Source organism: Nostoc sp. CALU 546, assembly GCF_048836525.1.
The window spans coordinates 1-54,978 of sequence record NZ_JAWJTF010000068.1 but is presented as its reverse complement, the minus strand read 5'-3'; the positions used below and the strand labels follow the sequence as shown (position 1 = coordinate 54,978).

Sequence of the window (54,978 nt, the reverse complement as noted above, 5' to 3'; positions counted from 1 at the left end):
GGGGAGTGGGGGGTGGGGAGTGAGGAGTGGGGAGTGGGGAGTGCCGATCTAGACTCAGCACTAAATTGTGGTAAATAGAATGTAAAGGTGCTACCTTCACCGGGTTGACTGATGAGTTTAATTTCACCGCCGAAGAGACGAGCAATTTCACGGCTAATTGATAAGCCTAATCCGGTGCCGCCATATTTGCGACTGGTAGAGCCATCGGCTTGCTGGAATGCTTCAAAAATCACTTTCTGTTTTTCGGGGGGAATACCAATGCCTGTATCGCTGACTGAGAAGGCAATTACCATCTGGGCACTATTTAAAGTTTGATGATCGTTGCTCCAGCCCAGCTTGGCTACCGCAATCCGTAAGCGTACCTCTCCTTGCTCTGTAAATTTAAAAGCGTTGGAAAGGAGATTTTTCAACACCTGTTGTATACGTTTTATATCTGAATAGATGGTGTTTGGCAATTCGGGAGCAAATTCAATTGCAAAAGCAAGTCCTTTACTCTGAGCAATTTGCCGGAAGTTGCGCTCAATTACATCACCCAACTCTCCTAATGGCATTTGAGTCATGTCAATGGACATCGTTCCAGATTCGATTTTGGCGAGATCCAGAATGTCATTGATTAAGGTCAACAAGTCAGTACCGGCTGAGTAAATTGTTTGGCTGTATTCGACTTGCTTGGCGGTGAGGTTGTGATCGATGTTATCTGTTAACAACTTGGCCAAAATCAACAAGCTGTTTAGCGGTGTCCGTAGTTCATGGGACATATTGGCGAGAAATTCTGATTTGTATTTTGAAGAAAGGGCGAGTTGTTCCGCCTTATCTTCTAAAGACAGTCTTGATTGTTCAATTTCACGATTTTTGCGCTCGACTTCTTTCTTTTGTTGAGCTAACAATTCTGCCTTTTCTTCTAATTCGGCGTTGGTTTGTTGCAGTTCCTCTTGCTGTCCTTTGAGTAAATCTTCGGAGGCTTTGAGTGATTGGGCTTGTTGTTCTAAACGCTGGTTGGTTTCTCGGAGTTCGCTTTGTTGGGTTTGTAGTTCTTCGGCTAAAGATTGGGATTGCTTGAGTAATTCTTCCGTTCGCATCGATGCTGCGATCGTGTTGAGGACGATCGCTATACTTTCGGTAAGCTGGTCGAAGAATGTCAGATGAATTTCGCTAAAGCGGCGAAAGGAGGCTAATTCAATCACTGCTGTCACCTGTCCTTCAAACAATACAGGTAACACCACGGCATTGAGGGGCGTGGCTTCTCCTAAACCAGAGGCAATTTTGACATAATCGTTTGGTACTTCCGTCAGCAGTATTCGCTCTTTTTCTAGGGCGCATTGTCCCACCAAACCTTCACCCAAGAAGAAGCGGTTAGCTAGATGTCTGCGTTCGCGGTAAGCATAGCTACTAATTAGTTTCAAATACGGCATATTGTCCCCAGACTCCATGAGGAAAAATACGCCGTGTTGCGCTCCTACTAAAGGTGCTAGTTCTGAGAGAATTAATTTAGATACGGTTTCCAAGTCTCGCTGACCTTGGAGCATTCGGGTAAACTTGGCTAGGTTAGTTTTCAACCAGTCTTGTTCGGTATTTTTCTGCGTTGTCTCCCGCAGGTTGGCAATCATTTGGTTGATGTTATCTTTGAGTATTGCTACTTCGCCTAATGCTTCGACGGCGATTGAACGAGTTAAATCACCTTTAGTTACAGCTGTAGCAACTTCTGCGATCGCTCTTAACTGAGTTGTCAGTGTCGCAGCAAGTTCATTTACATTATCTGTCAAATCTTTCCAAGTCCCAGCCGCCCCCGGTACTCTCGCTTGTCCACCCAATTTCCCTTCAATTCCCACTTCCCGCGCCACTGTGGTTACTTGATTGGCAAATGTCGCTAGGGTATCAATCATCTCGTTGATTGTCTCTGCCAAGGTTTCAATTTCTCCCTTGGCATCTAGCATCAGTTTCCGTTTCAAGTCACCGTTAGCAACGGCTGTCACAACTCTGGCAATACCGCGTACTTGGGCTGTTAAGTTCCCCGCCATCGAGTTCACGTTATCTGTTAAATCTTTCCAAGTCCCCGCGACACCTTGGACTTGCGCTTGTCCGCCCAATTTCCCTTCAGTTCCTACTTCCCGCGCCACCCGCGTCACTTCACTTGCAAAGGAACTGAGTTGATCTACCATCGTGTTGGTGGTGTTCTTCAAATCCAAAATTTCGCCTTTGGCATCGACGGTAATTTTTTTAGATAAGTCGCCATTTGCTACCGCTTTCGTAACTTCGGCGATGTTGCGAACTTGTCCGGTGAGGTTTCCCGCCATTGAGTTCACGTTGTCTGTTAAATCTTTCCAGGTTCCAGCAACTCCTCTGACGTAAGCTTGCACACCCAATTTACCTTCCGTTCCCACCTCGCGGGCAACCCTGGTAACTTCTGATGCAAAGGAATTTAGCTGATCCACCATTGTATTAATGGTGTTTTTAAGTTCCTGAATTTCACCTTTGACATCGACGGTGATTTTTTTAGATAAGTCGCCGTTTGCTACGGCTGTGGTAACTTCGGCAATGTTCCGCACTTGCGCCGTCAAGCTTCCCGCCATGAAGTTTACACTGTCAGTTAAGTCTTTCCAAGTGCCGGCTACACCTTTAACTTCTGCTTGTACGCCTAATTTACCTTCAGTTCCTACTTCCCGCGCCACCCGCGTCACTTCACTTGCAAAGGAACTGAGTTGATCTACCATCGTGTTGGTGGTGTTCTTCAAATCCAAAATTTCGCCTTTGGCATCGACGGTAATTTTTTTAGATAAGTCGCCATTTGCTACCGCTTTCGTAACTTCGGCGATGTTGCGAACTTGTCCGGTGAGGTTTCCCGCCATTGAGTTCACGTTGTCTGTTAAATCTTTCCAGGTTCCAGCAACTCCTCTGACGTAAGCTTGCACACCCAATTTACCTTCCGTTCCCACCTCGCGGGCAACCCTGGTAACTTCTGATGCAAAGGAATTTAGCTGATCCACCATTGTATTAATGGTGTTTTTAAGTTCCTGAATTTCACCTTTGACATCGACGGTGATTTTTTTAGATAAGTCGCCGTTTGCTACGGCTGTGGTAACTTCGGCAATGTTCCGCACTTGCGCCGTCAAGCTTCCCGCCATGAAGTTTACACTGTCAGTTAAGTCTTTCCAAGTGCCGGCTACACCTTTAACTTCTGCTTGTACGCCTAATTTACCTTCAGTTCCTACTTCCCGCGCCACCCGCGTCACTTCACTTGCAAAGGAATTGAGTTGATCTACCATCGTGTTGACGGTATTTTTCAACTCTAAAATTTCACCTTTGACATCAACGGAGATTTTTTTAGATAAGTCGCCATTCGCTACGGCGGTGGTAACGGCGGCAATATTTCGCACCTGTGCCGTCAAGCTTCCTGCCATGAAATTCACGCTGTCGGTTAAATCTTTCCAAGTACCAGCCACGCCGCGCACATCTGCTTGGACACCCAATTTACCTTCACTTCCCACTTCCCGCGCCACCCTTGTGACTTCACTTGCAAAGGAGTTGAGTTGATCCACCATAATATTGATGGTATTTTTGAGTTCGAGAATTTCGCCTTTGACAGCAACAGTAATTTTCTTGGATAAGTCACCATTTGCGATCGCAGTTGCAACTTCAGCAATGTTTCGCACTTGATCGGTGAGGTTCCCGGCCATTGAGTTTACATTGTCGGTCAAATCTTTCCAAGTGCCAGCCACTCCTCTAACTTCTGCTTGCACACCCAGTTTTCCTTCAGTTCCTACTTCCCGCGCCACCCGCGTCACTTCACTAGCAAAGGAACTAAGTTGATCCACCATTGTGTTGATGGTGTTTTTCAACTCCAAAATTTCGCCTTTGACATCAACGGTGATTTTTTTGGAAAGATCGCCATTTGCCACAGCAGTAGTCACTTCGGCAATATTCCGCACCTGTGCCGTTAAGCTTCCCGCCATAAAGTTTACGCTGTCGGTCAAATCTTTCCAAGTCCCGGCTACACCTTTGACTTCTGCTTGAACGCCCAGTTTACCTTCACTTCCCACCTCACGGGCAACCCGCGTTACTTCACTAGCAAAAGAACTGAGTTGATCCACCATAATATTGATGGTGTTTTTGAGTTCGAGAATTTCACCTCTGACATCGACGGTGATTTTTTTCGATAGATCACCATTGGCGATCGCAGTTGCAACTTCGGCAATATTTCGCACTTGTCCGGTGAGATTACCCGCCATTAAGTTAACGTTATCAGTTAAATCTTTCCAAGTACCAGCCACTCCTCTAACTTCAGCTTGCACGCCCAACTTTCCTTCAGTTCCAACCTCACGCGCTACTCTTGTGACTTCCGATGCAAAGGAATTCAGTTGATCCACCATCGTGTTGACGGTGTTCTTGAGTTCCAGAATTTCGCCTTTCACATTGACGGTGATTTTTTTTGATAGATCGCCATTGGCGATCGCAGTTGCAACTTCGGCAATATTTCGCACTTGTCCGGTGAGATTACCCGCCATCAAGTTAACGTTATCAGTTAAATCTTTCCAAGTACCCGCCACACCTTGGACTTCGGCTTGAACGCCCAACTTTCCTTCAGTTCCCACCTCACGGGCAACTCGCGTTACTTCCGATGCAAAGGAACCAAGCCGTTCTACCATTGTGTTGACAATATTAGCAGTTTGGAGAAACTCACCTTGAAGGGGTCTGCCGTCAATTTCTGTTGCGATCGTCTGGGATAAATCACCATTGGCGACTGACCGAATTACACGAGTAGTTTCAGCAGTTGGTTGAACTAAATCTGTAATCAGAGTATTGACAGAAGTAACACAATCTGACCAAGAACCGCGAACATTTCCGAGAGAGGCGCGATCGGCAATTTTGCCTTCTTTGCCGACAACATTACCAATCCGTTGTAGCTCTGCCGCCATCCGCTCATTTTGATCAATAATATCATTGAGCGTATCAGCAATTTTCCCCGCCACACCAGTATGATCTATGGGCATCCGAGCCGAGAAGTCACCCTGTTTAACAGCATTCAGCGTTCTCAATAGCTGATTTAAATCTAGATTGTCGCTGTCTCTAGTTAACTGTTCGGTTGCCATAGCCTTATCCTTAATCTTGAATCTTGAGGAATTTTTTGTATTTTTTGCACCCCGTACCTAGTGAGATAACTTTTAGGTAATGCGGATAAAAATAGGGAGTAGGGAATAGAAAGTGGATTAAACTAATTTTGATGGGTGCGAGTGTAAGCAGTTAATAAAGACTGCAAACTAAATAGTATTGCCGTCGTATCTGACATCCCACTTAGCTAATGATAGCTAGTGGGACACTGTTATGCAGCATCAACTGTGGGCGAATACAGCATCGCACAGTAGAACACACAATGACAATTAAGATTACGTTTTTTGATTTTTGGAATTTGAGAAAAGCAGCAAATCAACAAATTCTAACTGATAACTGAGGTTTGCTAAAGTCATAAATATCCGGCAACTCAAAGGATTCTGACTAGTTCCCAGCCTCCAGGCTGGGAATCCATTCTGGGAGGCTCCGCCTCCAGTAGCTTGAATTGAGGCAGAGCCTCTTTTAAATACATTCCCAGCCTGGAGGCTGGGAACGAGACGACACAAGCTTTTGGGCTTTTTTTAATGCCATTCGATTATGAGTCCTATACCAATTTTATGTGAAGTTGCACATAATCTTGATCCCCCTAAATCCCCCTTATTAAGGGAGACTTTGATAGATGTTTTTCCGGTTCCCCCCTTAATAAGGCTACGGTGCAATACTGCTTAGGTAAAGCATTTTTAACTCGGAATTGGGTTTCGGGAAAAGGTTAAAGGGTAAAGGTTAAAGGTTAAAGGTTTTTTCTTTCCCCTTACCCCTACCGCTGCGCTATCCTGCCCTCTGCCTCCAACATCCTCGATAAAACTCAGCACTCTTCATTCAACTCACGATCGCACCCGACACCCCATTCATAGATCCATTTGTGGAAGAAAGCTTCACAGAATCAGCTGCTAAAGAATTGGTGAGTTTGGAATTACTTAGTACGCTTTGCTTCTTCTTGGTATTACCTCGTCGCGCACCACCTGCCATCTCGTATTGTGGGCTGGTTTTACCGTAACGGCTGCCAACTCCTAGTAACATTTTTTCTGACATCGCTATTACAGCCTTTTCTGCGTTATTCACGTCATCTGTAAGTTTGTCAATTGTAGATAATGCAGTGTTGTAAGCAGCAAGCTTAGACCGGAGATCGTTAATTGTCATGGTGTAAGCTTGGATAGTCAATCCTTCGCCAAAGTCAAGTTCTACACTGATAGATTGCAAACTTTCAATCCGGCGATCGGCTCGTTCTAAAATGCTGGAATTTCTTTTACGACGTGCCATAATGCATCTCTGCTACTAGGTTATTAGTACTGTTTTATACCAAAATATTTCTAATTGTCATGGGAAAATATAGCAAATCAGTTGCGATTGCATCTCAAAAAATTTAGTTAATTTCACTTAGACTATATTTTATTTCCGGCAATAAATAGATACATAAGTTCGTTACAACAATTGCTGCAATGATTTAAGCCTTTCTTATATATGGAATAACGTTTGTTGCAAAGTATTAAACAATTGCAGCAACGACTTATACATTTGCAAGAAGGACTTAAGCCTTTCTTATATATGGAAGAACATTTGTTGCAAAGTATTAAGCGTTTGTTGCAATGGCTTATACATTTGCAAGAAAAACTTAAGCCTTTCTTATAAATGAAGTAACATTAGCTGCAAATGTTTAAATTTTCATAGCCTTAAGAAGAAGAATTCAGAATTCAGAATGAAGACGCTCTCTACGAGATGCTAAAAGCGTAGCTTGCAACTCTTACAGAGTACGCGGACTCGCTTACCGCCGGCGCTATCCACTATGAAGTTCAAAATTCATTCTGTGAGCGGATAGCTAAGGTTTAGCCCATTTGCCTCGTTCCCAGTCTCCGACTGGGAATGCTCGTCGTTGAGGCTCCGCCTCGCTTACTGGCGGCAGAGCCGCCAGGAGCCGCATTTCCAGCTAGAGGCTGAAAACGAGATTTGAAAAGGGTTTTAGCTTAAGTTGACACCAATGAGCAATGTGCTAAACCCCTACGACAGACGTGCTTTTTCAAAAAATCCATATTTGGTATTTTCTGTCAATGCGTAAGTCCTATATTATATTTATTCAACAGGAGTAAATTTTCATGATTAATCTTCCTAAATTAAGCAAAATTGACTTTCTGGTTTTAATTTCTGTTGTCATAATTGGTTTGATACATTTACCTTTTCCATTTTCAGGAGATCAAGCACTATTTACAACAGGTGCTTTGGAGATGCAACAAGGAAAAGTACTCTATCGGGATTTTTGGGATCTAAAGCAACCTGGAATTTATTACTTTTATTTTTTAGCAGGAAACTTGTTTGGTTTTAATGAGATTGGCATCCATATATTTGAACTTATTTATATGGTGCTTTTCTCTATAATATTGCAACTGACTTTAAGAACTTATTTTCAGAATCGAATAATTGCAAGCTTAGTACCTTTGTTAACGGTTGGTGTTTACTATATTTCTTCATATCATCGGCAATTTACTCAAGTAGAAGGACTAGTTGGTTTTCCTTTATTTATATGCCTTTGGCTAACTTATCAATCTTTTAATCATGAAGGCAAGCCGAGATTTATTAAACTTTTAATATCAGGCTTTATGGGTGGAATCGTCCTGATATTTAAATTAGTCTTTCTGCCTATTTTGCTTGCTTTCTGGCTAACAATATTGCTCCATTCTGTATTGATAAAACATCAAAAATTTCAAAAAATCTTTATTGAAATTTGCTTACCACTTTTTCTAGGACTTATCTTTCCCATTCTAGTTGTTGTCAGCTACTTTGCCGGGGTTAATAGTTTATCAATTGTATATAAGACATTTTTTGTATATCCCAGGCAAGTGGTTGCTGATGGCACTTTTAATATATTTAAGTTAGTTTTTGGAACAGCATGGTTCTTAAAGAATTTTGTAACTTTAGTTTTAATTGCTATTGTTGCAGTCAATGTATCCTTGCGTAAGGGTAAGAATTTATTGACTTTGTTACTTGTTGTTTGGTTTGTTTTAGGGCTGGGTATTATTGTTATACAAACCAGGTCACTATGGAGCTACCATTATTTACTATTATTTGTGCCTACAGGTATTTTAGCAACTAAAGGTTTAGATATATTATGGCAGCCTTTCAAGGAATTGAGTTCACGACGAATTAAGATTCTGGTGTCATTTTTATTTTTATTACCTTTATTATTAAATTTCCAATTCAAGGGTGTGGCTTTAGTGAAGAATAATTTTGCTTTAACTGAAGATACACGATTTAAATATCAGAATGTATTTAGAGAAGACTATACATTGCTTCGTTCTGAGGTTGAGTTTCTCTCTCAACCAGGAAGTTTACCTGGTGAGATTTTTGTTGCTGGTGACCCGTCTCTTTACTACTTATCTGGTCGGACTCAAGCAACATCATTAAATGGATGGTCACTGGAATTGTTTCTATCTGAGCAATGGCCACAACTTCTACAGGAGTTAGATTTATCCAAGCCTCCTTATATATTTATTAGTGATAACGATGAAAGTGGCATTAAAAAAGGGTTTCCCAAGATTCTAGAATTGATTGAGAAAAGATATCGTATTTTATCCAAAAGGAATGATGGTATTTGGTATATTTTGAATTGATAAAAGGATGTTTGAAAAGTCCTCTTGTCGGCATCAAAAATTTTAGACCCCCCTAAATTCCCGGATAAAAAGGAGACTTTGATTCTGGTTTCCCCCTTAAAAAGGCTACGGTGTACACACAAGTATTGAAAATTACTTCACAGCCTTTAGATCCCCCCAACCCCCCTTAAAAAGGGGGGCAAAAAATTCTCAAAGCCCCCCTTTTTAAGGGGGATTTAGGGGGATCTAAAAGTGTCTAAAGTCACAGCGAAACACTTTTCAAATAACCTCTAAGACAGACATCAAATGCTGACGTACACTAATGTACCCAATTCACTAAACCGTCACTCCTTCCAACTCCTCATCTGTCAACTCATACAATTGGCGCAATTTATCTAACTTATCACCATCAGCTTCCCAGAAACCCCGCCCATGCGCCTCCAACATTCTCCCTAAAATATTGCGAAAAGCTTCAGGATTTGCCTTACGCAATTTATCCGCCATCTCTGCATCCAATGCATAAGTATCTGCGGCTTGGTCATAAACCCAATCATCGGTAAAATCGGCAGTACCACCCCAACCAATCAACGCCGTCATCCGTTGGGAAATTTCAAATGCACCACCAGAACCTTGATTGGCCATCGCTTGCGCCCATTTGGGATTTACCAATTTGGTGCGATACTCCATTCGCAGCAAATCATCTAAATTGCGGGGTGTAGTATCTTTCGAGAAACTTTCCACAAAACTAGTTGTAACCTTCTTACCGCTTTGTTTTTCTGCCGCCTTTTTCAAACCGCCGGTGTTGGCGTAATATTCTTGAATATCCGTTAAACCATATTCTACCGAATCGATTTCTTGAACAATGCGATCGCTAGTTTTTAACAACGTATTCAAAACTTCTGGTCTAGCTTGACCTTTGTCTTCTCTCCCGTAGCTGAATACATTGCGACTTTGCCAAGTATTCCCCAACTCCTCACCAGATTCCCAGTTACCATCCACAACGCGATCGTTTACCAAAGAACCAAAATCACCCGCCGGGTTAGAAAACAATCTCGCTGATGCATTTTCCACACCTTGGGCTTTTAAAGCTAAAGCGTGTTTCCTAATAAAATTCTGATCTTCCGATTCATCAACATCAGTCGCCCGTTGAAATAAATCATCCAACAATTCGATGATATTTACAAAACTATCCCGGAAAATCCCAGATAAATTACCTAAAACATCAATGCGGGGATGGCCAACTTCCATCAACGGTTTCAATTCATAACGAACAATTCTGCCAGTTCCTTCCTTAATAGGTTCAGCCCCCACTAATTCCAGCAGAATCCCCAGAGATTCCCCCTTCGTTTTAATTGCATCTAATCCCCATAACATCACCGCCACCGTTTCTGGATATTTCCCATGTTCATCCAAATGCTGGGCGATAATTTTTTGAGCAATTTCTCGCCCCCGTTGGTATGCAGCAGGTGAAGGCATCCGATAAGGATCTAAAGCATGAATATTTCTCCCAGTTGGTAACACACCAGCCCCATCCCGCAATAAATCTCCACCAGGCGCAGGCGGAATATATTCTCCATTCAAACCCCTTAATAAATTCGTTAACTCATCCGTAGATTGCATCAACAAATTTCTTATTAGTCTTTCCTCTTCTTCTCTTTCTTCAGTTATTCCTTTCTCATCCCCAAAATAAGCCTCCAAATACGACCCTAATTCCTCTTCATTTGGTGCTTCTCCCAATGTATGCAACCCAGAAGAAAACAACCGATTTTCTAAAACTTGCAAATATTCATACAACTCCACCAAATAATCATCAAAAGCATGAGTGCTAAACATCCGAATATTTTCGGGAGTAAAGGCTATACCTAACTTTTTCGCATCTTCAAACGGACAATCTGCATCTAAACCAGAGTCCACAATTTTTTTACAAATCCCTTCTTTAAGCACATAATTCTTTTGCGGATCTTCCCGATACTCCGAGATTAAATCTCGCAATGACACCAATTCTTTATATAAACCTGCACGACCATAAGGCGGCACATTATGAGAAATTAATACACCATAACCGCGACGTTTTGCCAACATAGACTCAGAAGGATTATTTGCTGCATATATATATAGATTAGGCAAATTTCCTAACAGTATATCTGACCAAGAATAACCAGTATTACCCAAAGGAGAACCAGGCAACCATTCCACTGTTCCATGCATTCCAAAGTGAACTAGAGCATCAGCTTGAAACTCATTTTGCAGCCATTTATAATAAGCAACATATTGCGGATGGGGTGTTAAATCTCGTTCAAACATTAAGCGCATGGGGTCGCCTTGTATCCCCAAAGGTGGTTGTACACCTATCCACACATTTCCTAATTGCACACCGCCAATCTGAAATTCATCACTATAGGTTTTAATTCCAGTTCCCGTGAGAGATTTCCATTGTTTTTCGATGCGCGAGGTTTGCAGATATCCCAGCCATTTTTCTAATGTGCGGACGTTTACACTATTTGTAGAGTGGGCAATATGAGTATCATTATCTACACCCACAAGAGGATTAGCTTCATCCGCTTCTTTCACCCAGCGAATCAATTCTTCCCCATCTTCCGGTAAATCCCCCACGGTATAACCTTGTTCTTTGAGTGCGTGGAGAAACTTCAGCAAACTACGCGGCACATTTAATAATGCAGCTGTACCCACAGCGCCATAACCTGGAGGAAACCCATATAAAATTATCGCAATCTTGCGTTCTGATACAGGTTTTTGCCGCAAAGACACCCAAGTTTTCACCCTACCAATTAATCGCTGCACCCGTTCGGGAACCAGATAAATATTTTCGCCGACCAAACCACCGAGGGGAACGGTATCAATCGCCCCATCCAATTCTGGTAAAGCATACAACACCACACTTTGCAATCCGCCGACACCTTGGCGTGTCCACGAGGAAATATCTTGAATTAATAGTGGTGCTGCAACAATATAAGGAACATTCTTGGCTGTGAGGATGCGCTTTGCTACTTCCACCTGACGGCCTGCTTCCATTGAACCAGCCGGGCCACCCACCAGAGGAAAGCCAATTGTCGAAACGATCGCATCTACTTTTACTGCTTCACTAGAAAGTGAGGCTGTCTCTATATTACCTAGTTGTCGTTGCTGAATTTCATAGTCGGTTGTCATCAAATCTCGTACTGCTACGTGTCCTTCTACGCCGTTGATGAAGATGGGTAAAGGAGTTAAGCCGGCTTTTTCAAAACTGCGAATCAGTTGGGGAATGTAGGGTTGTTTGGTGATGACGTGTTTTCGGTAGAGTAAAATCCCAACAATCGGTTTTGTAGAGACGCGATGAATCGCGTCTCTACAATGGGTTTTATACCATTCCAAATAGTCGCGGGGCGATTCAAAAAATCCTTGATAGTCGGGATGGAGTAATCCGATGTTGGGGGTTTCGACTAGCGGGGGAATGTCGCCGACTTTTAAACCCAAGTATTTTTCTGCCAGTGTCCAGAATAATGAAGCGACGTTTTCTGGGCCGCCAGCATTCCAGTAACCATAGATAATTAACCAGTTGCGTAAGTCTTGGACTTTTTGCACTGGGACGTATTTCAGTAGCTTGGGGCCAATTTTTAAGAAGCTGATGTAACCAGCAAGTTTGTCTTCTTCTCGTCCGTTGCTAAATTTGTCGAGGATGAATTTAACTGGTTTGGGCATTCCTTTGGGTTTGTCGCCAATGGCAAAGTCCCCCAACTTGGTTAAACTCATCAATTCCAAGGCTGACTCAAAGACTAGGCGGATGGGAATTTGGGAAATGCGATCGCGCAACCACACAACCTGGTCATAATCAAATAGGAGGCTGCCGAAAAACACATCAGCGCCATCGAGTGCTGCTTCTACCTCAGTGCGTTTGTTGGTAAGATCGCGATCGCTAAATACCCGAATATCCAACTCCAGACAGCGAGAGTTAGCCAAAAAGGCTGCTTTTCTATACAAGTCAGCGTTGAACGATTCAAACCCAGCAACCAAGACGATGCGTTTCATGCCTGTAAGCTACGAAATATTTCTTTACTTAAATTTTAAACTTGCTTTCAGGCTGATTGTTAAATATCTACCCACAGATTCCGGTCATTAGTTCCTTGAAGGAGTTAAAACTTCACTATCACCAAAGCCTTTTAGATAGTTTGATTTCAAAAAAGTTGTGATGTGTTGAGTCAAATTCAGTGCTTCATTGAACTCTTTTGATTCCTGTAGTGCTTCGTATAGTGAACGAATTTCTTGTGGCGACAGGTTTGTGAATGTACGCAACTCGGTAATATCTAATCTCCGGTTAAACTCATTAGCAGTATGTCGCCATTGATGTATAAGCGCAAACAACTCTCTATCTTGACGTTCTGCAAAAACATTAGATGCTAGTGCTGTTTCGGTAACAGATATAATTAATCGCGGAAAGACTATTGGTCGTCCCGGCTTATGCGAGTTTGGGTTGAAGCGGCTATCAGATAAAATTACCTCATTTGATCTGCACTCATTCAGTAAAGCACGCAGAAATTCTATCCTCTTTTCGTTAGCTGATGCCCATCGTTCGCCAAAAATCCCAGTAATTGTTGCTAATAATCCCAAGCCTGTCAGTAGTGACTCAAAACTTCCTCCCTGAGTCCACCAGACGGCAGCTAGAATAAATCCTAGAAGTAAAGGGAAAAACGTGATAAAGGTTACTAAGTTTTTCATACTCATATCACATCTTACCGTTTAGACCATATACTATTTGCTACAGAAGAATTCTTGTTAATTCCTGAAGAGTCAGGGGCAACTAAGATTAAATCCATACCAAATCCATTCTTCAAACGTGGTTCCAATACTGTATGTAGCCTATCAACAAGCACTAGCTTACTGTCTGATATAGCTTTGTCGATACCATTAGAAGTATATTTCCGAGTTAGAAGCAAACGAATCGTATCTTGGTCTTCAAAATTCATTACTGACCGGTCAGGTAACACCACTTCAATTTTGTTTCCAGTGAGGTTACGATACAGGATTTTTATTAAAATTCCTCTATCAGTCTCTATAGAACCATCAAAAAATACACTATTCAAATCGATATGTAAATCAGTGTTTTGCAGCAATGCACTTGTGACAAACTCTTTAAAAGACCTAGTTTTAGCGTACTCTTTCGCTGCCTTTTGGGCTGCTTCTTCGCTTAAATCTTCAGTGGTTGCTACTTCTAGGAGTAGCCTATCCTCAGGTCGCATTAACTTAGAAAGACTTTCCAGCAGTTCTGTATCTCGTTGAAAATTAGCTAATGTGTTTCCCAATAGAGAAAATAGTACAGGACTATCATTGATGACTTTATCTAGTAGTTTTCGTAATTTGTCAACATTTCTCTCGATTGAAAAGTCAACTTGAATTGGCAGCACATGACTACCTTGCAATTGTGAACCTCGAATTGACCGTTGCACACCTAGCCTTAACATCTCCGAACTCATATCAACTGGAAAATAGAGTAAATCGGGATTTGAGTTGAGTAATAAACTTAAAATATTTTGGTCTTTTTCACCTGTGCCGACACCTAAACTTACATAATGATATTTCTGATCTCTGATATTATTAGAATGAATTTGATGCCATCGATATCTAAAAGACTCTATACTCTCTTTCATCACGAGATAGAATCGATCATTGCAAGCATGATCCCATGCGATCGTTGGGCCTATTCCCCAATAGGAAAAACCAGATAAAATCTCTTTTCCATCGCCTGTGGTGGAAAATTCGCCTCTCAATTCCTGCGTGAGTTCTGCAAGTTTGTTAGATTGATCTTCCCCTATAAAGCAGAGAGTCCACCCTAAACCGGGTTCATTGATGGAATTCTCCAGTAACTTCACAAAATTTAAAGATCCCATGTTGAGCCTCGTTTCTTGAGCAGTTTATCTGATTAATCTCCCGCAGATGTCTAGAAGCCATCAGGTATTAGTTAATACTGTAAAGCATTATGTGTTAAGCTGCTCAGGGTTAACAAAAAGCCTAGGGTAGAGTCTGTAAATACTTTACGACTTTATCAGCCCACGTTCACATCAAAGGGTGCGTTCGGTCTAGGGATTTGGGCATCGAACTACTACAGCACAGTGTAAACCTATGCACCATCTCAATTAACAAGACTTAGGACTTAATAAGGTGCTTAAGCCCTAAATAAAGTTCCGCCACAGTTTACTAGGTACATTTGTCATAGCTTTCTACTTTTATAAAGAGTTATTATCTGAATAATGGAGGCAATTACCGCATTGCAATTTATTGCAAAAATTAACTGGTTATTCCCGATATTGATAAATTATAATGGTTGTGTTTTTTGTGGCAATACACTTTGGATTAGTGAATTTCACACATAAAATTTGCTGTTCAGGTTCGCACAAAAACTTATTTTGTTTACTAGCGTAGTAATGCTGAAAATAATGCAGGTGTTGCTAACAAGTACTTCAACAAATTTATTAACAAAACTTTGTCTCTATAATTGTAAAAGTTTTGAACTAGCATAAAAATAAGTAAGTTGAGGATGAAATCATGAAAATTGGAATTGATAGTGGGCACAATTGTCCACCAGACACAGGAGCTAGAGGAATCAAAGTTGAGGATAATTTAACTCTAGATGTAGGTAATAGAGTTATTGCTAAGTTAAGAGCTTTAGGACATGAAGTCGTAGTATGTAAACCAAGTAGTGCTAGAACAGTCACGGAATCACTATCAAAAAGATGTTCTACAGCTAATGCCAGTAGAGTAGATATTTACGTCTCGATTCATTTTAATGCTTTTAACAGACAAGCCAATGGCACAGAAGTATTTGCAACTAGCGAAAATGGGAGAAAAATCGCTAAACCTGTATTAGATGAAATCGTCAAGTTGGGATTTTTTAATCGCGGTGTTAAGAGTGGTTCCCACTTGTATGTCCTGAAAAATACAAATATGCCTGCTATCTTGATAGAATGTTGCTTCATTGATTCGCAAAAAGATATGAATCTTTTTAATCCAGAAACAATGGCTAATGCAATTGTTAAAGGCTTAACTGGTAAATTGCCAAGTGCTCCTGTTCCCCCTGTACAAGATGAAGAAGATAATGTAGATGAAACTATTCTCAGACTGCAAAAAGCCTTAAATAGATTCAAAATAACTGATAGAAATGGTAAGGTTTTAGTAGAAGATGGCTTCATTGGGGCTAACACAAGATCCGCCACAGAAAAATTTCAGACTATTGTTGGAGTTCAGCCGACTGGAATTGCTGACACAGTTACATGGAATGCTATCAATCTAATTTTGGCAAAGCGAATTATCCGACCAAACCATGCTGGTGGTGCAGTTGTCAGATACTTGCAATACCGTTTAGGAGTTGATAATGATGGCGTCTATGGCCCGCAAACAGAGGTTGCAGTTAAGAACTTTCAGAAGCAAAATGGTTTAGATGCCGATGGTATTATCGGGCCTGCTAGCTGGCAGAAATTAATCGGTTAGACTAAAGCTGTTTGAAGTGTAAAGCGTAAACTACCCACCACTGAACCTGTACTCAGTTCAGTGGGGTGTCTTCATAGTTCAGCTTTTAGTCGGATTAGCCACGGTTTCGTTCTAGCAGTAGCATCATCAGCAAGCTTAACAAAATTTGCTGCTCTTGGCGATCGCTGAGTTGATCCACAGCTTTGATGATAAATTTTCTGGAGAGGAAAGTGGGGATTTTCTCCAAACGCATCACAATGGTGCCATCAGCTCGGCTGACCAAGTAGACTGGATTAAAAACATAACCAGTGAACATACCCACAATTGGGATTTCTGCAAAGAGAGCATCAGCAATTTTCACCCACGGATTTTTCTCCTGGATGTTCAAAATAGTTGTGTCGCCATCAAAAATGTCATAACGCGCACGCCAAAGAGATTTTAATCCGCGTCGTTTTACTGAACCAATGTAAGTACCATTGCTATCGGTAAAGTTATAGCGTGCCGAGAAGTCAATAATGCGATCTGCTTTGATGTAGTATGTAGGACGAGTTTGTTCAGCATCAGCAAAAATTGTAATTGCTTCCTTGAGCTTGAAGAGTTTCTGTTTGACATAGAAAGCCAAATTACCTTGAGCATCAACAACAGATATTTGTGGTGCTAAAGCCCAGAATTTAAAGGTAAGCTCCAGAGGATACTGCATAGTTTTGGGTAAAACATGAAAATTATCATCCTATTAATCCCAATTCTAGGGAAAAAGTAACATTAATCCCAATACAGTTCAGATAAGACCAAAACACTTGTAGAGACGGCGATTTATCGCGTCTTGTAGAGACGACGATTTTGTACAATTAGCCCTTAACCCAAGCGTATTGACATTAATCCTGGTGACTGCTAGCAGCAGTTAAAAAATTTTAGTCAAGGGTGCATAAACAAATAAAGGTCAACCTATTAGGTAAGTGAAGGGGTTAAAACCCAAAACACACTAACACTTAAACATTAGGAAAATGACCATGAAATTCCGTCACTTAACTAGTTCTTTGCTAACAGCTACCGCACTTCTAACCAGTACACTACCAGCTTTCGCCGGCCCTTTTGATGTCAAGTCAACTGGTATCTTCAAACCGGCTACTATTACCCCCGGAGCCGCTGTAGGGAATGCAATTCCTAGTACTCCAACTCCTGGCTCACCTAGCAATCCAGTTGGTAATACTGAAATTCAAGGATTAGGCGACCATCAATCTTGGGTTGACCCGAAAACCCTAGCAAATGACCCCCGCGCTTTGTGCAGTGATGTTGGCTTGGGTAATAGCACCCGCAGCAGTTCTAGCAAACTTGCTTTGGCAAACTTTAACAATACTCGTTCTAGTTCTGCCGAAAGCCACAATGACGGTGGTGGTGGAGGTTTTAGCTTTTTGGGTATTGGTGCTAGCGGTAGTGGTTCTAGCCAAGGTAGTAAAAATAATACTAATTCCCGCGATCAAAGCAGCAACCGCACAGAGGAAAATAGTAGTAGTTCTTCAACAGTTGTTCAAGGCAGGAATTGCGATGCTTTTGTTAACTCCGCCGCTGCTAGAGATATGAATTACGAAGATAACCTCACCCAGCGCTATGAAATAAAAACTGGTCGTCGGGGACAGCAAGTCAATCAACTGTTGGAAAATAAATAAGCTGTTACTGAAGAATAATTCAGGAGTCAAAGGACAACAAACAATTGCTTTCTTTAGCCGTTAGGAGAGACTATGAAAAACAGGCTAAGAGGGAAAATTATTATCCTGACTACAACCATGTTTTTGTCCATAACATCTTTGGCAAGCGCACAAACTGCCAATCCTTCTCGCACAATTCGTGAGTCTCAAATTCTTCCCTATTTGCTAGATAATCCCAATGAAAACTCGTTGGTAAGAGTGCGTTGTCTTTACATACATAAAAACCGACAAAGTATTAGAGATAACATCCTGCAACCTACTCCTAGCGATCGCAATCACACTGTTATCATTGAAGTAGAGGGAAGTTGTCGCAATTTCAGGATTCGCTCTCAAAACGACTCAGATTTTTCTGATGTCCCCGTTTATCATCCCTACTTAGATGACTCTTGGCTAACCCGTAAAGGTTCTGGATGGTATTGGCTATTACGTTAGTTCCCTTGACCTAAAATAATTAAAAGAGATAACCAGGGCGTAGGAAGTCACCTATGCTGCTGACAGGAATATGTTCAACTTAACCAGATTAACGCTTGATAAGTATCAATCGCATTTGGTCACAGGTAATTTCCTATCGCTCTGGTGCTTTTTTGGCGGTGAAGTTTCGCCAAAAGTATAAAAGTAAAGGGCTTTTCAAGCCTATAACAATCATTACTGCTTTGTTGTATAAATGGGCACATTTTTCCTTGGCTTATTCAACGGAAATTTATATTATTCTCAATCTCAACCAATCCCTTTCATTGATTGAGATTATCCTTGAGCGCCCGCCGGGCTAACTTTACGTAAGTTTTTACAGTAGCATAGGGCATCTCTAAATCTTGGGATATAACCTGCAATGATTCTCCCATCTCTCTGCGTGCTAAGATAGTTGCCCAAGTAGAAGCAATTTTATCAGTGCGATCGCCCCCTGTGCGTTTTCGCTGTGCAGTGAATACCGCTGTCAACTCATCAATGCGTTCTCCCAGCAGATTTGTTAGCACCTGAGTCGGTAAGTTTACCACTGGTTCCACCCAATCTAAGCGAGTTTGTCCCAGTCCAAAAGTAGTTTTGTGTCCCGTACCGCAGTAGGGAGCCAGTCGAGCCAAAGCATAAAACAACTCGGTAAACTCAGAGTTCGCCAAAGCCGCCTTACTCAAACTACAAGACATTGCCCCTGTGAACCCAGTCACCGAACCCCGCTTGCCAGCCGCTACCTTCACCGACTCCAAGCGATGCTGATGGATAATTACCCCTTCATCTATCCAATCGAGAAAAGCTTCTTGTGCGATTGGGATTCCTGAAAAGTCATTCCAGCGACGCAGATAGCTGTGAAAGAGATTTACTGGCACCGGCAAGGGGAAATGATGACCCTTGCGGCGAAAGCTGGTAGGCGAGACAAAGCTGAAGTTAACATTAGAGGGTTTCTCTGGCTGTGACTCCAATAATTGCGCGTAAGTAGTGGGTGGATGGGCGATACTCACCTGTTTTATTTGCAAGGGAGCGCCTCTTAAGTCCAGAATTTGGGGCAATTGGGTTAACCATTGTTTGAGAAACTGCACCACTCTTGGAGACAAAGCATTAACATGCCAACAGTAAATTTGCTTGGCTTCCAATTGCAGTTGTCTTCCACTGGCGAGGAGTTGACCTTCCAGCGCCGAAATATTGAAGGGCTTTTCTGACTCTCCGTCATGGAGATATGCAGAAAGTTCTGGGTTGAATTGCCTTACTTGGTCAAGAAACCAGGCATGGAGTCCAATGGTGTATTGAGAGTAGAGGGAAGTGGAAGTGGTTGGCTCAAGTTCAAACACCAATCCTACCAGTTCAGTGTCATCTGCCCATGTGGGAAGAGACTCTGGCTGTGGCTTGGTTTTGCGCCTAGTGGATATAGCTGCTTTTGGCATCGCTGATTGCTATGCAAATGATGTCAAATATTGTAATCATTTTCCGTCCCCTTTAGGGGAATAAGGTTATCTCTTTTTGCCCTCTTTCGAGGATTAGTTAAGCAGTGACCAGATTATTTAGCTGCAATTCACACTGTTGAAATACGTAATTGACAGCAGAAAATAATTTATCTAGTTCTTGAATAGAGTAAGATGTAATATTTCTAGTAAATAATTCATCATTTAGCTTGCCAAATTGCCAGCGATCGCCATTAGAAACAATACCAAAGATCGTGATTCTCAATTCATCATTTAATCTCTGTGCACCAATCATTTCTGCCAGACATTGTGCCCAACCAGCTTCAAAATTATCTTGCTTTGCTTCTACTAAAATGAAGTATGGCTTGTCAAATACAACTTTGCCTAAAGGAGAGCGTTTAGCTAAAATATATTCAGGAAATCCTGATAATTTTTCGTCATAATTTAATGACTCATGACTCCATAAAGTAAACTTGCTACTGTATTTCTTCCAAATTTCCTTCAAAACTGGGTAAATCAAGTTTTCGCAAATGGCAAACTCTGAGTTATCCACTACTCCTTCCCGCATTACCGTTTCTAAGTCTTCCCGGAAGTAATCAGGAATATTGAACTCAGCTTCACCGATGAAATTTGATTCAGTATAAGTAGTTTGAAATGCTTTGAGAACTTCACCGATAGTTTTGTAACTACTGAAAGCCATATTGCCATCCTGAAGAAAATTTATACAGTTGCTCAATTTCCAGTTTAGCGATATTTAAACTGTGCGATCGGGGTTTCAATTCTGCCTAAATCTAAAGGCGATATCTGACAATAAACCATCCTGAACCTATATTTTTGGTTGTAAATGGTGTGAAAGAAGGTGCTTAGTTAGATTCTGGAAAGATTTATTCAGTAGTTGTTCGCTGTGGTAATAGTTGCTGTCCGAGTTTTTCCAGTTGTGGGTAGAATGATACAGCTTTCTGCTTAAGTTTTAATGCGGTTTGAGGGTTAAGATTCATACCTACATGGGCAATATCATTACGCAATTCAGTCATTTGACTCCAAACTTTGACAAGTTCATCTGCTTCTGGCAAAGCGGCAAACTGCTCATCACAACGGCTAGGAGTAATGGGACGAGGTGATGATCTACCCTTTTCAACTGCATTGTTTATAGCATCTTCCACAGGCTTTCGACCTTTTTTGGGATCGAACATTAGTTCACCAAATCGCAGCACCAATACAGAAATTACCCATTCACGCGCTAAGGTTACTGCTTGTACAACTCTATCTCGCTGAATATACCAGTTAATCATTTGTAGTTGTAGCCATAGATTTTCAGCTAATGCTGCATTATCAGTTGGATCTTCTAGAGCAAATTGTCCATACTCTTTAACAACCCTTTCTGCCAAAAGTGAAAATGGTTTGGCACGTTTATCAAAGCTGAGTGCTGCTTGTTTTAAAGTCTCTTCCAACTGAGTAGCCGATTTCATCGTCTCAATTGGTCGAGTTATATTCAAAGCCAATGAAATACTCTCAATAGCTTCAGCAGCTTTATTAAGTTGATTTCTTAATGGTCTGCTACTAGGATTATCGCGCAGTTCAAGACCTGACGGAATAGCACTTTTAAGCAAATTTGCAAGTGCCTGTCCATCTCCTATTTCCACAAAACGTTCAGTTGCAGTTAACCAATCTAGCATTCCGACAAATTCTGATAAATCGATTACTGGTGCTATACCATTATTTGAACTACCTAGTTCCCACGCTCCATAGTAAATAGCATCAATTGTAACGTTTTTAGCCGCTTTCAGATAAGCTGCAAATAAAAATACAAGAAATGGTAAAGAACGCAGTCCGTGAGTAATATCAAAAACTACAGAATCATTATCATTAACTTTGTCAGTGATAATTTTAAAAGTATCCCACATTTCTTCAGCCGTTTCACCATTTGGTATTGGAACTGCTTGAATGCGTTTATCTCCCAAGCTATTAAGCACAGGAAAAGTTTTATTTTTCGCTTCAGTCGTAACACAAACTAGCATGGAATCATAATCACAAAACTGGTGTAGTGCTTCAGCAAAAACGTTTCCTTTATAATTTTTACCTTCAAAACTATATATAGTTTCTTTTGCATTCAGTCCCAGAAAAGTGATAATTTGTTTCATGACTATTTTTCTTTATTTTATTAATGTCTGCCCCATACCCAACCGTGTTTTCATCCCCGTACCTGCAAATCGCGCATATTGAACTAATAAATTAGCCACATTCGCCAGTAAGGGGTCAGCACGATTAAAAACTTGTAACGTTACATTGCCGACAAATCCATTCACATAACCTTTATGTAATTGCCAGCTTCGTGTTTGAATTTTATGATTTTTGAGTAAAATTGCATTACTAAGATAAGCAATTAATTCATCACTTCCCAAATAGACAGGTGCAAAATGATTCCAACGTTCTAACCAACTGCGGAACATTAATGAGGGTATGGGTAGAGGTAAATTTGCTCCACCATGAGCAAAAGTAGTGGGAGTAATAAACTGCAATTCAAATCGTTTTATTGGTTCTGGTTCATTTGCCACCAAAATTGTGTACAGTTCTTCATAACTAGTAATTTCATCTTCGCGGTTGATGACGTTAAACTTTGCTCCCAGAAATTCTAGAGATTCTGAGAGATTGAAGTGAGAAATCGCTTTTGCTGAAACATTTTGCAATCCACACAGAGATAGTTTGTAAAACTCCTCAGGATGAAAGGTCAAAAATTCTCTAGAAACAGAATACAAGCCAATTATTCCTGAATGCGAAACAGAAGGAATCGACTCAGTTCCTATTTCTAACCCTAGCTGTTGATGTAGTAGCTTAACTAGTTCCAATGTATATGAACGAGGTAAAATTGTGGGTTCAGATACACTCAATGTCCAGTTAGAATGAATTAGCATTAGTATTATGAATTCTTGAACTTAACCCATCCAGGTACAAATTTGATTTCACCATTGGGATTCATTACAGTCCGCCTAGATTTTGGTGCTTCAAAACCAGGTGCTTTTAAACCACAAGTATCGCGGATCTCTTCTCGTAGTTCATCGTCTAGCAGCAAATTTATGGTAGTTCCAGTCATCCCACTACCCCACCCCAATCTCTGACTATAGGGAGATTTTTCTGGTTCGTAAAATTTGCGGATATGATTAAAATCTAAATTTTTGCCTGATGCTCTAGGATTATTCTTAACTTCTTCCCAGTAATCATGCTCATAATCCCATTGTTCTTGGGTGAATTCCTGACATATTTGCAATAGTTCATCTAAATTTCTAAAGGGTAATTTCATTCCCTGTTTATGCTTAAACCATGAAAGCATTTCTGTATCTAAAGTGAGAGTAAATTCTGTTTGAACATTCCGCACCATTTCGGCATAAATCGACGCTTTATATTTGGCTAAGTAGTCAGGAAATCTGCTAGAAACTATTACCTCAGCTACAACAGGTATATTAACAGGAATTTCTTGACCTTTCTTCGTTTTAATTTTGCTTTCTATAAGCGGTTCTGAATCGGTAATTTTGAGCGCTCTTAAAAAATCTGTATTTGGCCCTTTTCCTGGGGAATTTCTATCTTGATATGTCAGACTAAATTCTGAGAATAAACTATCCATAAATAGATCATCATCTAAAAACTTATGCTGATATTGATTAATTTGCCCTAGTTTTTGTCTCAAAGTTTTCTCAATTTCGCTAACCCGCTTTGAAGAAGCTACTTGATAGCGATCGCAATGTTTAAGTAAATGATATGCTATGGCAGTTCTAATTGCTCCTTTAATCGAAGAACCAGGGATAAATAATTGCCCCATACCATTGCGAATCATGGGACGCAAATCTGTAATGTTCTCCCCTGTCAATTTTTGGCTGATTGCTTCTTTCGGGAAAACTTGACATCCATCTACACTTATATTCCACCACTCGAAACCAAAGGCTTGTTTTAAAAGTCTGCTGATGTCTTGACGTTCTTCAATTGCTTGAATGTAGTCATCTAAAAATCGTCCTCCCTGGCGCATCAACACTTTTGCTAAAGCTTCTTGATTGGGAAGATAGACTTTTTTATCTGTCTGTACATATTCAAAAGGATTCAATCTAGATACAGATGAGCCTATATGTAGAATAGGACTAGTCAACTGTATCTTTTTTGATTGATAGAAATCAGGTTTCTTAAGAGTAAATTCGGGAGAAACCACCATAATATTATTTATTCTTTGCTTTAATGGGCAGACTTAAGCTAACACCACTACGGTAAATGCGGTGTTTTTTAAAGCCTTGGGGTGTAACATCTACTAACTTTCCTTCTGGTGGTGTGAGAAAAACTGAACCTTCACTAAACATTCGTACCATTTTACGCCGGAGTTGATTTTCAGCTATCCAACCACCCCGTTCTTGAATTTCATAGCTAGCGTTATTTAAAAATTCAGTTGTTATGGGTGTATCCCAAAATAAACTCATGAGAGTGTAGTAAGTTCCACCAGAAAAATCTACTATGCTTTGCCAAGCATCTGGTAATTCTAACCATTCAAGTTGAAATCTTCCCGCACCACTTGAACGTTCTCCACCAAGTCCTTCTTCTCCTAATAAATGTAAAGCAGCTTTTAATTGATCTGCTAGTTTCTCGACTTCTGGGGAAAGTTGTATAAGAAAATATAAACCAGACGGATTTTTCTCCCACTTGAATTGAACAAAGCCAGTATGATAAAGGTTTGTAGCTCTGGTAACACGGTCTACTGCAATTTTCGGAATTTGGCCAATTTCAAAGGCTTTTTTGTAATCAAATGTTCCTAATTGGCGTAGATGTCTATTAGATTTACCTTTGGTTTCTGCAATTAGTTCTTCAGTATCATTCTCTGTAAATCCCTCTCCTTGATACCATCTTTGCCATACTTCTAAAGGCAAGTAATTTAGGTTTTTATAGGTTTTAAAAAACTCTAATTCTTCGTTAGGGTAGTTGATAGGAAACTTGAGAGGACGGGGAAGATAGTAAATTGTGTGTTCGTTATCTTGTCGATAGATGAATGTAGAACTTATCCGCAAGGGGGATATTTGTTGCGATCGCTCTTGAGAGGGAAATCTATCCAACAATTCTTCAACTGCATTTTTACCGAATAACCGCGCATAGACGCTTACCCAGGCGCTAAATAAAGCATCAGAACGGACGCGATCGCTTGTTTCTTCAATCCCTATTCCCAATTCCCCAAAGTGAACAGGACTACGCCCAAAATTGAGTTTAACTAATTTCCACACGCTCATGATTCATTCCCCGGTAATAATCGCTGTTCGATGTAATCGCGTAAGCTTCCGAAGTTATCTAAGAGTGCTTGTGTGTTGGCGATAGATTCTAATGATTGTAAACCCGATGTACCAGCAGGCGTGCTGGTAATCTGACGATATTGTGCCAAGCTGCGATAGGAAAACTCGAAGTTTTGAAATCTGACTTTACCATAGCCTCTAGAACCGTGTCCGCCGAGAGCATCATCTTCTAGAATGGCCAGTGCGATCGCAATATTTTGCAAATCTTCAACGGCTTGCTCGGCATCTTCTACGGTATAAACTAATTCAAACTGGAATTTTGACCCAGCTGGTACACGCTCTAATTGTCTAGGGTTCGCCGCCGCCGTCACGCGATCAATACCGTTTTCAAATTTCCACTCGGTCATGTATAAACCGGTGTCAACTTGCTTGAGTTTTGCTGCTGAATCTGGTAGCAAATGACTATCTCGAATAATCAGGCGAGCAGGTGCATTACGTCCACGATTAATTCTGACGCAGTTCTGACCTTGGATTGTCTGAGTAGGACTATTATTTTCCCATAATCCTTCTTCCCTAGCAGCCTCAATTGGCATCCAAAATTTTGATCCGCCAGTAGAACCAAACAATCGGCTAATTTGACAGGTACTAGCGCCTTCATAGGCAATAAATCGTCCTTCTTCAACTTCGGTAAATCCATTTACCAAATCATCACTTTCATAGCGCCGAGTATCGCTTCCTCCTTTGCGATTTAGAGGTTTATTTAATAACCTTTCTAAAGTGGAGCGTAGTTTGCCTTTAATAGATGAACCAGGCAAGTAAGGATACTTTGTTAGAGGGTCACGAATAACAGGTTTATCCAGTCCACCGATATCCAGATTTTCACCACCACCGCCAATGTGCAATCCAGTTTCGACGGAAAGTTGACTGGTTAGGGACAATTTACCAAGTAGGGGTTTTTGTGCGTATGATGCTGGCATGATTATTTTCCACCTTCAGCTTTGTGATAAGCAATAATTGATTCGAGTAATTGAACTAGACGCTCAAAATCTTCTTTGCTGTGAACTTTATCAATAGCTGCTGACATGACCTCACCTAATGGTTTTGCTGCTCTCTGTCTAGCTGCGGCGTATGCCAATTTGGGTTTAAGCAGAACTATTTCTGTTTCAATTTTGCTAAATTCGCCTGTTTCAGTTAAATCGGCTTTTAAGCGATTTACAGCATCTAAGAATTTACGAACTTGGTTAGTTTCTAATCTTTGCTGCTTAAGATAAGGGCCAAATTCTTCAGCGTGTTTCACTAAGTCTCGGATGGGATATTTTTGTAATCCTTCTGTTAAGCCATTAATAGTTTTAACAATTTGTTCGACAATATTCTGCGTTTTACTCGTATTTACTTGAGGAATTACTTGTCTGGAGTTTACAGGTGGGGAAGATGGTTTAGGTTTAATTGGTTCTGGCATATAATTTATCAACGGTTTAAGAGTTCAATCCAAGTTGCGATCGCCCGAAAATAAGGTGCATTATATGGACTTTTTAGAGAAGTTCTAAAATCACTATCATCTAGTACATTTTTAGGTAATCTTGCTAGGGTGTAAGCAATTTTTGGTAGATGTAAATAGTAACGAGTACCTAAAGCCTCTTTTGATTGTTTATCTTCTTCAAACTTTTTCAAAGCCTCCTCTTGAATTTGTGCAGTTATGAGCAGGTTACGCACAAAATTACGGGAATAATTAACCCCAATATTTTGCTGTTCTAATCTCTTGACAAATGGTAAAATTCCCAACAAATTTGGCTTGTTTTCTGGATGCAGATATTGTTTTATTTCAGAATCAATTATGTCAATATCTTCTATCCCTAGCCATTCATCCCATTTAAATACCTGACCAAATAAGCCTAAACTATCTCTACCATTTCCTTTTGCTGCATCTTCAGCATCGCCTGATAGATGTGCTGCTTGGTAAAGAGGTGATTTAGCATTATCAATACTAATTCCTGCTGATAGCGTAATATCTGGATTATTTCCCGTGTAAGCGCGGAAGCATTGGTAAACATCAAAAGCAAATTCTACAATTTCATTCCATGCACCACTGACAAATAAATCATCGCCACCTGCATAAATAAATAGTAAATTTTTTCTCTCCCCTGCTGTTAAATATTTTGCATTATTTAAAACTCCCAGATTGTTATTTTGACAATGGTCTATGAAATCCTCCTGGCGTTTTTTTGCCAAACTGTTGAGATATACCTTGAAAAAATAACTCATTTGGCGAGAAAGTCCAGCTAGTCTAGGTAAAGTTTGCTTTCCTCCTAAACCTTTAGCAAATATTTGTCCTAGTCGGTCTACATCCATTCGTAAATAGCCTACTCGGTTAATCCCTTCGGCCTCTTGTGCCATTTCACCAGCACGTATAAAGCCTATTATTTCTTCTACCTCCTCTGATTCTTCTTGACTCTGCTGACCATAGTTACCTAATAACAAAGGATAAGCATTTCGGAAATGCTTAAATTGATAATGTTCTAAATTCCAATCATTTACTAATAAAGCAGTGTCAGAGTCAGGAACTATTTGTTTCCAATTTTGGAAAAGATGATAGTAAATTTTGGTTCCTGAAATTTCAAATGAGAGTGTATCCAGCTTGTCTTTTATATCTTCTCTTGGGGAACGTACAATTACTTTTATTCCAAACATTCGACTCCCTAAACGAAACATTCTGCAACAAGTTCCACAAGCTAGAGCCGAATTTGGCTCATTAGGATTAAGCGGTTTTAAAGTTTCTACATCATCTCTATGGCAGACACCACAAGGTTCATGACTATCACGTGGTTCGGTAAAGTTACTAATCTGGTTAGCAAATTTACGAGATTTATATGCAGCTAGCTGATTTGTTGCATCTGACCAATGAGCGGAAAATTGTGCAGTTCCAATATCCGCGATAGAAAACTTTAAGCAATCAAGTGCAAGAAATACTTTGCCTTCAAATTCATTTAAAAGCCATTTATTAAACTCATCACGTAATTGCTCTACAGTCTTTTTAGTATTTTCTGTTCCATCTGCCAAAATATATAAGTTTCCACCGCCAGCATAAATTATATTAGTACGTGGAAGTTTTAATCTTGTCAGCAATTGCTGCACTACTTCTTCTGTAACTAACTCTAAATAAAAGCTTCTTGCTCTTAGCGATTTGAGCGCACCATCAGATGAAATGGTATAAATGAATTTTTGAATCCCCGATAAGTCACCTGCGATTAAATTTAATTCTGTTGTATTGAGATTGTTAGCAATAACAGCAGCAACAGCAGCAGTAGTTTTAGCTATATCCACTAGAGCAACATCAGACTCACCCAAGCTCAGAAAGGAGCCGAATTTTTCTAGAATTAAAGTGAGTAAAGAGAGGTTTTGCCAGTCATCATTATTGAAATCTTCTATCGCTGATTTAATTTCTGTTTTCAGTTTACGGAAATCAGTTGCCGCTTCCAATTGAGGATAGGGAATAGTGGGATCACTATTTTCAATAGCTTTTGGTTGCCAATAATATTGTTTATCTTGACCTTTATCTAATTTTACATAGTCAAATAACAAACGTAGAGCCTTGAGTTCGTGCTGATCATTCCAAGACAAGATTTGCTTGGCTTTCGTAACAATATTATCATCAGTTAAGTGAGGATACTTATTAGCTAACTGTGGATCAGCCCACTTTGCCAACAAGGTAACGGCTTGTTGGGCAATTTGCAAAGCAGCATTGAAGGTCGCTGAGATTTGTATCATGAAATATCTGTATTAAATTGCTGGTGAAGTTCTAGCGATCGCGTTTGTTTTTCTTTCCTCTGTGTAATTATATTGTGTGCTGGAAGTAGGGTCTTCCAAGGAACCTGCGCTACTTTAGCATAGTTAGGAAAGTAAACTTGATACACAATAGATTAGGCTATAAATCTATCATCTGTAACAATCCTTGGTTACAACAGAGCAATAAATTAACCCTGTTGTAACATATACAAACTAATAGCAATTGCTACTATCTATCGAATCCTTTCAACTTGGTTATATTTGGGTGAAACTTCCAAGTCTAGTTTTACTTTTATACCTTCTGAACCTTGGCTAATTAGCATTGCTATGACTATCAAACCAAGAGTACCAATAAAAAATAATGGGAGTTGACTTGTAAGCTGTTGCTCAAGAAATTTTAGAAATACTGACAAGTATTGCAATCCGGCATTACTTGTATTTGTTTCTAGGTTATTTCGACTGTTTTTTAATTCTGGTAACTGCCTATCTGTTGTTATTCTGGTGACTGGAGTAACTTTTGCTGTAGGTACGGAGGAATTTTGCAGAGATGCCGAACTTTCATTTTGAAGTGGCGTTGACTCCATACTATCGGCAGACTCAATCTTTGTAGAGTTACTATTCGAGCTAACGGGAAGTGTAGCGTTTGTAGGTTGTATCCCGTAGTTGCTATCAATTGAGTGTTCTTTGGATACAGTCAAATTTGTGTAGACAGAATGCTTTTCTGACATACGACTCCTTAATATTTGAAAAATCATAATTTCTTTAAGAACAACTGAAAATTCGAGTAATAGTCCTAAAAGAACTACTGATATTTAAGTAATGACTAGAATTAATTTCTACTCGGACATATTTTTGTTGTAGCACGGTATTGTAAAATTTAGCGTAGCACAGTGTAATTTCAACTAACAGCGTAGTATAAAATAAACATTTGTATGAATTATTCTATGTATTAATTAGCATAACACCTTGACTTTTTCAAGCAAATATTCATATACTGCTTGAAAGAATATTCAGCAATTCAAAAATTCATATTTCCGTAGCAAAATTTTTGAATACGCCCCGAAAGGGGATTAAAGTATGCAATCCTTGAAGAAACACTGAATATTTGAGTATTCCATTACCTACTTCCCCGTAAGGGGACTCAAAACTTTATAAGTTACTGTATCGGCTAAAAAATCTATAACCAATCTTTACTACCGAATGGGGAAACCCGCAAAGAGCAACTTTGATTGGTGAGTGATGCATATTAAACTTTAATCAACTAAGTCACCCAGGCTATATGCTGGGTTATGAGTAATGCAGACAACGTACTTGCCTAACTTGGGGTCAAAAAATGCGATCGCACCGTAAAGATGCGCTACCTTATGTGCTATTACAAAGGCTACAGGCACAGAAACCGGCCCATTAATCTTGAGTAATACTCCCCCTACTAGCTCTCCTGTTTTGCTCATTTCATCCAGACGTGCTGCCGCATCTTTGACAATTTGGTTGTTTTGTGCGGCGTCAGCAAATCCGATTTTTAACACCTCACCTTCAAAGGCGATTTTGTAAGTAGTCATTTTTTTAACACCTCTACAAATGCCTTTATCATACAGGTGATTGGAAGGGGGGTCTTCCAAGCTGTACAGTCTCTTTAATTATCCATTAGTAATTATTCGGTCAGCATCCTCATAATCCATCTGCACTACACAATTTCTTCCTTGTGCTTTTGCCTGGTAGAGTCCCTGATCAGCAGCAGCGATTAGGGTTGCAGGAGATAATTGGCTATGAGGAGTGATGGTTGCCACACCAAGACTTAGGGTGATGAATTCACTGACCAATGAATGGGGATGAGGCATTTGTAATGCACTAACATTGGTCTGAATATCTCTTGCAACTGCAATAGCCCTTTCGATACCTGTATTCGGCAAAATGACTGCAAACTCTTCTCCACCATAACGAGCAACTAAATCTGCGGGGTGTTTAACTGTCTGAGAAATTGCCTTGGCAACCTGTCTGAGTGCATCATCTCCTGCTAAATGTCCATTTGTATCGTTGTAAAGCTTAAAGTAATCGACATCACACAAAATCAAAGATAATGAGCCTTGCTCTCGTGCCAACCATTGCCAGTGTGCATTGAACGTGTCATCAAAACAGCGCCGATTTGCCACTTGAGTTAGACCATCCGAACAGGCAAGGCGCTGTAATTCCTGGTTTGCTTGTTGTAATTGGTGATAAAGTTCTGATTGCTGAATAGCGATCGCAGCTTGACCCGCTAACTGGTTAAACAAGTTAATCTCCGATTGCTGCCATTGTCTGCTGCTACGGCATTGGTGAGCAATCAATAATCCCCACAAACGCTCTTGCTGTAAAATGGGCACAACCAGGTTAGCCCGGATTTGCAGACTTCGCAGGAGGTCAATATGACACGGCGATAGTCCCGCAGTTTCAATATCTGCGATCGCTCTGGTGTTACCTTGTTGATAGTAAGCTGCACGGGTAGATTTAAAGCACGTGTCCATGACATGAAATCCCAGAATGGACATACACTCTTCTGCTAAGGATTCTACAGCGACCAAACCACTCCAGTCTTCCTGAAACTGATAGATCAATACTCTATCTACCTTAAATAGTTGTCGCACTTCGGCTGCTGTGGTTTGCAAAATCTCGTTTAACTCTAATGATTGTCGAATTCGCTGCGTCACAGCCGCAACAATTCGCTCGGACTCACTTTGGTGCTGAACCTGCTCAACCACCTGACAATTTGTCGATGCTACAGTTAAGGCGATGGGATCAAAGCGAGGGGTTGTAGTAATAGGCACTGCACTGGGTTGAGCAATCAAATAGCCTTGAGCAAAATTTGCACCTCGTTCTCGCAGCCAGTTCAGTTCCTCAATGCATTCAATTCCTTCAGCAACAGTTTGGATATTTAACTTTTGAGTAATCTCTAGAAGCTTCTCGGTAATTGAGGCTTTGTAAAGGTCTTGATGCACATCTCGAATTAACTCTATGTCCAGCTTGATAAAGTCTGGACGTAACTGATGTAGCAAGTTTAGGCTGGAATAGCCAGAACCCAGGTCATCAAGGGCGACTAAAAACCCAGCATCCCGGTAGTATTGGAGCAATGCCTTGAGATGGTCTAAATCTTGAGAATTGTCTGATTCCACGACTTCAAAAACAACCCGCTCGTGGGAAATGCCAGCAGCATCAATTGCCTCTACCGTACTACGTAGGCAAAAAACTGGGTCATAAAGTGACGTTGGTGCAAAATTTATGAAAATATGCCCACTCACTTGATAGCGGCTGAATTGAGTAATTGTGCTGAGGCGAGCAACTTGGTCGAGTTGTGGTAAAATTCCGGCTTCGGTGGCTAACTCCAGAATCGGTGCCGGTAGGACTAAATTGCCTTCTTCGTCCAGCCCCCGCAAGAGCGATTCATATCCAAAAATCTGCGATGTATCGTTAATTGAAACAATTGGTTGAAAGTAACTGGTGAATCGTTCTGTTGCTAGCATTTCAACTAGCCAGTCGGATTGATTGAACTTAATGAAGCGTTGTAATGAGGCTATGTCACTAAAATCGTGGAGTTGAGGTTGGATAGTGCCTTGAATGAAAAGAACTTGCGTCTCTTTTAATTCTCTCGGTGCAAGTAGTTTGGCCAGGTTACGGGCAATTTCTAGAGACTGTCCGGATCTACAGTTCAAACTCAAACCTGGCCGCTCGTCCATCAGTTCATACTCAAGGGCAAACTTTTGTAGGTAGTCGGTAACTTTTTTCAGGGTATGTGGAACGGGAAACCAGAGAAAGAGCCTACCTGCCTCCTTAGTCCGGCAACGTGCAACATTGCGACAAGCACAGGTTTGGGAGATAGGACATATTTGGCTCATAGCTAACTAATTTGTTCAATCCGATTTATTCTATTATTCCCGCTATTTTTACTGTAAAAGATAAACTACACTTCAAATACATGAAGATTTGATGAGTTAAGTAAACTGAATAATTTAACGGAGTAGGTGACCAGGGGAAACGCATCTAATTTATTTTGACAAAATGTAACTTATATGAATGCAGAAAAAGGGAAGTATTGTTATGTTGATATCAATGCAATAGATGTATGCTAAATCTATTTATTTTCTTCAGATTTTATGATGAAAGCTTAGATTTTTATGTCTAAAAAACTCAACATTAGTATATAGAAACTAACAACATGGATTCATTCTATAAAATAAATAATTACTAAGGTAATTATTCTATGCAGGCTCACATTGATTTGGTATTAGATGAACAATTTAAATTAAAAAACAAAATCATAAATCAGTCAAATAAGCAATAACTTTTAGTTGAATTTATTCAGAGTAAATATATATTTCTGAAGAAGGAATCCATCTCAACACAGTTCGGTTAAGGTTTTTTGATGAAAATTTTAGATCACAAAGAATACGATAAATCATCATAACTCTGTGATAAATCGCCGTCAAGACGAAAGACTGATTATTGTAGAGACGGCGATTCATCGCGTCTCTTGCCTTAACCGAACAGTATTGAAATCTAGCTCAAAGTTTTTAAATTCCCAATCCCTTCTTATACGAACAAAAAGAAAGCAATTAAAATCGCGCTGAGAACAATAGCAAACCCAATAGCATATTCAACTCTGCGACTAAAAAATCCCACAGCGGCAATCAAGGCGATCGCTAGTCCGATAATGCCAACATACTGCTCTTTTTGTAAACTGCGGGCAATTAGTGGATCTGTACTTGGCAAGGGGGTTTCTTGAATGGTTTTTGGGGAGATATCTGATGCTGGTATTTCTTGCACGAATAAATTCATAAAATTACTCCTGTATACATCTGCATTTACGGGGTTTATCAGAAAAATGGGTTTAAAACCCCGTGCTTCCAGTACGGCTTTAAAGTAATGATTCTGGAGTAATGAGTGAATGAAAAATGGGTATTTACTCATTACTTATTACTTATTACTCATTACTCCAGAATCACTATGCGTTCACGGCGGTGAGGATGTCAAGCAAAGCAGCTGAACACTCAGCCATTCCCACTCCTGCCAATCAGAGTTGCAATTGCCTTGACTAACTCCTCTGGTTCGACAGGTTTGGATAGATGCTTTTTAAACCCTGATTCGAGTGCTTGTTGCTGGTTGATTTCTCCTGCATAAGCAGTTAAAGCGATCGCTGGAATCTGTTTGGCTTGTTTGGACTGCAATGCCTTAACTTGGCGCATCAGCATATAACCATCTGTCTCTGGCATCCCAATATCACTGAGCAGAAAATCTGGTTCTGACTCTGCCAATACTTGCAGTGCTTCTTTTGCTGATGCCACAGCAGTTACCTTTGCTCCAGCCTGTTCTAGCAGAAATGTGTGGAAGTCACGGGTATCATCATCGTCATCCACAACTAAGATTTGGATACCTGCAAGGATTTCAATCACCGGAGAAGGATTTAATGCAGCAATCTTTATATCTTGTTTTGGGGTTAAATCCTTTTTAATTAGCGGTAGTCTGGCCCTGAAAATAGCTCCTTGCCCTTCACCTAAACTTTCTGCCCAAATCGTGCCGCCATGTAGTTCTATTAAATGACGGACAATTGCTAACCCTAACCCCAAGCCACCAAATTTTCGGGTTGTCGTGCCATCAGCCTGACGAAAATATTCAAATACATAAGGGAGAAATTCAGGGGTGATTCCCTTACCTGTGTCGCTGACAGTAATCTGGGCTTGAGCGTCAACACGCTCCAGTTTAATATCAATTTTTCCTCCTTCAGGAGTGAATTTAACAGCATTCGATAACAGATTCCAGACAATTTGTTGTAAACGACCGGAATCACCCAAAACTTCCCCAAAAGAAGCATCCAGTATCGTTTTAATTTGAATGTTTTTCGCTTCTGCTGCTAATCGCACTGTCTCCAATGCTCCCTCAATGACAAGCACTAAGTTAACGGGAAACATATTGAGGTTGAGCTTGCCTTGTAAGATCCGAGAGACATCGAGTAAATCTTCAATTAGTTGAGCTTGTAATTTAGCATTTCGCTCGATGGTTGCGATCGCTTTCTTCAATCCGGCGGCGTCAAACTCACGAGTCTGTAAGAGTCTCGCCCAGCCAAGAATAGGATTAAGAGGCGATCGCAATTCATGGGAAAGCACCGCCAAAAATTCATCTTTAATCCGGTTGGCTCTTTCGGCTTCAGTTCTGGCAGCTTGCTCAAGTTCCAGGAGGCGATCGCGTTCGGCTTCTGCAACTTTGCGTTCGGTAATGTCAATCACTGAGCCGATGTAACCTTTAAACTGACCGTCCACACCAAACCAGGGATTAGCCGCGTCGATGCAAAAGCGATATTCGCCGTCTTTGCGCCGCAAGCGGTACTCCAAACGGAAAGCCGAATAACTGCTACTAGCTTCCAGAAAAACATTCCTGGTGTTATTGTAATCCTCTGGATGCACAGCATTTAGCCAGCCAAATCCCAGACCTGTTTCCTCGCTCTGACCTGTAAAGTCATACCAGCTTTGACTGAGGTAGGTGCAGTGGCTATCGGTATCTGTTACCCAAACCATAAAGGGGGCATTGTCAGCCATGTTACGGAATTTTTCTTCGCTTTCCCGAAGGGCTTTCTCTGCTTGTTTGCGATCGCTAATGTCTGTAACAAAAATGCTTACTCCTTCTGCAAAGGGGTAGACGCGATTCTCCAACCAGCGCTGCCAAGTAGGATAAAAGTATTCAAACTGAACAACAGTTTGTTGTGCGTAGGCGTAGCCCGTCGTAGACATCGCCCGCTGAACCTGAGTATAAAACTCGCTGTTGACCATATCTGGAAAAACTTCCCAAATTATCCTACCTAGCAACTCTTCCTTTGAAAAGCCAACAATTTCTGTTACCTGGTCATTAACAAAGGTATAACGCCAGTCTCGATCTAACACAAAAAATTGGTCTTGGATGCCAGCTATAACAGTCTCTAAGTGTGCTTTTGCCACCTCAGCTTCAATTCGCAGTTCTTGCTCACGTTCCATTGCCTCTTGGCGGAGACGAGCCATTTTTAAGGCTGCCTCTACCCGCGCCAACAATTCACGGGCAGAGAACGGTTTAATCAGATAATCATCGGCTCCTGCTTCTAAGCCTTCTACCCGTGCCTCTTCCCCCGCCCGTGCTGACAACAGGATGATTGGAATTTTTTGCATCTGCGGATCAGATCGTAATTCTTGCAGCAGTCCAAAGCCATCTAATCCAGGCATCATCACATCTGTCAGTACTAAGTCTGGGACACGCCCACGAACAGAATTCAAAGCAGTTAAACCATCCGATACTGATTCCACCTCATAGTGCTGACTTAATAGCCGCTTGACATAATCACGCATATCTGCATTGTCATCAGCCAGAAGAATTCGAGGGGAGGAAGGTGACAGGTTATAGGTGACAGGACACAGGTAAGATCCCTCCCTATTCCCTGTTCCCTGTTCCCTATTCCCTTCTTCCGGCCGCCAACGCAGGGCTTCTTCTAAATAGGGTTTTGCACCTAATGCGGTTGAAGCTAAAGTTCGAGGAGCGCTAATTCGGTCAGGAGGCAAATGAGCATACCCCGTTGGAATTGACACCGTAAAGCAACTGCCTGCTCCTAGAAGACTGGTAACATAGACTGTTCCACCATGCATTTGCACCAATTCCTGTACCAGTGACAATCCAATTCCTGACCCTTCAAAAGTTCGTCCTTGCGCCCCTTTGACGCGGTGGAATCGTTTAAAAAGGTGGGGAATTTCTTCTACGGGGATACCGATGCCTGTATCTTGGACTGCAAACTCAATATGGTCATTTGCCCACTGCAAGCTGACCGCGATTTTTCCAGCCATCGTGAACTTGAATGCATTTGAGAGCAGGTTCAGAACAATCTTTTCCCACATCTCCCGATCTACATATACTGGTGCTGGCAGGGAAGGACAGTTGACTGATAATTGCATCCCTGCGCGTTCTACTGCTGAACGAAATACACTAGCTAGTTCTGCGGTGAAAGTGGCAAGATCGGTGGGTTCATAAGAGGCTTGAACTCTTCCGGCTTCAATGCGCGAGAAATCTAGCAGGCTGTTGACCAGTTTTAACAGGCGGATTCCATTACGTTGCACCATTTCTAACTGCTCTCGTTCTTTGGCTGGAAGCAGAGTGGCACAATTGGCTAAGGTTTCTTCAAGTGGCCCCAACATCAGGGTAAGTGGGGTACGGAACTCGTGGCTGACGTTGCTGAAAAAGAGGGTTTTAGCGCGATCAATTTCTGCCAAGGCTTCAGCGCGTTTGCGTTCTTCCTCGTAAGCTTGGGCGTTAGCGATGCTGGCTGCAATTTGAGCCGCAACTAAATCGATGAATCCTTGATAATTGTCGTCGAATAGCCTGAAGGGGTTCAAACCAGCAATCAATATACCAGCTTTTCCCGTTTGACCGGATGGGGAAATTGGTACTGCGATCGCTTGATGGGGCGATCGCTGCCAAACACCACAAGGTAAGCTATTAAAAGACACTTCCAAATCAGCAATCAGGCTTGCCTGATGCGTTCTGATTACTTCCCCAAAGGGCCAAACACAATCAGAATCGAGAGCCACTACTTCGGGGACTGCTACGTGATTCCGATCTATACCACACGTTCCAGCCAGAAAAACTTCCTGCTTATCTGGGTCAACCAGATAAATCATTGCAAAAGGGAGGTCGTAAGGGTTGCTTTCTAGACAACTTGCACTCAGCATACAGGCTTCATCGAATGTCCGCGCGTCTGCCGTCCTCGCCGCTAGTTCGCGCAAAAGTGCCAACTGACGCTCACCGATAATCCGCTGCGTGTCGTCTGTGTTGGCGCAGATAATCCCACCTGTGTCGCCCTGGTCATTAGGAACAGGGCTATATGAAAAAGTGTAATAGGTTTCTTCTGGGTAGCCGTTGCGCTCCATAATTAGCAGCAGCGCTTCGTCGTAAGTGCCCTCATTCTTCAGCATCGCTGATTCGGCTCGAGGCCTAACCTGATCCCATATTTCCCGCCACACGTAGGAAGCTGGCTGTCCTAGCGCTTCTGGATGTTTGCCGCCAATAATAGCTTTGTAAGCGTCATTGTAAAGGTTAATCAGTTCCTCGCCCCACCAGACAAACATCGGTTGACGGGAAGTCAGCATAATCCGCGCGGCAGTCTTCAAACTCTGTGGCCACTGCTGTGTTGGGCCAAGAGAAGTTTTTGACCAATCTCGTTCTCGCATCCGCGCACCCATTTCACCCCCGCCGAGAAGGAAATTTACGTCGGCGTTGCTTGCTGACGTTGATTCGTTTTTCATTGATTCCTCTCGATTGGTCATGCGTTGCTTACAGTAGGGATTGGGGACTAGTACCGCAAGGCGGAATTAAAAATTAAAAATTAAAAATGAAGACAGCGTAAGGGTTTTGTTGATTGGGAATGGGTGGTTTATTTCCGCCGTGCTGTACTAGGAAGATTTAGATGGGTATTCAGATCCCAACCAAATGTTACTCATATTTTCTTGCCCAGTCCCCAGTCCCCAGTACTCAGTTCCCAATCCCCAGCACCCCCTTTATATCATCGATCTTACGGGGCTACTAATTCCCATGCAGAACTCACAAAGCCTACTCCTCTTCTCGGAAGTATGTTTTCTTAAGAATTTGACCACGTTCACCTAACTCATTGAGTAGGCTACTAATTCGCTGTATTGCTAAAGGAGAAGGTGTTACATGTCCATTTTCCCAACGGTTAATTGTTGGGAAAGTCACACCAAACTCGGCAGCAAATTTTTCTTGAGACAGATTGAACTCTTGTCGCAGGGCACGAACTAGTTTGCCAATATTAGGTTGCTTCGCTGCAAGTAGGCTTCTACTTTGAGACATATAGATCAAAATTTATAAAGCACTATACATTTTCAATTTCTACGACAGAGTGTTCTTTTACGTCTATTGCTCCTGAGATAGAAATTTCCATCTCAAGTCAGAGCATCATAATAATCATAAATTTAATTTATCATTTTGAGAAAAAAGACTATTTGATTTTATTTTCAAAGTCGTCTTATCCTGAAATCAGTAAAGGTTTGAACTTTGAGCAAATACAAACTTGGCTGGCGATTAATACAACTAAAGGCTAAGTAATTGACTCCCCAAATCTCTAGTACGATCAAACTTAGGTAAAAAAGAGGTGCAACATGAATTCTGCCAAATTTCCCAAAGAAGTTTTAGTGTATCTACCTTTCAACTTAAAAAAAACAAAGGAGGACAATAGTTAAATGTTAGAGCAGCAGATTGATTGCCCTACCAGACCAAAGACAAGTGCAATGATCATGAAAATTTTCCAAATCACTCTAGTGGTCTTAGTACTTTTAATCAACTTAGCAATTGCTTTCCCCTCTTGGGCAGAAAGTACGTCTTTTTTAACTAGCAATCCTAACTCCTTTGAAGTTGGGCAAAAAGTCATTTGGCTTTATAAACCTCGCACGGATTCTAGCGATGTCCAAAGAATTCCTGCCGAAGTAGTTAAGTTAAGTTCCAAGCAAGTGCAAATTAAGGTGTACAAACACAACAACGAATTTGTCAATCGTTGGGTGAATCCAAACAAACTTGAGAATTCGCAAAAAGTTAAAGAATCTGTACTCTAAAACTTCACCAGATGAAAGTAAATTTACTGCTAGTCATTTTATTTTTTGTAAATCAAAAAAACTGAACCTATCGGCCCAAAGTTTTCTACATAAGTTTTCTGGTTATAATATAATCCTGGAGACATACCCCCATCAAATAAAATCCCTTCTTGAATCTTACCTAAACAGTTATTGCTAGCAATACCTTCTAGAACATTATCAAACATATCTGGGAATAACTCTTGATTAACTTGAGATAATTCAATCTCTGAATTACCTTTCAAGTCATTAACTAATAAGATTACATAGCCTTGATTTGTAATAGCTGCCAAAGAGCGATTAGTTGCATTTTTACAGGCAAATTCTCCCAAGTCTTGACAAATATCTTTAAATTTACCCTGACGATAGAATCTACCATTTCCACCCACTAAATTGTAATTGAGAATATCGCTTTTTCTTCTGCCAGCTTGGATAGTAGCCTGTCGCTGCTGAGGTCTACCTCCTGATATCCCAAAGGAAGAACGTTTATTTTTAAATGCTCCTGAATACTCTACGCCACGAGAAACGTTTAAGCCTTGTGGTTTATTCTCAGTATCTATATAGTCGGCATTAATTGCGGCAATGGGTAGTTGTCCGTTCAATTTGGCATTTTCATCGCCAATGAGTTCACGAAACTGTTTTGGCACATATTCTTTACGCAGTTTTCCCTTCGCATCTTTGGCGTAGAGTTTATGAGATAGACCAACATTAACTTTGAAATCTAATTCTGCTGATTTGGGATTAAAAATAATTACATTGTTAATACCTTTAGGATTTTTTTTACCTTGATTATTGGTTTTAAAAAAATCAATACTGAACTTAGCATCTTTGCCAGGGCAAGTTTTAGATACTTTTGGGGCTGAATTTGCTTCAAGCTCTTGACAACCTGATAATAAACTCGCTGCAATGATCAAGCTAAATACCAAAAATAATTTTTTTGTATACATAATAATGCAAAAAACCGCTACAGAATTACTATAGCGGGGAATAATTTAAAATGTAAGGATTCAGAAGTCAGGAGTCAGAATCCAGAATGATTAGAAAATCAAGGGTGCTATAGCTTCTTAATTTTATTCAAATTATTAAGCTTGAGTCTCAAAGTCTTCTTAATTCTGATTTCTGGATTCTGGATTCTGAATTCTTGCTTTACAATTTCAGTCTGGAGTTAATCTAACAACCAAAACTTAAGAGAACCATTCTAAAACAGCTTCTTCTTTGGTGTTAGTATTCCGAGATGGTGTCTCACGATTAAATTTCATTTGAATTGACCGGGTTTGCTCACCATCAGCAGCTACAGCCAAAATCGGGTAGTCGATTAAACCATCCTGGAAGGACATCTGGAAGCGGAATGTTCCATCTGGATTTAGCTTAATTGGACGGCCGCCAATGGTTACGGTAGCATCGGGTTCGGTTGCACCGTAGACAATCAATTCAGCATCGGCAATTAACCAGAACTGGCGCGGACGCATTGGTACGGCAGAAGCCGAGAAGCCAACACCTGACATTCCTGCACCGGAAGCGGTTAAACCAGACACGGTGGGAGCTGCCCACATACCTACACCAGAGGGGAAAACGTAGGAACTAAGGGATTGCACTCCACCTGGTACTTGGTGCTGGGAACCAAAGATAGAACCAGCAACCCGTAGCGCTTCGGCAGATTCCGCTAAACCAAAGATTTGGTCGTAGATGGGGTTGCCGTTGCCATTCACAACAGCATTGCCATTGGCGGTAGCTGCAACCTTCTTGGCAGGGGGAACTAGTTCGTATTGAGTCTTACCACGTAAATCTTCTTCAAAGTTGACGGTGATGAAGACATCTTCTATCCAGTCAGAAGGATAGACGGGAGGAATGTGTACTCTCGTAGAACGAGCTAGCACTAACCAGCGACCATCAGCAGCACGATAGCCGATATCGATCACATAATCGCGATCGCTAACTGGAACTGGTATATACCATTCTCTGGCTAGTTCATCAGCAGGATATTCTTGAATGCTGTGGGGGCTTTGGTATTCGATATCGATGTCGGTGACATCATAAATCCGGAGCGCGAGTTGTTGTCCTCCTTGCCTACGCAGTTCCTCTTTGTGTTCATTGGGAACATCCCAGTAAGTGTAAGCCCACTGAGGATCGCGCGGTAAGAGTACAATCCGGCTGTCACCATATCCAGAAGGCAAATCTGCGAGTCCTTCATCAACATCAGCTAGAGATCCACCAGTACGATCTTCCTGACCTAATTCAAACTTTGCAGCTTCCACGGTTTCTTGTGCCTCCAATGAACGAGATGGACTGAGCAAATTTCTGTTGCGCTGTACTTCTTGTATTGATGCCAGCAGTTGCGATTTACGCATTCGGCTATAGCGAGAGATACTACATTCGCTAGCAACTTTGCGTAGTTGGCGTAAGGTCATCTCCTCTAGTGGCGGGCGTTCTTTTGCCATTAATTTGGCCTCCAGTAGTTTAAGCGGTAAATGATTTCCCCTGGTTAAAGAATGCTATGTAAAATCTCATCCATTCCAGATGAATTTCTTATCCTGACTCCTGGTTTTGCCCAGTTTTTAAGTTTTTTAATCTGTTTTTAAATTGAGGTTGTTTCCTTTCAATTCCTCAGTTATGCCAAAATTAGCATTTCTTTGGGATCGGAGGATTTCTTTTTGTTAAGTCAATATTAACCACTAAGCATATCTAGGGATCAAGGGGGAACAAGTAGGTTTTTCGCCTGGTTCACGGATTTATAAGCCCTTCCGGGATCGAGTTGTTATGTTTTCATGACATTTGTCGCTAGATATGATGTTGAGCAATGATAAAAATGTCATACTTTCATGACAATCTATTGTGGGTTCGCCAAAAACCGCAATTTACCCACTCAGAACTCAGAACTCAGCACTCTTCATTCAAATGGATTGGACATAGAGCATGGGGGACTGAGGGGTTAAGATAATTAGGAAAATGACGAGTGCTGAGTTAAAAGCACTAAAGTTTGACCAAATTAAAGAAGGGCGATCGCTGCCAGCATAGACTCAAATGAATAACCTGATTCTGGTTGTAGACGACGACAATTTCATGCGAATGCATCTGAATGAGCTACTGACAGAAGCAGGGTATCAGGTGGTAGAAGCGAGTAATGGTTTAGAGGCGATCGCTACCTATACTCGCCTCCACCCAGATATAGTTCTTTTGGATGCCCTCATGCCAGTGATGGATGGGTTTAGTTGCTGCACTCAACTGCAAGCACTCCCTGATGGCAAAGACACACCAGTGTTAATGATTAGCGCTTTTTCTGATCAGGCATCTGTAGAGAAAGCTTTTGCTGTGGGTGCAACTGATTTTATAATCAAGCCGATTCAATGGCCAATATTACGTCAAAGATTGCGCCGTCTTCTAGAAGCTAGTCGGGCTGTGGAGGAATTACGACAGCAAACTGCACAGGCGCAATTGCGGGAAGCACAATTTGGCATGGCATTAGATGCGGTTCGCATGGGCATCTGGAACTGGGATCTGCTGACGAACAAAATTACTTGGTCAGATAATCTCGAAGCGCTTTTTGGCTTAGAAAAAGGAACTTTCAACTACACCTATGAAGCTTTCATCAGTTGCATTCATCCGCACGATCGCGATTTCGTCAGGCGATCGCATCAGCAAGCTATTCAGAATCGAGCCAAACATAACATCGAATTTCGAGTTGTTTTAGCCGATGGGAGAATTCGCTTTTTAGAAAGCAAAGGAGTTGTCTTTGGGGATGCGTCTGGGGTAGCTGTGCAAATGTCTGGGGTATACATGGACATCACCAAGCGCAAGCAAGCTGAGGAGGCGCTAGAAGTTCATGCTAAACAGCAAGCAATGGTGGCAGAACTAAGTCAAATGGCCTTAGCTAGTACAGACTTGACTACACTAATGAACTCATGTGTGACAATGGTCGCCCAATGTCTCAAAGTTCAGTCTTGCAAAATTTTGGAACTATTACCAGACGATCATAAATTGCTGCTACGCGCTGGAGTAGGTTGGCAACCTGGACTGGTAGGAAAGGCCACCGTTAGCGCCGGAAGCAATTCTCAAGCTGGTTACACCCTGCTTTCCCAGGAACCGGTAATTGTTGATGACCTCAGCGCCGAAACACGATTTAATGGGCCACCTCTGTTACATGACCATCAAGTGGTGAGCGGCATTAGTGTAGTGATTCATGGCAAAGAGCGTCCTTTTGGTGTCTTCGGGGCACACACAACCAGACACCACACTTTTACCAAAGATGATGTTTCTTTTCTCCAAGCGGTTGCCAACGTTCTGGCGACAGCCATTGAGCGCCAACGGGTGGAAGACGCACTTAGAGAAAGCGAAGAACGCTGTCAGTTAGCTGTGCAGGGCAATAATGATGGGATTTGGGACTGGAACGTTAAAAATAATCAAGTATTTTTCTCAACTCGCTGGAAAGAAATGCTTGGTTACGCAGAAGATGAGATTTCCAATCATTTTGATGAATGGGCAACACGAGTGCATCCCGATGATATTGGATTTGTCAGACAAGCGATCGCTGATCACTTTGCCAAAATTACCCCATTTTTTATCAGCGAACATCGAGTCCGGTGTAAGGATGACACTTACAAATGGGTTTTGGATCGCGGTCAGGCAGTATGGGATAAAGATGGTAATGTAGTGCGGATGACAAGTTGCCATGCAGATATCACTGAACGCAAACAGGCAGAAGAACAACTGCGTCAGAGTGAAGAACGTTTCCAAATAGTTGCTCGTGCTAGCAATGATCTTTTATGGGATTGGGATTTGCTGACTAATGAGGTGTGGTGGAATCAAGCTTTACAAACACTCTTTGGTTACTCAGTAGAGCAAATAACATTGAATGCTGATTGGTGGTATGAACACATACATCCAGATGACAGGCAGAGAATCGCCTCAGAAACGATGGCACTGATAGATAGCGGTAGAACATTATGGTTAAATGAATACCGCTTTCGTCGCGGCAATGGTTCTTATGCCTATGTTTTTGATCGCGGCTATGTGATTCACGATAAGACCGGCAAGCCAGTGCGAATGATTGGGGCGATGATGGATATGAGCGAACGGCAAGCTGCACAACGCGATCGCAACCGAGCACAAGCAGAATTAGAACGCCAAAATATGCGATCGCAATTGTTCGCTAATATTACCCTAAAAATTCGCCAGTCTTTACAAATCGATGAAATTCTTCAAACCAGCGTCATAGAGGTGCAAAAGCTACTGCTTGCCGACCGTGTTTTAATCCTGCGCCTACAGCCAGACGGTTCTTTTATGGCGGTGCAAGAGGCAGTAGTTCCGGGTTTACCTGTTATTCTGGGGCAACAAATTATCGACCCTTGCTTTCGCGACGATTACATCGAACAGTACCGTCAAGGGCAAATTAGTTCGATTAACGACATCAAGGAAGCTAATATCAAACCTTGCCACGTCGAATTTCTCCAACAATTCGCCGTTCAAGCCAACCTTGTAGTCCCGATTTTCCTCAAAAATCAACTGTGGGGGCTGTTAATTGCCCATCAATGCGCCCATCCCCGCCAGTGGACTGACTGGGAAATTCAACTTTTACAACAGCTGGCAGATCAAATAGCCATTGCCTCAACTCAGAGCCTAATCCTAGAACAAGAAACTCGGCAGCGGCAAGAACTCGCCCGTTCCAATAAAGAACTGCAACAATTTGCATTTGTCGCCTCCCACGATTTGCAAGAGCCACTACGTAAGATTACAACCTTTGGCGATCGGCTTAAAACCACCTGTGGCGATACATTAACCGAACAGGGACGTGATTACTTAGAACGAATGCAGAATGCTGCCAACAGAATGCAGACATTGATTGAAGACTTATTGACACTTTCACGAGTTACTACCAGGGCACAGCCTTTTGTATCAGTAAATCTGGCAAAAATTGCCCAAGAGGTATTGTGTGATTTAGAAGTGTATATCCAGCAAACTGGCGCAAGTGTAGAAATAGCAGAGTTACCCACCATTAAAGCTGATCCTTTGCAGATGCGCCAATTGCTGCAAAATCTGCTTGGTAACGCCCTCAAATTCCACCGCCCCCAGACACCACCTGTAATCAAAATCTATGGTATTGTTTTAAACAATCAAGCAGATAACACATCCGCTAATTCTGAACTCTGTCAAATCATCGTAGAAGATAATGGTATTGGTTTTGAAGAAAAATATCTCGATCGGATTTTCAATGTTTTTCAACGTTTGCATAGTAGCATTGAATACGAAGGTACTGGCATAGGTTTAGCGATCTGTCGGAAAATTGCCGAGCGTCATCATGGAAATATCACAGCCCAAAGCAAACTTGGGCAAGGAGCAAAGTTTATAATCACATTGTCAATTAATTCCCATTCTTGATTTTTATTCCTGGAGAGGGATTAATACTAGATCCCAAAATTAGCTTAATTGTACAATTGCACCCTGTAATTTGTAGGAATCATGCATTGTACAAATCAACCATCATGTTAATTATTAATACAATTCGATAATTTCAGGCTATTGGTGACTACCACGGCAGTTTGTAATTAGATATCGCTTGCTAATAGCAAAAAAAATGGCAACAAAATAAACCTTTTATATCTAAACATATAGATTGCATATTTGACTATTTTTGTCAACGTAAGAGTTGCCATCTGTGCCAAGTTAATAACTTGATTCATACTAATAAACCAATGCAAAGGAGACGATGCATAGTGAACGGTCGAAAAGCAAACCTGACAATCTTAATGGCTGATGATGATAAAGATGACGGCATCTTAGTTCGTGAAGCGTTGGCAGAAAGTCAATTGCCAATTGAACTGTACATCGTGAGTAATGGTGAAGAGTTGATGGATTATCTCTACCATCGTGGTCAATATGTTGAGAACAGCAGTTCACCGTATCCGGGTTTGATTTTATTAGATTTGAATATGCCGAGAATTGACGGTATTGAGGCACTCAAAGAGATAAAAACTGACCCACAGCTGCGGCGAATTCCAGTTGTAATCCTGTCAACATCACGAAGAGAAGAAGATATATATAATACTTACGATTTGGGCGCTAATTCTTTCATCATTAAGCCAGTGGCTTTTGCCTCATTAGTTGAAGTTATGAAGACTCTAGTCAAATACTGGTTTGAAATTGTGAAACTGCCACTAGAAGCAGTGGGAGACAAACATGGACAACAGCCCTATCAAAGTTCTGTTCATTGATGATGACGAAGACGACTATATTTTGACTCGTTATTGGTTCAATGAATTTCAGGTAGCAAACTGCGAGCTGGAATGGGTTAATAATTATGAAGCAGCAAGAAATGCGATCGCTCGCCACCAACATGACATTTATCTTGTAGACTACCGTTTGGGCCCCCATAATGGACTGGAACTTTTGCGCGAAGCAATTGCCAACGGCTGTTGTTCTCCAATAATTTTGCTAACTGGTCAAGGCGACTGGGAAATAGATATCGAAGCGATGAAAGCTGGAGCCGCAGATTATCTTGAAAAAAGCCAGTTGACAGCACCGTTGTTAGAGCGTTCTATCCGCTACGCCATTGAGCGCAAACAAACAGAACAGAAAATCCGCGAACAAGCTGCTCTACTAGATGTTGCCACCGATGCAATTTTTGTGTGTGATTTAGACGATAAAATTTTATTTTGGAACAAAGCTGCTGAGAGTCTGTACGGTTGGAAAAAAGAAGAAGCTATCAATAAAAAGACACAAGTTCTCTGGCATGAAAAAAATCTGTCTCAAGTTCAAGAAGCACTCAGTATTCTGATGAAAAATGGGTCTTGGGAGGGTGAATTACAGCAAAAAACAAAGTTGGGTAAAGAAATTATTGTTGAAAGCCGTTGGACACTAGTGCATGAATTCGGCAAAAAAGCACAATCTTTTCTCGTTGTTAACACAGATATTACACAAAAAAAACAACTCGAAGCGCAATTCCTCCGCGCCCAGCGATTGGAAAGCATTGGTACTTTAGCCAGTGGTATCGCCCACGATCTAAATAATGTTCTTGCTCCCATTTTGATGACAGCCCAACTATTGGAGGCACAACTTCATGATGAGCGTTCTCGGCGACTGCTGCCAATATTGATCACAAACGCTAAACGTGGGGCAAATTTAGTCAAACAAGTATTATCTTTTACACGTGGGCTGGAAGGCGATCGCACAATTTTACAATTAAGACATTTAATAATAGAAATCCAGCACATTATCAAAGAAACTTTTCCCAAATCCATTGAGGTTTCTACTCATATTCCGCAAAATCTTTGGACTGTATCCGGCGATGCCACCCAACTGCACCAAGTACTAATGAATTTGTGTGTCAATGCTCGTGATGCTATGCCCAATGGTGGTAATTTGAAAATATTGGCGGAAAATCTCTTAATTGATGAAAATTACGCCAAGATGCATATAGATGCGAAAGTCGGTCATCACATTGTAATTACTATTAGTGATGGGGGAATTGGGATTCAAAGAGAAATATTAGATCGGATATTTGAGCCATTTTTTACTACCAAAGAACTCGGCAAAGGTACTGGTCTTGGTCTTTCTACAGTACTTGGCATTATTAAAAGCCACGGCGGGTTTATCGACGTATACAGCGAACAAGGAAAAGGCAGTCAATTTAAGGTGTATTTGCCAGCACAAGATGCGAGAGAAACTATAGAAGAACAAGAACAGGGATTACCTCCAGGCCAAGGAGAATTAATTTTAGTTGTAGATGACGAAGCTGCTATTCGAGATGTGACAAAAACATCTCTAGAAAGCCATAACTACAAAGCAATCACAGCTAGTGATGGCATTGAAGCCATAGCCTTATATGCAGAACATCAAGATGAAATATCTCTTGTATTAACTGATATGGTCATGCCATCTATGGATGGCATAACTACTATCCGTACCCTGCGAAAAATTAATCCAGATGTCAAAATTATTGCTGTCAGTGGACTTAGTTCCTCTGATAAAGTTAACACAGCTTATGACATGGGTATCAAAGCCTTTTTATGCAAACCCTATACAGCTAGCCAATTATTGCAAACTATTAGCACAGTCAAGAAGAGTTAGAGATTGGGCATTGGGCATTGGGCATTGGGCATTGGGAATTGGGAATTGGGAATTACTAATTTATTTGTCAAACTTGAGAGTTATAATTTTAGTAACTCCTAACTCTTAACTCTTCACTTTTAATATTTAATCCCCCATGACGAAGGATGAAGTCTTAGCGGCTAATGCAGCTTTTTATCGAGCTTTTGAAAGAAAAGATATTGAGATAATGAGTGCAGTATGGTCACAAGGAACTGGTAGTTTTTGTATTCATCCTGGAAGTAATATACTGCGAGGTTGGAAGGAGATTCGCATCTCTTGGGAGCAGATATTTAAAAATACCGCTTATATAGAAATAAACACAGATATAATTGCTACAGAGATAACTGATAATATCGCTTATGTTGTGCTGAGAGAAAATGTGTTCCAAGTCGTAGGTGGTAGAAGACTTGAAGCACAATCAACAGCTACAAATATATTTCAGTTTCTTGGTGGTAAGTGGTATTTAATTCATCATCATGGCAGTCCAATTTTGCGATGAGGTTTGGGGAACTGGGGACTGGGGACTGGGGACTAGCTCAGAGTTTTGTAATACCCAATGCCCAATGCCCAATGCCCAATGCCCAATGCCCAATGCCCAATGCCCAATGCCCAATGACAAATGACTAATGACTAATGACTAATGACTAATCAATTCAACTGCATCTCGTCCATCGCAATTTTGTAAGTAAACTTTGACAATTTCTTCTTTAGCGGTAGGCAACTTTTTGCCAATAAAATCTGGGTGAATTGGTAATTCTCGATGTCCCCTGTCTACCAATACAGCTAAACGAATCACTTCTGGTCTACCGTAATCGTTGACTGCGTTCAAAGCAGCGCGAATTGTCCGTCCTTTGAAAATCACATCATCCACTAGTACAACCGTTTTTCCCGTAAGGTCAAAAGGAATTTCGCTTTTCGTTGGAGTCCGCAATCCAATTTTGTCGAGGTCATCTCGATAAAATGTAATGTCTAAAGCGCCGACTGACACAGCAACACCTTCCAGTGTCTCTATTTGACGCGCCAACAATTCGGCTAATAACGCACCCCTGGTATAAATACCAAGAAGTACCAGTTGAGACAAATCACGCGTCCTTTCCACAATTTGAGAGGCCAAGCGAGTCAAGGTACGACGGATTTCTTCTGATGAGAGAATTTCAACTACTTTGGCAGACATAGCGAGTGATAAGTTAGGAGTGATGAGTCAAGGGTTAGAAGTTTTTATTCTTAACTCCTAACTTTATATTTATCATTACTTATTTGGGAGTATTAAGAATATAGCGATCGCTATCCCTAACCATAGCAAAAAACAATATCGAGTCAGCTGCAAAGCATTCTGAATAGAAGTTGCAGTTATGGGATAAATAGCATCTCCTAGCAGTGGTTTGTACTTAGCTACCCCACGATACCAATTTGTACCGCCCATCTGCACTCCCAAAAAAGCCGCATAGGCGCACTCACTCCAGCCAGAATTGGGACTAGGATCGTTAATTGCATCCCGACGACAAATTCGCCAAACATGCATTGGTTTACCCGATAACAACGCCAGAGTCATGACTGTTAACCGACAAGGTAGCCAAGTCAAATAATCTTCTAATCGCGCACAGAACCATCCAAAATAAGTATAGGGTGCTTCTCGGTAGCCCACCATTGAATCAAGGGTACTGCTAGCTTTATATGCTAAAACCAAGGGCGTTGGCCCTACAACTGGTATAAAAACACCAATAATTGCATAAAAAAGCGGAGCCATTACCCCATCGGTGGTATTTTCAGCAACGGTTTCTAAAACTGCTCGTAAAATTTCTGCTTGCGAGAGGTTTTGAGTATCTCGACCAACATAATTACTTAAAATCTTCCGAGCCTTCTCCAAATCTCCTGCTGTTAAAGGTTGTAAAACAGCCTCCGCTGCTGCTCGTAAACTTCTACCAGCAAAACAACTAGCTAAAAGAATGCTATTTATTGCAATTCCCAACAATGGATGAACCCATGTGGCACTTTGAATAATCAAAAAGCCAACAAGACCGCTACCAATTATTAGGATAATACCTAGTACAATTCCAGCTAGGCGTTGTGTTAGAGAATTTTGACACAATTGGAGAAAAAATTTGGTCAGGCGAGAAATTACCCACCCCATAACTTGCACTGGATGAGGCCAATCCCAAGGATCACCAATTAAATAATCTAAAAGTGCAGCAATAATTAAAACAACAGCGGATGTCATTTGTTCTTTGTCATTTGTTCTTTGTGAAAACCAATGCTCAACACCCAATGACCAATGACTAAACCACAAAACTAGCTTCTTCTCCAAGGGAAGCTTGCCAGCTACGAGCATCGTAATAAAGGTCTGCGAGGGTAATACTGTACAAAGCTTCTTTGAGCTTTTGGTTGAGTCTCTGCCAGAGGCTAAATGTTACCCAATCTTCCGCTTGTGTTGGTGCTGGGGTGTGATGGGGTAAATGGCTAGTCTCGCCAACTGCTTCTAAAATTTGCCCTATAGATATTTGTATAGGCTCTCTTGCCAATTGATACCCGCCGATGCTACCACGAATTGATTTCACTAACCCAGCACGACGCATTTCTATTAGTAGTTTTTCAAGGTAAGGAGCTGGGATATCTTGGCGTTTTGCGATCGCTCTCACAGATACAGGGCCATATTTTGGCTGTAAACTCAAATCTAGCAACGCCTTTACACTATAGTGTCCTCTGGTAGTTAGTTTCATTTTGGCAAGCTTTGTTGTTTGTCCTTTATCATTTGTCATTTGTAAATAACCAATGACCAATGACCAATAACTAAGGATCAGTTTTGCTTATCATTCTGTGACTCAGTTATCATCCTCAACAACTAGACAACCTTTTGAGCGTTAGTTTAGAAAACTTCAAACTTGTATAGTCTAGCAGTAATTCACAAACTATATATAGTTATCAGCATTGCCAGCATTCTATAAATTAGATTGTCTTGGCAATATTGGTAATGGCATAACAATTGTGCATCTGAGTGTAATATACTTGGCTAGGTTGAGATAAAAACTAAAGGATTATGTTCCTATTAGCTCAACGTCAGCTAAAATAAAATCGATTCAAACACTTCAAACATTCATTTTCGACCTAAGTTGATGCCTAAACAGAAAAAAATTGAACCCCTACTCGGTGAAGAACTGCTCAGAAAAGTCAAAGAGCTAGAGAACGAGAGCAAGGAAGATAAAGCCAAAAAATGCGGCTACTATACCGTTACCAAAAATGGTATAGAGCGCGTCAATATGATGAAGTTCTTAAATGCCCTAATTGATGCCGAAGGCATTCAGTTGGACAGTACACCCAGTGCTAATGGGCGTGGTGGACGTAGTGCTAGCTATAGAATTAGTGTGCAATCGAATGGTAACTTACTTATAGGTTCAGCTTATACAAAACAGATGAATCTGAAACCAGGAGATGAGTTTCTGATCACTTTAGGCAAAAAGCACATTCGTCTGAGACAGGTAGATCCAGAAGATCGGGAAGAAGATGAAGCCATAGAAGCCACAGCTTAATAAATAGTCATTAGTCAATTGTCATTTGTCCTTTGTGAAAACTAATGACTAATGACTAATGACTAATGACTAATGACCAATGACTATATCTGTAGTGGGTAAAACTGGTAAATAGTGGCGAAGTGCCTTGCGCGTTACTGCTAAATTGCAGGTTAATGCAATTTGCTCTCTTTCTAGTAAACCCAAAATGCGATCGGGTTTTTCTCGTGCTACTACTGGTAATTGATGCAAACCCCGAAGACTCATCCTGTCTAAAGCTTCAGATAATAGTTCATCCTGCCATGCATAGAGAATTTCAGTAGTACAAATGTCTATGAGAGTTTGACTGGATAAATTATCTGGAATTTCAGTTAGAGAATTTGGGTATGTTTGCCAAAAATTAAGGGCACGATTAATATCTTCCAGAGAAAGTATACCAACTAATTGCTCTGCTTCATCTATTACTAAAGCACTGCGGACGCGATCGCGGGTCATTTCTACAGCTGCATCTAACACTCCAAGAGTTGCAGGTAACTTTTTTGGACAGGGATACATAGCATCTTCTACCAAAATTTGCTGCACAATTTCTGCTTGTTCATCTTTCAATGCCGAAAGACCAATTTGTTGGAGATTAGAGTTAGAGTTAAAAGTTGGTTTAATCCTTTCCACTAGCCAAACACTCAAACCCACAGCTGCCATCAATGGTAAAACAATACGATAGTCGCGGGTTAATTCAAACAGCATTAAAATAGCTGTTAACGGCGCTCTGACACTAGCAGCTAGTACTGCTGCCATTCCCACCATTGCGTAAGCTGGGGGAGCTGCCATTTGATCACAAATTGCTGGGAATGCTACAGCCAAAATTTTGGCGTAGGCTGAACCAAAAGAAGCACCTAAAAACATTGCTGGTGCAAACAACCCACCGATGAAACCACTACCCGTACTAATTGCAGTCATCAGTAGCTTTACTACCAACAGCACAACTAATAGGTAGAGTGGAAACTCAACATCCTGAAGCATTGCTTCTACAGTTTCATAACCGACACCCAGAATTTGCGGAAAGCGCAAAGCAACAGCGCCAATTATCACACCGCCAATGATTGGATGAATCGGCTGAGGAATTCGTCCCAAGAAGGCAAAACCTGGAACATTCCCAGCAAAGCAAGCTTTTGCTCCCCGAATTGATTGAGTATAAGCCAGAGAAACTAGGCTGGCCCCTAAACCCAATCCCAGGTAAAGGGGTAATTCCAAAGGACTGCGGACTTGGTAAACAGGTAAATCAAAAGCAGGTTGTGCCCCCAAACCAATTTGGGCAATTAATGCTGCTACCACCGCCGCTAGCAGCACCACACTCACCGCAGAAGTAGCGAAAGATGTAGCTCCCATCACCACCTCCAGGGCAAAAAATACTCCAGCAATGGGAGCATTAAATCCCGCAGCAAGTCCAGCCGCCGCCCCAGCACCCAACAGCAACCGCTGTCGTTCTTGAGATACATTGAGAATCACAGAGAACAACATCCCAAAATTGGCGCCAATTTCGACACTCGGCCCCTCTGGCCCCAAAGAAGCACCACTCCCCAAAGAAACAGATGCGGCCAGCATCTTTGTAACTGGTCTTAGTGGTCGCTTAATCTCTTTTCCTTGAGAAGCGGCGATGAGAGATGAAAGTCCAGGGCCAAAGTCTTGAGTGCGCCAGCGCATCAAGCCAACGATTAACCCGCCAAGGGTGGGAACGCAGGCTAGAGTCCAAGCACCCCAGACCCCAATTTGACCCATTAAATTTTCCAGCATCAGCTGGTGAATCAACTGGATTAAATAGTGAAAGGTGACTACACCCATACCAGTACCACCGCCAATCAGCATGGCTAAAAATAGCACTACGGTTTCTGGTGATGGTTGAAAACGATTAATTAGGTGAGCTAAACGCGCGGAAAGTGCAGGAAAGGCAGGTTGTTCCGTTACCTTCCTCAGTTGAGTGAGAGGCAAGAGAGTCATTGAGAGGCGGGGTAAATGTAAGAAAAAATTTAAATTTTTATCTGTTACTTCTCATTGTGAGCCATTCTTTAGCAACCAGACAAGTAGACTTTATTTGCTTGATTTACAAAGCTTTAGCAAAAAATTTCATTGTGCGAAATTTTTGTGGGGAGAATGGTTAAATGGGAGACAATTATTATTTAAGGGTCAACGATGCCTAGCTTGGGCGTAGCTGCGATTAGTGGGGTGCAAACGAGCGCCAACACTATTCTTTAATAGAGACAAGAGAGTTTTTGTTGGCTGGGTGGACGCACCCGTAAACATCAACTAGGAGTCATCCTTGCCTAAATCTAGCTATACTCGTGTTGCGACCATTGAGCCATCCTTGGTAGTAATACAATGTATGTATAGTTTATGCCTGATTTCAGATCATACATTGATTCCAATTGAATATAGCTATTGTTATAGAGCGAGTAAATGGACTAGGCGGACGAGGTAAATGAATATACACACCTTTGATAATCATTATGTTACTTGCCCAATTTGCCAAAGAAATGCTACGCCCAAACCAGTCAAAACGCGCATGGGCTTGTTTTGCTGTCCCTATTGCCAGGAGAGGCTAGTAGTTTGCCAGAGTGGTCATTATGTCCGCGATCCGTTTACTTGGAGACACTTGATGATGTCTTCGGCGCTACGAAAGCAAAGCCGACCTTTAGCGAGGATTATCAGAGATTTTGTCTTGCTCAAGCGTCCGATGGTAGCCTTGGCTGTAGGAAGTGCTATTTTCTTTAGTGCGATCGCCTTGACCCAAGAAAAGACAAGCTACGATCGCCAAATATTTCCCACAACAGAGAAAGTTAATGAACCAGGAAACAAATCTCAGTAAATGGATTAATTTGGTATAAATCAAATCTTACTTTGATTTTTGTAATATTATAAACTAAATACTTATGTGAAACCGTGTCTTATTGCCCCAAATAGGACACGGTTTTACATTCATTATTTATCAGAAAAATGGGT

40 protein-coding genes are annotated in these 54,978 nt (G+C 41.3%); 12 read left to right on the top strand and 28 right to left on the bottom strand.

Annotated features, from left to right (window positions below; translation table 11 throughout):
- The coding region (locus RRG12_RS27525; RefSeq protein WP_420761361.1) for a HAMP domain-containing protein at nt 1-5,087 on the bottom strand (5,087 nt) is incomplete at its 3' end.
- Nucleotides 5,088-5,925: 838 nt separating this feature from the next.
- Entirely contained in the window at nt 5,926-6,366 is a 441-nt protein-coding gene (locus RRG12_RS27520; protein ID WP_420761360.1) for a hypothetical protein, read from the bottom strand.
- A gap of 830 nt (nt 6,367-7,196) precedes the next feature.
- Between RRG12_RS27520 and RRG12_RS27515 the strand changes: the two genes are divergently transcribed.
- The gene (locus RRG12_RS27515; RefSeq protein WP_420761359.1) at nt 7,197-8,708 is read left to right on the top strand and encodes a glycosyltransferase family 39 protein; all 1,512 of its coding nucleotides are present in this window, start codon (nt 7,197-7,199) and stop codon (nt 8,706-8,708) included.
- Between the two features lie 315 nt (nt 8,709-9,023).
- On the opposite strand, the gene bchH is transcribed toward RRG12_RS27515, so the two are convergent.
- The 3 genes from bchH to RRG12_RS27500 all read right to left on the bottom strand — a co-directional run bounded on the left by bchH (nt 9,024) and on the right by RRG12_RS27500 (nt 14,569).
- Nucleotides 9,024-12,713, bottom strand: a complete 3,690-nt coding sequence (gene bchH / locus RRG12_RS27510; protein WP_420761358.1) for a magnesium chelatase subunit H — start codon at nt 12,711-12,713, stop codon at nt 9,024-9,026.
- A gap of 87 nt (nt 12,714-12,800) precedes the next feature.
- Nucleotides 12,801-13,400, bottom strand: a complete 600-nt coding sequence (locus tag RRG12_RS27505) for a hypothetical protein (RefSeq protein ID WP_420761357.1) — start codon at nt 13,398-13,400, stop codon at nt 12,801-12,803.
- 14 nt (nt 13,401-13,414) lie between these two features.
- Nucleotides 13,415-14,569, bottom strand: a complete 1,155-nt coding sequence (locus tag RRG12_RS27500) for an L-histidine N(alpha)-methyltransferase (RefSeq protein ID WP_069071658.1) — start codon at nt 14,567-14,569, stop codon at nt 13,415-13,417.
- Between the two features lie 655 nt (nt 14,570-15,224).
- Between RRG12_RS27500 and RRG12_RS27495 the strand changes: the two genes are divergently transcribed.
- Nucleotides 15,225-16,166: an N-acetylmuramoyl-L-alanine amidase gene (locus tag RRG12_RS27495; RefSeq protein ID WP_420761356.1), complete on the top strand. Its 942-nt coding sequence runs from the start codon at nt 15,225-15,227 to the stop codon at nt 16,164-16,166.
- Nucleotides 16,167-16,260: 94 nt separating this feature from the next.
- On the opposite strand, the gene RRG12_RS27490 is transcribed toward RRG12_RS27495, so the two are convergent.
- Nucleotides 16,261-16,845, bottom strand: a complete 585-nt coding sequence (locus RRG12_RS27490; protein WP_420761355.1) for a hypothetical protein — start codon at nt 16,843-16,845, stop codon at nt 16,261-16,263.
- Between the two features lie 310 nt (nt 16,846-17,155).
- Here RRG12_RS27490 and RRG12_RS27485 point away from each other — a divergent pair, with 310 nt between their 5' ends.
- Nucleotides 17,156-17,812 (top strand): hypothetical protein, encoded by a 657-nt coding sequence (locus RRG12_RS27485; RefSeq protein ID WP_420761354.1) that lies wholly within the window; start codon nt 17,156-17,158, stop codon nt 17,810-17,812.
- A gap of 72 nt (nt 17,813-17,884) precedes the next feature.
- On the top strand, nt 17,885-18,283 hold the full coding sequence (locus RRG12_RS27480; protein WP_069071654.1) for a hypothetical protein: 399 nt from the start codon (nt 17,885-17,887) through the stop codon (nt 18,281-18,283).
- Between the two features lie 299 nt (nt 18,284-18,582).
- Here the strand turns inward: RRG12_RS27480 and cas6 (RRG12_RS27475) are convergent, their stop codons facing one another.
- The 16 genes from cas6 (RRG12_RS27475) to RRG12_RS27400 form a co-directional block, all read right to left on the bottom strand.
- Nucleotides 18,583-19,725: a CRISPR-associated endoribonuclease Cas6 gene (cas6, locus tag RRG12_RS27475; RefSeq protein ID WP_420761353.1), complete on the bottom strand. Its 1,143-nt coding sequence runs from the start codon at nt 19,723-19,725 to the stop codon at nt 18,583-18,585.
- 97 nt (nt 19,726-19,822) lie between these two features.
- On the bottom strand, nt 19,823-20,443 hold the full coding sequence (locus RRG12_RS27470) for a hypothetical protein (RefSeq protein WP_420761352.1): 621 nt from the start codon (nt 20,441-20,443) through the stop codon (nt 19,823-19,825).
- Nucleotides 20,444-20,627: 184 nt separating this feature from the next.
- Nucleotides 20,628-21,884: a TIGR02221 family CRISPR-associated protein gene (gene csx2 / locus RRG12_RS27465; RefSeq protein WP_420761351.1), complete on the bottom strand. Its 1,257-nt coding sequence runs from the start codon at nt 21,882-21,884 to the stop codon at nt 20,628-20,630.
- 12 nt (nt 21,885-21,896) lie between these two features.
- Nucleotides 21,897-22,655 carry a CRISPR system precrRNA processing endoribonuclease RAMP protein Cas6 gene (gene cas6, locus RRG12_RS27460; protein ID WP_420761350.1) on the bottom strand — a complete coding sequence of 253 codons (759 nt, stop codon included), beginning with the start codon at nt 22,653-22,655 and terminating at the stop codon, nt 21,897-21,899.
- 5 nt (nt 22,656-22,660) lie between these two features.
- The gene (gene csm5, locus RRG12_RS27455; RefSeq protein WP_420761349.1) at nt 22,661-23,941 is read right to left on the bottom strand and encodes a type III-A CRISPR-associated RAMP protein Csm5; all 1,281 of its coding nucleotides are present in this window, start codon (nt 23,939-23,941) and stop codon (nt 22,661-22,663) included.
- A 4-nt stretch (nt 23,942-23,945) separates the two neighbouring features.
- Nucleotides 23,946-24,998 carry a type III-A CRISPR-associated RAMP protein Csm4 gene (csm4, locus tag RRG12_RS27450; RefSeq protein WP_420761348.1) on the bottom strand — a complete coding sequence of 351 codons (1,053 nt, stop codon included), beginning with the start codon at nt 24,996-24,998 and terminating at the stop codon, nt 23,946-23,948.
- On the bottom strand, nt 24,995-25,975 hold the full coding sequence (gene csm3, locus RRG12_RS27445) for a type III-A CRISPR-associated RAMP protein Csm3 (protein ID WP_420761347.1): 981 nt from the start codon (nt 25,973-25,975) through the stop codon (nt 24,995-24,997). The genes csm4 and csm3 overlap by 4 nt, the downstream gene beginning before the upstream one ends.
- Nucleotides 25,976-25,977: 2 nt before the next feature.
- A complete protein-coding gene (gene csm2, locus RRG12_RS27440) occupies nt 25,978-26,457 on the bottom strand; it encodes a type III-A CRISPR-associated protein Csm2 (RefSeq protein ID WP_420761346.1) in 480 nt (159 codons plus the stop codon).
- An 8-nt stretch (nt 26,458-26,465) separates the two neighbouring features.
- Nucleotides 26,466-28,763 (bottom strand): type III-A CRISPR-associated protein Cas10/Csm1, encoded by a 2,298-nt coding sequence (gene cas10 / locus RRG12_RS27435; RefSeq protein ID WP_420761345.1) that lies wholly within the window; start codon nt 28,761-28,763, stop codon nt 26,466-26,468.
- Nucleotides 28,760-28,909 carry a hypothetical protein gene (locus RRG12_RS27430; protein ID WP_420761344.1) on the bottom strand — a complete coding sequence of 50 codons (150 nt, stop codon included), beginning with the start codon at nt 28,907-28,909 and terminating at the stop codon, nt 28,760-28,762. The genes cas10 and RRG12_RS27430 overlap by 4 nt, the downstream gene beginning before the upstream one ends.
- 105 nt (nt 28,910-29,014) lie before the next feature.
- A complete protein-coding gene (locus RRG12_RS27425) occupies nt 29,015-29,509 on the bottom strand; it encodes a hypothetical protein (protein WP_420761343.1) in 495 nt (164 codons plus the stop codon).
- Between the two features lie 525 nt (nt 29,510-30,034).
- Entirely contained in the window at nt 30,035-30,340 is a 306-nt protein-coding gene (locus RRG12_RS27420) for a CRISPR-associated protein Csx3 (RefSeq protein ID WP_420761342.1), read from the bottom strand.
- A gap of 78 nt (nt 30,341-30,418) precedes the next feature.
- Nucleotides 30,419-32,647, bottom strand: coding sequence for an EAL domain-containing protein (locus tag RRG12_RS27415; RefSeq protein ID WP_420761341.1), 2,229 nt, complete (start codon nt 32,645-32,647; stop codon nt 30,419-30,421).
- A gap of 694 nt (nt 32,648-33,341) precedes the next feature.
- Nucleotides 33,342-33,587 carry a hypothetical protein gene (locus RRG12_RS27410; protein ID WP_069071687.1) on the bottom strand — a complete coding sequence of 82 codons (246 nt, stop codon included), beginning with the start codon at nt 33,585-33,587 and terminating at the stop codon, nt 33,342-33,344.
- A 212-nt stretch (nt 33,588-33,799) separates the two neighbouring features.
- On the bottom strand, nt 33,800-38,062 hold the full coding sequence (locus RRG12_RS27405) for an ATP-binding protein (protein WP_420761340.1): 4,263 nt from the start codon (nt 38,060-38,062) through the stop codon (nt 33,800-33,802).
- A 304-nt stretch (nt 38,063-38,366) separates the two neighbouring features.
- Complete coding sequence (locus RRG12_RS27400; protein ID WP_420761339.1) at nt 38,367-38,624, bottom strand: helix-turn-helix domain-containing protein; 258 nt, start codon at nt 38,622-38,624, stop codon at nt 38,367-38,369.
- Nucleotides 38,625-39,013: 389 nt separating this feature from the next.
- On the opposite strand from RRG12_RS27400, the gene RRG12_RS27395 reads away from it, so the two are divergent.
- On the top strand, nt 39,014-39,382 hold the full coding sequence (locus RRG12_RS27395) for a hypothetical protein (protein ID WP_420761338.1): 369 nt from the start codon (nt 39,014-39,016) through the stop codon (nt 39,380-39,382).
- 38 nt (nt 39,383-39,420) lie between these two features.
- Here the strand turns inward: RRG12_RS27395 and RRG12_RS27390 are convergent, their stop codons facing one another.
- Both RRG12_RS27390 and RRG12_RS27385 read right to left on the bottom strand, forming a co-directional pair.
- Nucleotides 39,421-40,347, bottom strand: a complete 927-nt coding sequence (locus RRG12_RS27390) for a phosphodiester glycosidase family protein (protein WP_420761337.1) — start codon at nt 40,345-40,347, stop codon at nt 39,421-39,423.
- A gap of 237 nt (nt 40,348-40,584) precedes the next feature.
- A complete protein-coding gene (locus RRG12_RS27385; protein WP_069071637.1) occupies nt 40,585-41,838 on the bottom strand; it encodes a DUF4912 domain-containing protein in 1,254 nt (417 codons plus the stop codon).
- Between the two features lie 583 nt (nt 41,839-42,421).
- On the opposite strand from RRG12_RS27385, the gene RRG12_RS27380 reads away from it, so the two are divergent.
- The 5 genes from RRG12_RS27380 (at nt 42,422) to RRG12_RS27360 (ending at nt 49,104) form a co-directional block, all read left to right on the top strand.
- The gene (locus RRG12_RS27380) at nt 42,422-45,772 is read left to right on the top strand and encodes a PAS domain-containing protein (RefSeq protein ID WP_420761336.1); all 3,351 of its coding nucleotides are present in this window, start codon (nt 42,422-42,424) and stop codon (nt 45,770-45,772) included.
- A gap of 368 nt (nt 45,773-46,140) precedes the next feature.
- Nucleotides 46,141-46,605: a response regulator gene (locus RRG12_RS27375; protein ID WP_420761362.1), complete on the top strand. Its 465-nt coding sequence runs from the start codon at nt 46,141-46,143 to the stop codon at nt 46,603-46,605.
- A complete protein-coding gene (locus RRG12_RS27370; RefSeq protein ID WP_420761335.1) occupies nt 46,571-48,460 on the top strand; it encodes a response regulator in 1,890 nt (629 codons plus the stop codon). The genes RRG12_RS27375 and RRG12_RS27370 overlap by 35 nt, the downstream gene beginning before the upstream one ends.
- 136 nt (nt 48,461-48,596) lie before the next feature.
- Complete coding sequence (locus RRG12_RS27365; protein WP_069071633.1) at nt 48,597-48,980, top strand: nuclear transport factor 2 family protein; 384 nt, start codon at nt 48,597-48,599, stop codon at nt 48,978-48,980.
- Nucleotides 48,958-49,104, top strand: coding sequence for a histidine kinase (locus tag RRG12_RS27360; protein WP_420761334.1), 147 nt, complete (start codon nt 48,958-48,960; stop codon nt 49,102-49,104). Before RRG12_RS27365 ends, RRG12_RS27360 begins: the two co-directional genes overlap by 23 nt.
- A gap of 14 nt (nt 49,105-49,118) precedes the next feature.
- Here RRG12_RS27360 and pyrR read toward each other — a convergent pair whose 3' ends face one another.
- From pyrR to RRG12_RS27345, 3 genes are all read right to left on the bottom strand, one after another.
- Entirely contained in the window at nt 49,119-49,655 is a 537-nt protein-coding gene (pyrR, locus tag RRG12_RS27355; RefSeq protein WP_069071632.1) for a bifunctional pyr operon transcriptional regulator/uracil phosphoribosyltransferase PyrR, read from the bottom strand.
- Between the two features lie 75 nt (nt 49,656-49,730).
- The gene (gene cbiB, locus RRG12_RS27350; protein ID WP_420761333.1) at nt 49,731-50,699 is read right to left on the bottom strand and encodes an adenosylcobinamide-phosphate synthase CbiB; all 969 of its coding nucleotides are present in this window, start codon (nt 50,697-50,699) and stop codon (nt 49,731-49,733) included.
- Nucleotides 50,700-50,757: 58 nt separating this feature from the next.
- Complete coding sequence (locus RRG12_RS27345; RefSeq protein ID WP_069071683.1) at nt 50,758-51,198, bottom strand: Rrf2 family transcriptional regulator; 441 nt, start codon at nt 51,196-51,198, stop codon at nt 50,758-50,760.
- A gap of 393 nt (nt 51,199-51,591) precedes the next feature.
- On the opposite strand from RRG12_RS27345, the gene RRG12_RS27340 reads away from it, so the two are divergent.
- Complete coding sequence (locus tag RRG12_RS27340) at nt 51,592-52,005, top strand: AbrB family transcriptional regulator (RefSeq protein WP_069071631.1); 414 nt, start codon at nt 51,592-51,594, stop codon at nt 52,003-52,005.
- Between the two features lie 69 nt (nt 52,006-52,074).
- Here the strand turns inward: RRG12_RS27340 and RRG12_RS27335 are convergent, their stop codons facing one another.
- On the bottom strand, nt 52,075-53,979 hold the full coding sequence (locus tag RRG12_RS27335; protein WP_420761332.1) for a chloride channel protein: 1,905 nt from the start codon (nt 53,977-53,979) through the stop codon (nt 52,075-52,077).
- A 478-nt stretch (nt 53,980-54,457) separates the two neighbouring features.
- Between RRG12_RS27335 and RRG12_RS27330 the strand changes: the two genes are divergently transcribed.
- The gene (locus RRG12_RS27330; protein WP_420761331.1) at nt 54,458-54,844 is read left to right on the top strand and encodes a hypothetical protein; all 387 of its coding nucleotides are present in this window, start codon (nt 54,458-54,460) and stop codon (nt 54,842-54,844) included.
- Nucleotides 54,845-54,978 lie beyond the last annotated feature (134 nt).

Bases quoted from the DNA above. Each gene is read 5' to 3' on its own strand.
- RRG12_RS27520 (WP_420761360.1), bottom strand. From the start codon at position 6,366: ATGGCACGTCGTAAAAGAAATTCCAGCATTTTAGAACGAGCCGATCGC.
- RRG12_RS27515 (WP_420761359.1), top strand. From the start codon at position 7,197: ATGATTAATCTTCCTAAATTAAGCAAAATTGACTTTCTGGTTTTAATT.
- bchH (WP_420761358.1), bottom strand. From the start codon at position 12,713: ATGAAACGCATCGTCTTGGTTGCTGGGTTTGAATCGTTCAACGCTGAC.
- RRG12_RS27505 (WP_420761357.1), bottom strand. From the start codon at position 13,400: ATGAAAAACTTAGTAACCTTTATCACGTTTTTCCCTTTACTTCTAGGA.
- RRG12_RS27500 (WP_069071658.1), bottom strand. From the start codon at position 14,569: ATGGGATCTTTAAATTTTGTGAAGTTACTGGAGAATTCCATCAATGAA.
- RRG12_RS27495 (WP_420761356.1), top strand. From the start codon at position 15,225: ATGAAAATTGGAATTGATAGTGGGCACAATTGTCCACCAGACACAGGA.
- RRG12_RS27490 (WP_420761355.1), bottom strand. From the start codon at position 16,845: ATGCAGTATCCTCTGGAGCTTACCTTTAAATTCTGGGCTTTAGCACCA.
- RRG12_RS27485 (WP_420761354.1), top strand. From the start codon at position 17,156: ATGAAATTCCGTCACTTAACTAGTTCTTTGCTAACAGCTACCGCACTT.
- RRG12_RS27480 (WP_069071654.1), top strand. From the start codon at position 17,885: ATGAAAAACAGGCTAAGAGGGAAAATTATTATCCTGACTACAACCATG.
- cas6 (WP_420761353.1), bottom strand. From the start codon at position 19,725: ATGCCAAAAGCAGCTATATCCACTAGGCGCAAAACCAAGCCACAGCCA.
- RRG12_RS27470 (WP_420761352.1), bottom strand. From the start codon at position 20,443: ATGGCTTTCAGTAGTTACAAAACTATCGGTGAAGTTCTCAAAGCATTT.
- csx2 (WP_420761351.1), bottom strand. From the start codon at position 21,884: ATGAAACAAATTATCACTTTTCTGGGACTGAATGCAAAAGAAACTATA.
- cas6 (WP_420761350.1), bottom strand. From the start codon at position 22,655: ATGCTAATTCATTCTAACTGGACATTGAGTGTATCTGAACCCACAATT.
- csm5 (WP_420761349.1), bottom strand. From the start codon at position 23,941: ATGGTGGTTTCTCCCGAATTTACTCTTAAGAAACCTGATTTCTATCAA.
- csm4 (WP_420761348.1), bottom strand. From the start codon at position 24,998: ATGAGCGTGTGGAAATTAGTTAAACTCAATTTTGGGCGTAGTCCTGTT.
- csm3 (WP_420761347.1), bottom strand. From the start codon at position 25,975: ATGCCAGCATCATACGCACAAAAACCCCTACTTGGTAAATTGTCCCTA.
- csm2 (WP_420761346.1), bottom strand. From the start codon at position 26,457: ATGCCAGAACCAATTAAACCTAAACCATCTTCCCCACCTGTAAACTCC.
- cas10 (WP_420761345.1), bottom strand. From the start codon at position 28,763: ATGATACAAATCTCAGCGACCTTCAATGCTGCTTTGCAAATTGCCCAA.
- RRG12_RS27425 (WP_420761343.1), bottom strand. From the start codon at position 29,509: ATGTCAGAAAAGCATTCTGTCTACACAAATTTGACTGTATCCAAAGAA.
- RRG12_RS27420 (WP_420761342.1), bottom strand. From the start codon at position 30,340: ATGACTACTTACAAAATCGCCTTTGAAGGTGAGGTGTTAAAAATCGGA.
- RRG12_RS27415 (WP_420761341.1), bottom strand. From the start codon at position 32,647: ATGAGCCAAATATGTCCTATCTCCCAAACCTGTGCTTGTCGCAATGTT.
- RRG12_RS27410 (WP_069071687.1), bottom strand. From the start codon at position 33,587: ATGAATTTATTCGTGCAAGAAATACCAGCATCAGATATCTCCCCAAAA.
- RRG12_RS27405 (WP_420761340.1), bottom strand. From the start codon at position 38,062: ATGAAAAACGAATCAACGTCAGCAAGCAACGCCGACGTAAATTTCCTT.
- RRG12_RS27400 (WP_420761339.1), bottom strand. From the start codon at position 38,624: ATGTCTCAAAGTAGAAGCCTACTTGCAGCGAAGCAACCTAATATTGGC.
- RRG12_RS27395 (WP_420761338.1), top strand. From the start codon at position 39,014: ATGTTAGAGCAGCAGATTGATTGCCCTACCAGACCAAAGACAAGTGCA.
- RRG12_RS27390 (WP_420761337.1), bottom strand. From the start codon at position 40,347: ATGTATACAAAAAAATTATTTTTGGTATTTAGCTTGATCATTGCAGCG.
- RRG12_RS27385 (WP_069071637.1), bottom strand. From the start codon at position 41,838: ATGGCAAAAGAACGCCCGCCACTAGAGGAGATGACCTTACGCCAACTA.
- RRG12_RS27380 (WP_420761336.1), top strand. From the start codon at position 42,422: ATGAATAACCTGATTCTGGTTGTAGACGACGACAATTTCATGCGAATG.
- RRG12_RS27375 (WP_420761362.1), top strand. From the start codon at position 46,141: ATGGCTGATGATGATAAAGATGACGGCATCTTAGTTCGTGAAGCGTTG.
- RRG12_RS27370 (WP_420761335.1), top strand. From the start codon at position 46,571: ATGGACAACAGCCCTATCAAAGTTCTGTTCATTGATGATGACGAAGAC.
- RRG12_RS27365 (WP_069071633.1), top strand. From the start codon at position 48,597: ATGACGAAGGATGAAGTCTTAGCGGCTAATGCAGCTTTTTATCGAGCT.
- RRG12_RS27360 (WP_420761334.1), top strand. From the start codon at position 48,958: ATGGCAGTCCAATTTTGCGATGAGGTTTGGGGAACTGGGGACTGGGGA.
- pyrR (WP_069071632.1), bottom strand. From the start codon at position 49,655: ATGTCTGCCAAAGTAGTTGAAATTCTCTCATCAGAAGAAATCCGTCGT.
- cbiB (WP_420761333.1), bottom strand. From the start codon at position 50,699: ATGACATCCGCTGTTGTTTTAATTATTGCTGCACTTTTAGATTATTTA.
- RRG12_RS27345 (WP_069071683.1), bottom strand. From the start codon at position 51,198: ATGAAACTAACTACCAGAGGACACTATAGTGTAAAGGCGTTGCTAGAT.
- RRG12_RS27340 (WP_069071631.1), top strand. From the start codon at position 51,592: ATGCCTAAACAGAAAAAAATTGAACCCCTACTCGGTGAAGAACTGCTC.
- RRG12_RS27335 (WP_420761332.1), bottom strand. From the start codon at position 53,979: ATGACTCTCTTGCCTCTCACTCAACTGAGGAAGGTAACGGAACAACCT.
- RRG12_RS27330 (WP_420761331.1), top strand. From the start codon at position 54,458: ATGAATATACACACCTTTGATAATCATTATGTTACTTGCCCAATTTGC.